The organism is Flavobacterium sp. RHBU_3, from assembly GCF_046613565.1.
Lineage (GTDB): Bacteria > Bacteroidota > Bacteroidia > Flavobacteriales > Flavobacteriaceae > Flavobacterium.
Map to the genome: position 1 here is coordinate 1 of NZ_JBKJHC010000018.1, position 57,671 is coordinate 57,671.

The 57,671-nt window shown below is 39.7% G+C and carries 49 protein-coding genes and 1 pseudogene; 44 read left to right on the plus strand and 6 right to left on the minus strand.

The window, feature by feature from the left end; genetic code table 11:
* Positions 1-443 precede the first annotated feature (443 nt).
* From ACLI1A_RS18505 to ACLI1A_RS18560, 12 genes and pseudogenes are all read left to right on the plus strand, one after another.
* On the plus strand, positions 444-4,574 hold the full coding sequence (locus tag ACLI1A_RS18505; protein WP_411410182.1) for a hypothetical protein: 4,131 nt from the start codon (positions 444-446) through the stop codon (positions 4,572-4,574).
* Positions 4,575-4,628: 54 nt separating this feature from the next.
* A complete protein-coding gene (locus ACLI1A_RS18510) occupies positions 4,629-5,501 on the plus strand; it encodes an immunity 49 family protein (RefSeq protein WP_411410183.1) in 873 nt (290 codons plus the stop codon).
* 171 nt (positions 5,502-5,672) lie between these two features.
* Positions 5,673-5,963, plus strand: coding sequence for a transposase (locus ACLI1A_RS18515; RefSeq protein WP_411410184.1), 291 nt, complete (start codon positions 5,673-5,675; stop codon positions 5,961-5,963).
* 121 nt (positions 5,964-6,084) lie between these two features.
* Positions 6,085-6,180 (plus strand): annotated as a pseudogene (locus ACLI1A_RS18520) (IS3 family transposase); the annotation flags it as partial.
* A 21-nt stretch (positions 6,181-6,201) separates the two neighbouring features.
* Entirely contained in the window at positions 6,202-6,510 is a 309-nt protein-coding gene (locus ACLI1A_RS18525; protein WP_411410233.1) for a DDE-type integrase/transposase/recombinase, read from the plus strand.
* A gap of 213 nt (positions 6,511-6,723) precedes the next feature.
* On the plus strand, positions 6,724-6,819 hold the full coding sequence (locus ACLI1A_RS18530; protein ID WP_411410234.1) for an IS3 family transposase: 96 nt from the start codon (positions 6,724-6,726) through the stop codon (positions 6,817-6,819).
* A gap of 191 nt (positions 6,820-7,010) precedes the next feature.
* Positions 7,011-7,562 carry an RNA polymerase sigma factor gene (locus tag ACLI1A_RS18535; RefSeq protein WP_411410185.1) on the plus strand — a complete coding sequence of 184 codons (552 nt, stop codon included), beginning with the start codon at positions 7,011-7,013 and terminating at the stop codon, positions 7,560-7,562.
* Between the two features lie 122 nt (positions 7,563-7,684).
* Complete coding sequence (locus tag ACLI1A_RS18540) at positions 7,685-8,626, plus strand: FecR family protein (protein WP_411410186.1); 942 nt, start codon at positions 7,685-7,687, stop codon at positions 8,624-8,626.
* A 124-nt stretch (positions 8,627-8,750) separates the two neighbouring features.
* Entirely contained in the window at positions 8,751-12,155 is a 3,405-nt protein-coding gene (locus tag ACLI1A_RS18545; protein WP_411410187.1) for a SusC/RagA family TonB-linked outer membrane protein, read from the plus strand.
* Positions 12,156-12,182: 27 nt separating this feature from the next.
* Positions 12,183-13,700 carry a SusD/RagB family nutrient-binding outer membrane lipoprotein gene (locus tag ACLI1A_RS18550; protein WP_411410188.1) on the plus strand — a complete coding sequence of 506 codons (1,518 nt, stop codon included), beginning with the start codon at positions 12,183-12,185 and terminating at the stop codon, positions 13,698-13,700.
* 342 nt (positions 13,701-14,042) lie between these two features.
* A complete protein-coding gene (locus ACLI1A_RS18555) occupies positions 14,043-15,710 on the plus strand; it encodes a hypothetical protein (protein WP_411410189.1) in 1,668 nt (555 codons plus the stop codon).
* Between the two features lie 161 nt (positions 15,711-15,871).
* Positions 15,872-17,524 carry a hypothetical protein gene (locus ACLI1A_RS18560; RefSeq protein ID WP_411410190.1) on the plus strand — a complete coding sequence of 551 codons (1,653 nt, stop codon included), beginning with the start codon at positions 15,872-15,874 and terminating at the stop codon, positions 17,522-17,524.
* A gap of 33 nt (positions 17,525-17,557) precedes the next feature.
* Here ACLI1A_RS18560 and ACLI1A_RS18565 read toward each other — a convergent pair whose 3' ends face one another.
* Complete coding sequence (locus ACLI1A_RS18565; RefSeq protein ID WP_411410191.1) at positions 17,558-18,805, minus strand: NAD(P)/FAD-dependent oxidoreductase; 1,248 nt, start codon at positions 18,803-18,805, stop codon at positions 17,558-17,560.
* 123 nt (positions 18,806-18,928) lie between these two features.
* Between ACLI1A_RS18565 and hutH the strand changes: the two genes are divergently transcribed.
* From hutH to ACLI1A_RS18725, 32 genes are all read left to right on the plus strand, one after another.
* A complete protein-coding gene (gene hutH, locus ACLI1A_RS18570; RefSeq protein WP_411410192.1) occupies positions 18,929-20,446 on the plus strand; it encodes an HAL/PAL/TAL family ammonia-lyase in 1,518 nt (505 codons plus the stop codon).
* Between the two features lie 21 nt (positions 20,447-20,467).
* Positions 20,468-21,577, plus strand: coding sequence for a WG repeat-containing protein (locus tag ACLI1A_RS18575; protein ID WP_411410193.1), 1,110 nt, complete (start codon positions 20,468-20,470; stop codon positions 21,575-21,577).
* Positions 21,578-21,587: 10 nt separating this feature from the next.
* Complete coding sequence (gene fabG / locus ACLI1A_RS18580; protein WP_411410194.1) at positions 21,588-22,319, plus strand: 3-oxoacyl-ACP reductase FabG; 732 nt, start codon at positions 21,588-21,590, stop codon at positions 22,317-22,319.
* A 33-nt stretch (positions 22,320-22,352) separates the two neighbouring features.
* Entirely contained in the window at positions 22,353-23,570 is a 1,218-nt protein-coding gene (locus ACLI1A_RS18585; RefSeq protein ID WP_411410195.1) for a beta-ketoacyl-[acyl-carrier-protein] synthase family protein, read from the plus strand.
* 9 nt (positions 23,571-23,579) lie between these two features.
* The gene (locus ACLI1A_RS18590; protein WP_411410196.1) at positions 23,580-23,831 is read left to right on the plus strand and encodes an acyl carrier protein; all 252 of its coding nucleotides are present in this window, start codon (positions 23,580-23,582) and stop codon (positions 23,829-23,831) included.
* The gene (locus ACLI1A_RS18595) at positions 23,831-24,712 is read left to right on the plus strand and encodes a lipid A biosynthesis acyltransferase (RefSeq protein WP_411410197.1); all 882 of its coding nucleotides are present in this window, start codon (positions 23,831-23,833) and stop codon (positions 24,710-24,712) included. The genes ACLI1A_RS18590 and ACLI1A_RS18595 overlap by 1 nt, the downstream gene beginning before the upstream one ends.
* 47 nt (positions 24,713-24,759) lie before the next feature.
* A complete protein-coding gene (locus ACLI1A_RS18600; protein ID WP_411410198.1) occupies positions 24,760-26,436 on the plus strand; it encodes a phytoene desaturase family protein in 1,677 nt (558 codons plus the stop codon).
* A 9-nt stretch (positions 26,437-26,445) separates the two neighbouring features.
* Positions 26,446-27,348 carry a dialkylrecorsinol condensing enzyme DarA gene (locus ACLI1A_RS18605; protein WP_411410199.1) on the plus strand — a complete coding sequence of 301 codons (903 nt, stop codon included), beginning with the start codon at positions 26,446-26,448 and terminating at the stop codon, positions 27,346-27,348.
* A 28-nt stretch (positions 27,349-27,376) separates the two neighbouring features.
* Entirely contained in the window at positions 27,377-28,510 is a 1,134-nt protein-coding gene (locus tag ACLI1A_RS18610; protein ID WP_411410200.1) for a beta-ketoacyl-ACP synthase III, read from the plus strand.
* The gene (locus ACLI1A_RS18615) at positions 28,510-28,935 is read left to right on the plus strand and encodes a hypothetical protein (RefSeq protein WP_411410201.1); all 426 of its coding nucleotides are present in this window, start codon (positions 28,510-28,512) and stop codon (positions 28,933-28,935) included. The genes ACLI1A_RS18610 and ACLI1A_RS18615 overlap by 1 nt, the downstream gene beginning before the upstream one ends.
* Positions 28,936-28,940: 5 nt before the next feature.
* Positions 28,941-29,390 carry an ABC transporter permease gene (locus ACLI1A_RS18620; protein ID WP_411410202.1) on the plus strand — a complete coding sequence of 150 codons (450 nt, stop codon included), beginning with the start codon at positions 28,941-28,943 and terminating at the stop codon, positions 29,388-29,390.
* The gene (locus tag ACLI1A_RS18625; protein ID WP_411410203.1) at positions 29,387-29,788 is read left to right on the plus strand and encodes a hypothetical protein; all 402 of its coding nucleotides are present in this window, start codon (positions 29,387-29,389) and stop codon (positions 29,786-29,788) included. Before ACLI1A_RS18620 ends, ACLI1A_RS18625 begins: the two co-directional genes overlap by 4 nt.
* 4 nt (positions 29,789-29,792) lie before the next feature.
* Complete coding sequence (locus tag ACLI1A_RS18630) at positions 29,793-30,788, plus strand: BtrH N-terminal domain-containing protein (RefSeq protein ID WP_411410204.1); 996 nt, start codon at positions 29,793-29,795, stop codon at positions 30,786-30,788.
* A 9-nt stretch (positions 30,789-30,797) separates the two neighbouring features.
* Complete coding sequence (locus tag ACLI1A_RS18635; protein WP_411410205.1) at positions 30,798-31,550, plus strand: ABC transporter ATP-binding protein; 753 nt, start codon at positions 30,798-30,800, stop codon at positions 31,548-31,550.
* On the plus strand, positions 31,543-32,829 hold the full coding sequence (locus tag ACLI1A_RS18640) for an ABC transporter permease (protein ID WP_411410206.1): 1,287 nt from the start codon (positions 31,543-31,545) through the stop codon (positions 32,827-32,829). Before ACLI1A_RS18635 ends, ACLI1A_RS18640 begins: the two co-directional genes overlap by 8 nt.
* On the plus strand, positions 32,804-33,250 hold the full coding sequence (locus ACLI1A_RS18645) for an acyl-CoA thioesterase (RefSeq protein ID WP_411410207.1): 447 nt from the start codon (positions 32,804-32,806) through the stop codon (positions 33,248-33,250). Before ACLI1A_RS18640 ends, ACLI1A_RS18645 begins: the two co-directional genes overlap by 26 nt.
* Positions 33,250-34,386 (plus strand): beta-ketoacyl-[acyl-carrier-protein] synthase family protein, encoded by a 1,137-nt coding sequence (locus ACLI1A_RS18650; protein ID WP_411410208.1) that lies wholly within the window; start codon positions 33,250-33,252, stop codon positions 34,384-34,386. Before ACLI1A_RS18645 ends, ACLI1A_RS18650 begins: the two co-directional genes overlap by 1 nt.
* Entirely contained in the window at positions 34,386-34,991 is a 606-nt protein-coding gene (locus ACLI1A_RS18655) for a 3-oxoacyl-ACP synthase (RefSeq protein WP_411410209.1), read from the plus strand. The genes ACLI1A_RS18650 and ACLI1A_RS18655 overlap by 1 nt, the downstream gene beginning before the upstream one ends.
* 1 nt (position 34,992) lies before the next feature.
* Positions 34,993-35,250 carry a phosphopantetheine-binding protein gene (locus ACLI1A_RS18660; protein ID WP_411410210.1) on the plus strand — a complete coding sequence of 86 codons (258 nt, stop codon included), beginning with the start codon at positions 34,993-34,995 and terminating at the stop codon, positions 35,248-35,250.
* The gene (locus ACLI1A_RS18665; protein ID WP_411410211.1) at positions 35,250-36,446 is read left to right on the plus strand and encodes a beta-ketoacyl-[acyl-carrier-protein] synthase family protein; all 1,197 of its coding nucleotides are present in this window, start codon (positions 35,250-35,252) and stop codon (positions 36,444-36,446) included. The genes ACLI1A_RS18660 and ACLI1A_RS18665 overlap by 1 nt, the downstream gene beginning before the upstream one ends.
* Positions 36,446-37,510, plus strand: coding sequence for a beta-ketoacyl synthase N-terminal-like domain-containing protein (locus tag ACLI1A_RS18670; protein ID WP_411410212.1), 1,065 nt, complete (start codon positions 36,446-36,448; stop codon positions 37,508-37,510). The genes ACLI1A_RS18665 and ACLI1A_RS18670 overlap by 1 nt, the downstream gene beginning before the upstream one ends.
* 41 nt (positions 37,511-37,551) lie before the next feature.
* On the plus strand, positions 37,552-38,280 hold the full coding sequence (locus ACLI1A_RS18675) for a polysaccharide deacetylase family protein (RefSeq protein ID WP_411410213.1): 729 nt from the start codon (positions 37,552-37,554) through the stop codon (positions 38,278-38,280).
* The gene (locus ACLI1A_RS18680) at positions 38,270-38,893 is read left to right on the plus strand and encodes a LolA family protein (RefSeq protein ID WP_411410214.1); all 624 of its coding nucleotides are present in this window, start codon (positions 38,270-38,272) and stop codon (positions 38,891-38,893) included. Before ACLI1A_RS18675 ends, ACLI1A_RS18680 begins: the two co-directional genes overlap by 11 nt.
* The gene (locus ACLI1A_RS18685) at positions 38,859-39,485 is read left to right on the plus strand and encodes a hypothetical protein (protein ID WP_411410215.1); all 627 of its coding nucleotides are present in this window, start codon (positions 38,859-38,861) and stop codon (positions 39,483-39,485) included. Before ACLI1A_RS18680 ends, ACLI1A_RS18685 begins: the two co-directional genes overlap by 35 nt.
* 24 nt (positions 39,486-39,509) lie before the next feature.
* Positions 39,510-40,124, plus strand: coding sequence for an outer membrane beta-barrel protein (locus tag ACLI1A_RS18690; RefSeq protein ID WP_411410216.1), 615 nt, complete (start codon positions 39,510-39,512; stop codon positions 40,122-40,124).
* A 72-nt stretch (positions 40,125-40,196) separates the two neighbouring features.
* Positions 40,197-40,568 carry a 3-hydroxyacyl-ACP dehydratase gene (locus tag ACLI1A_RS18695; RefSeq protein ID WP_411410217.1) on the plus strand — a complete coding sequence of 124 codons (372 nt, stop codon included), beginning with the start codon at positions 40,197-40,199 and terminating at the stop codon, positions 40,566-40,568.
* 52 nt (positions 40,569-40,620) lie between these two features.
* The gene (locus ACLI1A_RS18700) at positions 40,621-41,106 is read left to right on the plus strand and encodes a hypothetical protein (RefSeq protein WP_411410218.1); all 486 of its coding nucleotides are present in this window, start codon (positions 40,621-40,623) and stop codon (positions 41,104-41,106) included.
* Between the two features lie 97 nt (positions 41,107-41,203).
* Positions 41,204-42,385, plus strand: coding sequence for a DUF2062 domain-containing protein (locus tag ACLI1A_RS18705; RefSeq protein ID WP_411410219.1), 1,182 nt, complete (start codon positions 41,204-41,206; stop codon positions 42,383-42,385).
* Positions 42,378-46,076, plus strand: coding sequence for an MMPL family transporter (locus ACLI1A_RS18710; protein ID WP_411410220.1), 3,699 nt, complete (start codon positions 42,378-42,380; stop codon positions 46,074-46,076). Before ACLI1A_RS18705 ends, ACLI1A_RS18710 begins: the two co-directional genes overlap by 8 nt.
* Entirely contained in the window at positions 46,069-47,595 is a 1,527-nt protein-coding gene (locus ACLI1A_RS18715; protein WP_411410221.1) for a phytoene desaturase family protein, read from the plus strand. Before ACLI1A_RS18710 ends, ACLI1A_RS18715 begins: the two co-directional genes overlap by 8 nt.
* Complete coding sequence (locus tag ACLI1A_RS18720) at positions 47,592-49,250, plus strand: C45 family autoproteolytic acyltransferase/hydolase (protein ID WP_411410222.1); 1,659 nt, start codon at positions 47,592-47,594, stop codon at positions 49,248-49,250. Before ACLI1A_RS18715 ends, ACLI1A_RS18720 begins: the two co-directional genes overlap by 4 nt.
* Positions 49,251-49,255: 5 nt before the next feature.
* Positions 49,256-50,545 carry a phenylacetate--CoA ligase family protein gene (locus tag ACLI1A_RS18725; protein ID WP_411410223.1) on the plus strand — a complete coding sequence of 430 codons (1,290 nt, stop codon included), beginning with the start codon at positions 49,256-49,258 and terminating at the stop codon, positions 50,543-50,545.
* Between the two features lie 55 nt (positions 50,546-50,600).
* Here ACLI1A_RS18725 and ACLI1A_RS18730 read toward each other — a convergent pair whose 3' ends face one another.
* The 5 genes from ACLI1A_RS18730 to ACLI1A_RS18750 form a co-directional block, all read right to left on the minus strand.
* Entirely contained in the window at positions 50,601-51,875 is a 1,275-nt protein-coding gene (locus ACLI1A_RS18730; protein ID WP_411410224.1) for a HupE/UreJ family protein, read from the minus strand.
* 9 nt (positions 51,876-51,884) lie between these two features.
* Positions 51,885-54,101 (minus strand): TonB-dependent receptor, encoded by a 2,217-nt coding sequence (locus ACLI1A_RS18735; RefSeq protein ID WP_411410225.1) that lies wholly within the window; start codon positions 54,099-54,101, stop codon positions 51,885-51,887.
* Positions 54,102-54,187: 86 nt separating this feature from the next.
* On the minus strand, positions 54,188-55,660 hold the full coding sequence (locus ACLI1A_RS18740) for a DUF3500 domain-containing protein (RefSeq protein WP_411410226.1): 1,473 nt from the start codon (positions 55,658-55,660) through the stop codon (positions 54,188-54,190).
* 125 nt (positions 55,661-55,785) lie between these two features.
* Entirely contained in the window at positions 55,786-56,478 is a 693-nt protein-coding gene (locus tag ACLI1A_RS18745) for a LytR/AlgR family response regulator transcription factor (protein ID WP_411410227.1), read from the minus strand.
* Positions 56,475-57,563: a sensor histidine kinase gene (locus ACLI1A_RS18750; RefSeq protein ID WP_411410228.1), complete on the minus strand. Its 1,089-nt coding sequence runs from the start codon at positions 57,561-57,563 to the stop codon at positions 56,475-56,477. The genes ACLI1A_RS18745 and ACLI1A_RS18750 overlap by 4 nt, the downstream gene beginning before the upstream one ends.
* Between the last annotated feature and the right edge of the window lie 108 nt (positions 57,564-57,671).

Genomic DNA, 57,671 nt, shown 5'->3' on the forward strand with positions numbered 1-57,671 from the left:
CGAGTGCAGACTTTTAGTCTGCTTCTTAAAACCTATGGACTTTCAGTCCATAGTGGTTTAGTTTTGGGGATAGGTAGCAAACTATATCGAAGTTAATTTATTCAAATCTACCTTGAAATGGTTCGAAAATTGTCCCGTAAGGACCACAAAAAGACAAAAAGCGACATTGGAAGACAATGTCGCTTTTTTATTGCACCATACCCATCTTCATTTATTGTTAAATCTAATAATTACTTGTCAAGGATCTTAGAAGCTGCATTAACCTTTTACTGCAAAGACGGTTTTTGAACAACCTAAAAGTGCTTTTCCTGAAAAACATGATTGTATGTTTGTGCCATAATTATTGATGTAAACGGTTTACTCATAAACAATTCTTATTAGTGTTTTATCAATAATCGAAGTGTATCAACCAATCTGTTTTTAGATAAAATAATCAAAGGAGTATGAGTGCAGAGATTGAAAGTAGTAAAAAAACACCCCAGAAGAGAGAACAGAAGCAAAAGTCTTTAATGCCCTTTACTCTAAGGGAAATAGAGAATATTAATTCTAAAACGAAAGAGTCGGATTTCCAAAACCATCAGGCCGTAACAGAAGGCAACATCGCTTCTTCAGGAAGCTTGGGTATTCAGCCTGTTCACGAGGCTAATTCCCTTTATGGTATGGGGTCTCAATTGAAATATAATGAACTTGCCGCAAGCCTTAAAGAAACCGGTGACTCTTCGCATCCTGAAACTTTACAAAAAGAAAAAAACTATAAACGCACACTGAGCATTGCTGAGTTAAGAGAATATAATGATAGGAAACAGCTTACTGCTGTTACTAATATAAAGGTTGAAAAACCGGTTGCAGAAAATAAAACCTCTTTTCATAATGGACAGAAGGAAACTAATGGTGAAATGTTATCGGATGCAGGTATCAATGCGGTAAATGATAGTCCTGTACAGGTGTTAAATGCTGTGGGGGGTATAGATGCAGTTGGTCCAACTATAGATAATAATGCTATAACTACAGAAGAAATTGTTGACACTTCTGTAGACGATATTATCCAACTGCCTGATATGGGAATTACAGCAGCAGCTCCTTTGGCGGCAGCGCCATTAGATAAGACTGTCGATACAACAACACCCCTGTTTATATTGCCGCAAGACAATGAGAAAAGAATGTCGTTCAGTAAATCTATTATAAAGCCATTAAAAACTAAAGTGGCGGCAAGTGCTCCTGCTCCTGCTCCAAAAACGGCAGGCGGTATAGATGCGACTAAGATGAGCGGATTAGAAGTGTCCCGAAGCTTTATGAGCACAAATCCGGTTATTGACCAGGCTTCGGATAAAGGCAGTATAAAAGGCTTTAAGCCACAACCTGCACCAGATGCAGGCAGTTTAAAAAACTCTGGTAAAAATATCATGGAAAAGGCAAGTCTTGCTAATGAGGCTTCTGTTTCAAATGCGGGCGGACAAACCGATAGTGCTATACAGCAAAATAAAGCGGTAAATACAATAAAACCGACTATAAATGCTACTCCAATAAAAACCGATGGTATTTATAACAGCAAGAACCTTAGTTCTATAACACCGCAATTAGAGGCTTTACCCGGCTATAAGGAATCTATAAACGAAACCAATAAAATTTATGTAGATGAAAAGATAGCGCCTAAACTGGAAGAGCAAAAACAGGCACAGGAAGGTTTTGCTAAGCAACAGGCAGACGCAAAGAATGATAATGACAGGCAAATAAACCAACAAACTGCTGCGGTAAAGGCAGAGCAAATTCAGCAGCAGGCGGCAGCCCAAAGTGAGGTTGCGCGCCATAAAAAAGACTGGAAAAAAGAATCCGAACAAGTTAAGGCAAACTATAATAAAGAGGCTAAAAGCAAAAAGCAATCTTTGGGTGCCGATGTAGACAATGAGGTTAATGCTGCTAATACTCAAATTAACGAAAGTTATAACAGGGCCAATAAAGCTGCAGCAGATGAAACAGCTAAAGCTAAAAAGGCCGAGGCAGACCAACGTGCTGAAGCAGCTAAAAAGTCTAAAGATAAAAGCCTGTGGGATAAAGCAATTGATTTTGTTTCAGATATATTTGATGCCCTTAAAAAAGCCCTTAATAAGCTGTTTGACGGATTAAAAGCTTTTGTAAAACGTGCCATAGATACTGCCAAGGCTTTTGCTAATGCCCTTATAGATAAGCTAAAGGAAAAAGTGAAGAGGTTTATTAGTGCCTTTGGCGAGGCACTGAAATCTATAGCTAATGTAGCTCTGGCTATGTTTCCTAAGCTGCGCGACAAGTTTAACAAATTTATAGATGCTGCAGTTAACAAGGCACTGAAAGCCATTGATGTACTGGCTGAAGGCCTTAAAAAGACCATTAATGCACTGCTCAATGTACTGGGCAAAGTGCTTACTGCTATACTTGATGCGGCACAAGCCTATTACAACGCTATACTTGATGTGTGTAAGTTCCTTGTAATTGGGCTTATAAAAATAGAGCAATTTATTTTTAACCTGAATATCGCAGCCTTTCAATCCGGAGCCGAGTTCTTTGGCGCACTTGCTGAAGAATCGCTTGGAGGTAACCCTGCAGAACCCTTAAAGGATGTAGAAGTGCCTATTGGCCAGGAAGCACAATGGGCTGCCGCAATGGCTGAAGGAGGCGGTATTGCCCAAAAGCCGGCTGCCGATGAAATGGCTATGAATGGCGACCTGCTTACCAAACCTAAATTAGACAATAACGATGTTGTTCTTGAACCTTATCCGGCTGTGGAAACAGATCGTAGCCTGTTAAATTCGATCCCTCCGCTAAAAGATGGCGAACAGTTTGAGATAGGTGGTGCGGGTAGCCGTAGCGTAACTACTGAGCAGTTTCAACAGGCTGCCTATGGCGTTACTGAAGCCGGTACAGAGGAAATGGCACAGGCACAGCCAGCCGGTAATGCCGGTGCTAAACCAGATCCTGACTGGCAGCACATGAGCGATGAGCAAAAGCTGGATGAATACAACGACAAAATGCTGGAATCATCTAAAGATGCAGGTACAACGCAACCAACACCACAACAGGCACCACCACAACCTGATATGGATAATTCGCCTGAAGCACTGGTAACTAAAACAGGCAGGCTTAACCCTGCACGCAGGCTTCTGTTTATGGGCGAGCAGATGATAACAGGCATACATGCCATGTGGAACAAATATAAAGCATGGATTATAGGAGGGCTTGCGCTTGCACTGGTGGCTATTGCTGCAATATTGTTTTTTAGTGGTGGTACAGCGTTAGGGCTGGTAGTAGAGGCAATAGGCGAAGCACTTATGCTTATATTTGGTGCTGTGGCAGTATACCGCGCCATGGGATCGTTGTGGGAATATGTTAAAAAAGCCTGGGCGGGAGATACTAAGGGTGCTGCCAAAGCGCTGGCTACAGCTTTTGCCATTATTGTAGTAGAGTTTTTACTGGATAAGATACTTGCCGGTATGGGTAAAGTATTTAAGAAAATGCTTAAATCGTTTAAAGCCACTAAAGTGGGACGTGCTGTGCGCAATATGCTTGCTGTAGTACGCAAAGGGCAGCGCGCTACCACAAACGTAATACGCAAAGGTATGGTAGCCATAAAGAACAGTAAGTTTGTACTTTACCTTGAAAAAATAGCGGCAAAAGGCGCCCGAAAATTTGATGACCTTCGTAACAAGATTTTGGCTAAATTTGGCTTCAAGCGGATTTGGTTTGAAAGGCATGGCAGGCACATGCAGCTTTGGGGAGAATTTAACAGTAAGGTGCTCCTCATGGATGAAGAGGCTGAGGGAGGTGCCGATTTTAGAGAACTTACTGAAGCTGAGAGGAAACTGCTTGGTCGAGGAGAGCAAATAGGACAAAGAGTTGATGGAGGGGTTGTAGTATCTGACGCTTTTGAGGAGAGGTTTAGGGATTTATCTCCAGAAAAGCAAAAAGAGGCATTAGAAACGTTAAGAAGCGATGTTTATGCACAAAGGCGTGTAGAAGGGCTTAAAGGTTCAGGTTCTACGCAGGAAGTAACAATCCCTTCTAAATATAAAACCGAAGGCCTGGATGAAGTATCAAAGCGTAAGCCATTCCAAAAAAAGGATATAGAAAATCTTGAGAAGAAGGCCCTAGACAGAAAAGCCGATAATGGTAACCCTCAAAAATTACGTAATCACTCGGAAGAGATTGGGGAAGCCGCGGCAGATGCCCATGCAAACGCCCACGGCCTTACCAAACTGAAGGGATTAAATGGTGGAGCTTACAGCCTGGACAGAGTTTATCAAAAAGGCAATACATTCTATGTGTTTGAAGCCAAAGGCGGAAGCAGCACATTAGGTGGGAAAAGAGTTGAATCTATGAATCTATTAACAGGTGATGCACACTTTGCACAGCAAGGCTCAAAGGAATATTTAGAAAAGACTATTCAGGATATGAGAAAATCCGGCAATCCAGAAAAAGTGTTAATCGCTGATAAATTGTCCCGTGCCCAAAAAGCAGGTGAGGTTAAGTATATGATGGTTCAGCAAAAAATTACCAAAGCAGGAGACTTAGGAGAGTTTATAATTAGAGAGTTTGATTTATAGTTGTTCAGTTAATGTTTAAAAATAGCTTTTAATTAATACAATAAATAATTAGTAATGAAAAACGTATTACGGCACAAAGTTGATAAACCTGAGGCAGTGACTCTTTTTTATAATTCATTAGAAAATTATTATCAAGAAAATATTACTGGTTATAGAAAAAAGTTTAGGTATCTTTTCTATACATTTAAAGAATCGGCAGAATTACTAGAAACGTCAGTTTTAGAAAAGCCTCAATTGTCTTTACAAAAGAAATGGTTTAATTATGGGCTTAATTGTATAAGTGAATTTTGTCGTTTGGCTCATTTTGTAGGAGAAGAAAGAGAGGTTAAAATTGATGATGAAGATGATTTTATAATTAAAGTCGAGGAGGTTAATGAACATGTAAATTTGTTCAAAGCACTCTGTTTATCAAGTATAGCAAGAGATAAGGTAAAGCAAAGAATTATAGCTGAAAGTCCTAAGTTTTTTTGGGGAATTAAAGAAGAAGATTTTGAGAAAGAAACTTTTGGCATATGTTTTTTAAAATTAATAAAAGAATTTTATCTAACTGGAAACATTAATATTTCCCTGTTCGAAGCCACCCAAAAAGATTTAATTAAAAATAAAAATTTAATTGGTCCCGATGTGAAGCAAAAGTTTTGGATATTTATGATGAGTAAATACCTGGATGCACTTAAAAGTTTAGCTGAAAACGATGAAGCGGCATTTAATGCTAACCTGATTGCGGCACTTGAAGCGCACAAAGCAGTATGGAGCCAAAAGAAGGCTCTAAACAGGGGTGGTACTCCACTATGCCGGGAAAATGAGGGGTTTTTATCCTGGGGCTGTACAGCCCTTGCAGCAATGGCTTATGATAAAGGTTGGAAACAGGAAATAGAGTCAGACTATATGCCACAATTTATGGTTGATGGCAGTATTAACAAATAGTCCTTCTAAAATATATGGATATTAATCCCGCATAGCATTAACAAGCTATGCGGGATTTTTTTTTTACATTTACTTCAAGCGGATTTGGTTTGAAAGGCATGGTGGAGTTGCTACATTTGACTGGAGTAATTTATTTGTCCTATTAATATGTAAACAATTAACTTTGATAGTATGAATAAACGTGTACATGATGATTCATTCAGGAAGATGGCCGTTGAACTGGCCAATAGCAGAGGTTCTATAAAAGAAGTTGCTGAAGAGCTCGGTATTAACCAGAGCCTGTTAAGTAAGTGGAAACAGCGGGAGTCGGGATCTAAACAAAATACAGTTGGATTAACCGAAGAGCAGAAGCTAATAAAAAAGCTCCAAAAAGAGTTGAAAGACGTACAGATGGAGCGCGATATTTTAAAAAAGGCGGTCGGCATCTTTTCCAGTGGAGACGGGAGATATTCAGATTTATAAAAGAACATCGAAGGATATTTCCGGTCGAAAAGATGTGTAACGTTTTTAAGGTTAGCAACAGCGGATTCTATTACTGGCTCAAACACCCAAAATGTAAACGTGTTATTGAAAAGATATTCTTGTGCATCAGATTACTAAAATCTATGGGGATAGTAAAGGACGTTACGGAAGTCCACGCATCACCGCTGAACTTAGGAAACACGGCGTGTTTATCTCAAGACCAAGAGTAGCAAGGCTAATGCGTGAGTTAAACCTAAAAAGTATTATACGTAAAAAGTGGATACAAACCACCGATTCAGAGCATCGATACCCTATAGCAGAAAATATCCTTAACCGGAATTTTTATGCAGCAAACCCTGCGGAGAAATGGGTGTCGGACCTGACCTATATACGAACATTAGAAGGTTGGGTGTACCTTACTACTGTAATCGACTTAGCTGACCGAAAAGTAATTGGCTGGTCGTTAAGCGAGACAATGAATGCTAAGAGCACTACGGTAAAGGCTTTTTTAATGGCTAAGAACAACGGCCTGTTAACAGTCAATTGATTTTTCACTCGGACAGAGGAGTACAATATGCGTGTAGTGAGTTCAGGTCGGAATTAGAAAAATTACCCATTACACAAAGCATGAGTCGAAAAGGAAATTGTTGGGATAATGCCGTGGCTGAGAGCTTCTTTAAGACCATGAAAACATAAATGGTGTACACAAGGTATTCAAAACCAAAAATCTGCTGAATTAGCTGTTTTTGAGTACATAGAAATTTGGTATAACAGAAAAAGACGTCACTCAACACTTGGTTTTTTGACTCCTGTAGAGTTTGAAAATATTTCAATAAATAACAAAAAAGCAGCCTAAACAGTTTTTAAAAAAAGGACATTAAAAATCCTCTAGTAGACTATTGCAATTCCACTTTTGTTGAAAATTAAAACACTGAAATTAAATAGTCTATTGAGGTGAGTGAAATTTAATCTAAACATTACATTCCTTTTCGGAAAAAAATAACAACTGCTTTTTAGTTTTGCCCTGTACTAACAGATACAGCCTATATGACCCAAAATACTTTTTTAAATAAAAAGTCGGTTTTTAATAGTATTTACACCGAAAACTGGAGGGCGTTATATATATATGCTTATAATATGATTCGCGACAGGGAGTCGGCTGAAGATATACTTCAGGAAATATTTACCGATTTCTGGGTGCGTATGGAAGATACTGATATAAGTAGCTTTAAAGCGTACTTATACCAGGCGGTACGAAATCAGTGTGCCAAAAAGCTAAAGAATAAAAAGCTTACCACGGTAGAACTCGAGCTTTTAGAACAATCATTGCTACTTGTTGAGGAAGAAGAACCTGCCGAATTACCCAAAGAACAACTTGTAGCTGAAGTGTTTGAAAAAGCCCAAAATATACTTCCGGGAAAATGCCTTGAAATTTTTAAACTTCGCTTCTACGACCACATGAGTATAAACGACATTGCCTCTTTAAAGGATATTTCTGCAAGTACTGTTGAAAACCAGATTAATAAAGCCCTTAAGCTACTCCGAAAAGAAAATATAGGCTACTTAACATTTGCAGTACTCATTGCATGTACAAACTAAGTAGTAAGGTTAGTTAAATGTTAAGTGTTTTAATAAATTGTAAGCTTTTGTTTTTTGCGTAGGTGTAGTTCATGTTTAGGGTACTTATATATAAAAAGACCTCATTTTTATAATAAGTACGCATGAGTAATACATACAAAAATATTTTTAATCGTTACAGTAAAGGCAGAGCTACTGTAAAAGAGCAGAAAGCTGTCGACCTTTTTTTAGACAGCCTGCAGGACACTTCCGAATTAGATAATGCTGTCCTTACCGAAGAAAAAGGTAAGCTACTGCTTGAAAAAATTGAGGCACGTATAGTTTATAAAACTAGGAAGCCTTATCGTGCTATTGCAGCATCTGTAGCGGCTATATTTTTACTTGCCGGAATTTTTTACACTTATTTTTTAGTTACGGGTAATGAGGCCATGAAAACCGTGGCAGCTACACTGGGCGAAAAGCAAAAGGTAATACTGCCCGATGCCTCTGTGGTTTACCTTAATTCGGGGAGCAGTATTTCGTACCCTGTAGCTTTTGGAGAAAAATCACGGGAGGTTACCTTAACAGGAGAGGCTTATTTTGAGGTGGAGCACAAGGAGAAACATCCGTTTATTATTACCTCAGACCAGTTTAAAACGCAGGTACTGGGCACTAAATTTATAGTATCTAACTACAAAGGTGATACCCCAGCCGTAACAGTGGTTTCCGGAAAAGTAAAGGTTACAGATAAACATTCATCAGTATCGGAAATTATTACCAGAGGACAGCGCGTGGTTTACAGCGAGGAAAACCATCTTCTTTTAAAATCGGATAATGTTAATGCAGAAAATTACTTGGCCTGGAAAGAAGGGCGTATATTTTTTGACCATGCCGATATGAAACAGGTTTTACAAACCCTTCACCGACGCTACAATGTGGTATTACAGCTAAACTCACCTTTGTACGAATGCAGTACCATAAGCGGAACTTTTTCGGGTAACGACGTAGAAAAGGTACTCAGCAGTATTCGCTTTATAAATGAAATGGACTATACAAAAACTAAAAACGATACCATAAAAATTACCTTGAAACCCTGTAAAAACTAATTGCCTATGTAAAGATGAAGACTACTTAATTCCCTAAAAAAGAAAAACCCGAACATGGCGGCCACCAATTATCGGGTCTTAGATTAATCGTTACAATTAACTAATAAACAAAGATATTACAATTATGTATCTTGAAACAAAAAAAAGTACCGCAAGAAAAATCCTGCTCTTATTTTTTTTAGCATTGTGCAGCCTTCAGCCTGCTTTTGCAACAATAAATAATCCTTCACAGCGCATTGAAGATGTAAGTATAAAGCTTCCGGGCAGTGTATCCGATCTTAAAATGCTGTTTAAAACTATTGAAAACCAAACCAGTTACTCGCTTATTTACACAGACGATGTAACAAGGCAAACTGCACAGACTCCTATAACGGCAGGTAACAAAACGCTAAAGGACTTATTAAACGAAGCAGCTGCAAAATTTAACATCGCCTATCAGGTAAATGATGATGTAATTACCTTTAAGGTAAAAAAAATACAGCAACCAAAGAACCAGCAGAAGGTAAAGGTTTCGGGTAAAGTAACCGATAGCAAAAACGAACCGCTACCAGGTGTTAATGTACTTGTTCAGGGTACTGCTAATGCTACCCAAACCGATATGGACGGTAACTATACTATTACTGCCGAAACCGGACAAACACTGGTGTTTTCTTACATTGGGTTTAAAGCTACAGAACAAATAGTTAGCACAGAAACTGTTGTAAACATTGTACTTACCGAAGAAGCTTCGGAACTTACTGAAATGGTAATTACGGCGCTGGGTATAAAACGTGAAGAAAAAGCGTTAGGATACGCAGTACAAAAAGTAAAGGGTAGTACCGTACAAACGGTAAAAGGTATAGATGTAGCCACATCATTAACCGGTAAAGTATCGGGTATGCTGGTAAAAAACAGTACTGAGTTTAGCGAGGCTCCTACAGTAGAGCTTCGTGGCGAAAACCCGCTACTGGTTATAGACGGCGTACCGTATGGTAACATGACACTGCGCGATATACCTGCCGATGATATAGAAACTGTAAGCGTACTTAAAGGTGCTACGGCTTCGGCACTATATGGCTACAGAGGAGCTAGCGGAGCCATAGTAGTTACCACTAAAAAAGGAGCTACAGACAAGGACGGGCTAAGCGTAAGCCTTAACAGCAGTACGATGCTTACGGCAGGTTACCTGGCCATACCGGAACAGCAAACCACCTTTGGCCGACAGATAAACGCTGCCACTAATACTTATACAGGTACTGGTGCCTGGGGTGTACCCATGGAAGGGCAAGAGGTTATACAGTGGGATCCGGTTACAAAATCGTACCAGTCTATGCCATACCTGGCACGCGGTAAAGACAATTTTAAAAACTTCCTGCAACAAGGGTACATATTAAACAACAACCTTAGCATTGCCCAACACGGCGAGCACGGTAACATCCGTTCGTCTGCTACGTGGGTAAACAACAGGGGGCAATACCCAAACTCTCAGTTTGATAAATATACGTACACACTTGCAGGCGATATTAACCTGGATAAGTTTAAGTTTACTTCATCCATATCGCTTAACAAACAAACTTCGCCAAATATAGGTTTTAGCGGTTATACGGCTTATGACCCTATGTACAACATACTGGTATGGTCTGCACCGGATTATGATATCCGCCAGTATAAAGACTACTGGTTGGTTAAAAACGAATCGCAAAACAATAGTTATACCGGTACAAACAACAACCCGTACTTTGATCGTAATGAGCGTATACACAGTCTGGATCGCCAGGTATTCAACGGATTCATGTCAGGTACGTACGAGCTTACTCCATGGTTAAACGCTACCTTCCGCACCGGTTTTGATACGTACAATAACCAGCAGGTTATTCGTGTATCAAAAGGTTCACTAGTTTCAGCAGGTGCCGCCACTGTAATACTAAACGGCAGCCAGGTTTGGGGTGAATCTCTTAAAGGTTCATACAGTGAAGGTTTAGGAACCGGCTACAGCGTTAACCAGGATTTCCTGTTAACAGGAAACAAGAAGTTTGGCGATTTTGATATCGATGGGCTATTTGGTGAAACAATCTATTACATTCAAGACAAAGGTATAGAATCACAAACCCAGGGAGGCCTTTCTATACCGGGCTTCTATTCTATAAAAGCGTCGGTTAATGCGCCGCTGGTAAACTCATCGGTTTCTAAAAGGCAGGTAAACAGTTTGTACGGGCGTATAGGTGCTTCGTGGAAAAGTATGCTATTCCTGGAAGGTACACTTCGTAACGACTGGAGTTCTACATTGCCGGAGTCTACCAGGTCTTACCTGTATCCGTCGGTAGCGGCAAGTTTCCTTCCATCTGAGGTGTTGCCAAAATACGATTGGCTTTCATTCTGGAAACTGCGCGGTTCATGGACATCGTCTAAAACTCCTGCCGGAGTGTACGACATTAATTCGGTATATACCATTAACAACAACGCATGGGGCAGTAATACATCGGCCACATACCCAGATACTATAAGGAACAGTACTGTAAACCCACAGGCATCTGATACGTGGGAAGTAGGTACTGCTGCAAGCCTGTTTAAGAGCCGTTTTTCACTTGATTTTACATACTACTCTAAGAGAATGTACAATTTCCTTACAGCTACAGGGGTAAGCAGCGCATCGGGCTTCAGCTCCAACTACATTAATACCGATGAGGAAATTACCCGCCGCGGTATAGAAATTACCGCTACAGGTACGCCTGTAAAAACTCCGGACTGGCAATGGGATATTATGGCTAACTGGTCTAAGTACGCCCGTTATTACACTAAGCTGGACGACCAGTTCTCTGCAGATAATCCTTGGGTAAAAGTAGGTAACAGGGTAGACGCCTTTGTACTGAACGATTTCCAGAAAGATGCTAACGGTAATATGATATATGAAAACGGATTACCTGTATACTCAGCTTATCAGTCGGTTTATGGTTATGCAGATCCGGACTGGATATGGGGGCTGTCATCGTCATTGCGTTACAAAAACTTCACCATGAACATTTCAATGGACGGCCGCGTGGGCGGACTGGCACAAAGTACTACGGAGATGTATATGTGGCAGTCGGGTAATCACCCTGACTCAGTTAACGAAACCCGTTATCTTGATGTTACAACCGGTACTGCAAACTATGTAGGCAATGGTGTTAAGGTAATATCGGGTAGTGCTACGTATGATGCGTATGGAAATATAACTTCAGATACGCGCCAGTATGCACCAAACGACGTTCCGGTTACCTACCAGAGTTATGTGCAGCGTGTACATAAGGGTACCGCATGGGGTGGAGCACCATCGCCATACGATACCTATAGCACTACATTTATTAAACTGAGGGAAGTTTCTATAAGCTATAATGTGCCACAGGCTGCTTGCAAATTTATAGGTGCCAAAAGCGCTTCGGTATCAGCCATAGGTCAAAACCTGTTTATGTGGGCTAAGGACTTTAAATATTCTGACCCTGACAGCGGAGTAGACAACTTTAGCGACCCGTCTCAATGCTTTATAGGTGGTAACTTAAAACTTGAATTTTAATAATCAACATAATTTAAGATGATGAATATGAAAAAAATTGTAGGGGCAATAGCCGGTATGTTGATGTTTACAGGCTGCAGCAACTTTGAGGATATAAATACAAACCCCAATACACCTACCCAGGTAAGTGCCTCGCTGCTATGTACAAACATTATACTTAGCGTAAACAAGTATCAGGGAGCCGATGCAAAAGCGTATATATCTGATAACGCATTACCAAAATATGTAGCGTATGCTAATGAAGGGCAGCTGGGTACACAGTACAACTTTATATCTAATGCAAGTTTTGGAAGCATGACCATACTGCCCGATATTGATAAAATGCTGGAAGCAGCACAGGGTTCTCCTTCCGAAGATTCGTATAAGGGTGTAGCACATTTTATAAGAGCTTATACATTTTACCTGCTTACCATGAAAATGGGAGATATACCTTACAGTGAGGCAAATCAGGGGAGTATAGGTAACTTTAAACCAAAATACGATGGTCAGAAAGAAGTTTTTATAGGGATTCTAAACGAGCTTGAAGCAGCAAGTGCCAGCTTTGCATCTGGGGCTACCTTTGCAGGCGACCCCACACCATTTGCGGGCGACCCTGTAAAATGGCAACGTGCCGTTAACGCTTTTGAGTTAAAAGTACTTATGACGCTGAGCAGTAAAACAGGCGATGCCGATTTACAGATACAACAGAGGTTTGCAGCTGTGGTAAATACTAATATGCTATTAGAAAATGCTGGGCAATACTTAGGTTTAGAATATAATAGCGTAAGCAAGCATCCGCTGTATAGTACTAACGATATGTTTACCGGAAGAACCGTATTAAGTACTACTATAGTAAATAACCTGAAGATGCTAAACGACAAACGTTTGTTCTATTTTGGCGAACCTGCCGAGGCACAAACCATAGCCGGTGTGGCAGCTACAAACCCGGATGCTTACGTAGGGGTAAACACTGCCATAGACTACGCAGGGCTTAACGCTACCTTTGCTACAGGAACCTATTCTAAAATAAATCTAAGATATCAGTTAGACCAGGCAAGCGAGCCGCGCAGAATGTTAACCTATGCTGAACAACAGCTTATTTTGGCCGAAGCACGTATTCGAGGATGGATAAGCACTGGAACTGCACAGCAGTATTATGAAAGTGGTGTAAAAGCAGCGCTTACTAATTTGATGAATACCAATGCTACTTATGCACACGGTAATGCCATAACCCAGGCTGATATAGACGGATATTTTACGGGCCAGGCGGCTTTTGCAGCAAACCAGGACGACCAGTTAAAGCAGATATGGTTGCAGCGATATTTGCTTAACTTTTTAATGGATGCCGACACTTCTTATTTTGAATACAGGAGAACCGGCTACCCTGTACTGGAAATAGACCCGGCAACAAGCCTTAACGTAAATAGTCCGGGTAGTGTACCGGTAAGGTATTTGTATCCTTCATCTGAGCTTACCTATAATAGTGATAATCTTATGGAGGCACTAAATAGCCAGTATGGTGGCTATGATGAGATTAACAAGCTAATGTGGTTACTCTCTAATTAAAATAAATACATTGTGTTTCATTTCGTTGTTTAATTAATGTAGTTTAGAGGGGTTGTAATTTACAACCTCTCTTTTTTTGTATTTTCACGAAGAAAGGTGTTGGTTATAAAATTAGCAATTGATAAAAAATAGGTAAGCGTATAGTATACTAACGTCTGCTGTTTTATTAAATCCCCAAATAATAAGGCTGTCTATTTTTATAGTCAGCCTTTTATTTTTATTGTTTGTCCCTTCCGGAAGTAACCGTACAGGTTATTAATATTCTTTTTATTACTAAGGCATTATACTTTTTGAATAATAATGTACATTTGATAAAAACTTTAACAAATCAATCAGTACTCAATGAAAAATCTATTTTTAATGCTTGCTATTACTATAGCATCGATAAGTTATGGGCAAAAAGGACTTTCAAAAGATTATTCCTATACAGTTAGTGCTCCCTATAAGGTTTATGATGGAGAAAAATTTTATTTCAGCCGAGATAACCAGGTTCTTGCTATAAAAGTAAGGGGTAAAGAAGCAGTTATACAAAAGTTTAATACTTCTGGTGAGAAGATTTCTTTTGTTGCAGAAAAAAAATACGAAGACCTTCCTGGTAATGTGCAGGTAGAAGATGTATTGGAATTTAATAACAGGTACTATTTCTTTTACTCATCTTGGGATGGGGGCAATGTTGATAAAGAACAGCTTTTTGTAAGGGAAATTGATTTTGCAAAAGGAGAGTTTCTGGGGGCAGGGAAGTTGATGTTTAAAGTTGACGGCCATATTACAGGTTCTCCGCAGGCTATAGCTATGGCAGGAGGGGTATCTTTTAGTTATGGAGTAAGAGACAAATTTGATTTCCTGATGTCTTCTAATAAAAAGAGGATGCTAATACAGTATCGCAAAAAGCCAACAGTGAAAAATGATACTAAGAGCTGGGATATTATAGGTATGGTAGCCTATGACGAAAATATGAACCAAACATCTCTTAACGAGATTAAGATGCCTTATACAGAGCGCAGGATGGATGTTTATGATTATGCTATAGACTCTGAAGGTACAAACTATATACTTTCTAAAGTTTTTCATGATGATAGTAATGATGACAAAAAGAGGAAAAAAGATGAAGAACCAAATTATCATGTGGAACTTTTCAGGCTTAAAAACGGAGCTAAAAATCTTGATATTTCTAAGATAGATGTTAAAGATAAATTTATAAACGGCTTGTGGCTTTTTGAACATCCGGCAAGTAATGAAATGGTTATAGCGGGGTATTATAACATTGGGAAAAAATTAAAAAATACCGATGGTATGATTGTTATGAAGGCTAAAAAGGAAGGAGAATTATACGGCCTTAAAACTTATGAAATACCTATTGAGGTTTTAAATGATTATACTTCTAATAGAACAAAGAAGAGAAATAATAAGAAAGAAGAAAAAGGAGAAGCAGAATATCCAAACCTTAAATTAAAAGAATTGGTATTTGATCAGGACGGTAGCCTGTTGTTTATTGGTGAGCAAACTTATTTAGAAGTTCGTCAGAGTAATGGTGGTATGGGCTTTGGTACCGCAGGGATGACTATGGGCGGTAATGTGACGTATATTTATCATTATAATGATCTTGTTGTTACAAAAATTGACGCTGGAGGTAGCATGTCGTGGAAAAAAAAAATACCTAAATTACAACAAGGGTATCAGGGCAAAGGGGGAATGTCTTATAAATATATCTATAACAAAGGCTCTCATTACTTACTGTTCCTAGATAATGTGAAAAACTTTGAACTTCCATTAGATAAAACACCAGCAATGCACAGTGATGGTAAAGGCGGATATTTTACGTCATATAAAATTGATGATGCTACCGGCACAATGGTAAACAGTTCAATATTTAATGTTAGGGATCTTGATGAAATGACTGTATACCAGTTTGCCACTAACAGGATTGTTAAAGTGGATGACAATACATTTGCGGTTGAGTTTTATAAGAAACAAAAAGAAGATGTGATGATTAAGGTTTCCATCAAGTAAAAGTTAATTTTAATTGTAAGAAAGCGCCTAACAGGGCGCTTTTTTTATACTCAATAATCAGTTATAACATTAATTTAATTCATAATGCTTTCTTAAAGATTTTTCACATTAAAGTTGAAAAATTTACTTAAAATTGCGCCCAATTAAATATACCAACATTTATGAAGAAACAACTACTGTTATTGCTTGCTCTTGTTGCAACCGGTCTGGGGTATGCTCAGAAGGAATTGTCTAAAGATTATTCTTACACGATTAGTAAGCCTTTTAAGGGTTTAAAAGAGAATAATCCATTTAGTTTTTCTGCTTATAAGATTCTTTATAATCGTAAAGATTACTTCTATAAGAATGGAGAGGTTATGGTTTTCAAGCTGAATAAGGATGATATTCTTATCGAAAAGATAAATGTTTCAGGCGATAAAGCATCTTTTATTAAGGATAAACAATATAAAATCAATGACTTGTTTGAAAAGAATTTTCAGATAGAAGGTGTTATTGAATTTGCCGGTAAATATTACTTTTTTTATTCTTCTTGGAATGGAGATGACGAACAGGAACAGTTGTATTACAGGGAAATAGATTTTAATAAGGGTGAGTTTGTAGGAGAAAATAAACTATTGTTTAAAATTGATGGAAAAGTTACCCAATCTACGGATATGGGACAAGAGACATTTTTTGGAAAGTTTAATATTCATTTGAATCCTGATAAAACAAAAATGTTGATTAATTACAGAAAAAAACCTCTAAAAAGATCGGATAAAAAAAGTTATGATACTTATGGTATTAACGCGTACGGGATGGATATGATTGAGCTTTGGAGGAAGGAGTTAACCATGCCTTATACTGAAAGAAGGATGGATTTACTAGATTTTACCATAGACAAAGACGCGAATGCTTATCTGTTAGCAAAGGTATTTCATGATGATAGCAATGATGATAAAAAGCATAAAAAAGATGAAAAACCTAATTATCATTTAGAAATATTCAGGGTAAATGCAGGATCCTCTAATATAGATATTACAAAAGTAGATTTTCAGGATAAATTTTTGAAGAAACTGACGCTTTACAGCCACGAAGATCACCTAATTTGTGCTGGTTTTTACAATAAAGGAAAATCAACAGGCAGTGTAGATGGTATTATGTTGTTTAAGGTTAAGCCGGATGGTGTTATTTATGATAGTTCATCTCATGAAATACCATTTGAGATTTTAAATGAATTTGCCAGCAAAAAAGCAAAAAAGAAAAATAAGAAAGATGAGGAAGATGATGAGGCGGAGTTTGCAAATCTTGATTTAGATAAGCTTGTAATTGAAAAAGATGGGAGTGTTGTGTTTGTAGGGGAACAATACTATGAAGTTACTGTCAATACTGGTAAATCAGTAAGAATTATAGACCATTATGCAGATATGCTTATTAGCAAGGTTGATGCTTCAGGGAAGCTCGCCTGGATGAAGCGATTGCCTAAGCATCAAGTAGGGTCAAGTGGAATAGGGGGAATGTCTTACAAACATTTCTATGCAAACGACAATCACTACATTGTGTATTTAGACAATGTAAAAAATTTAAATCTTCCTCCAGATGAATATCCGGCTATACATACTGATGGTGCTGGCGGATATTTAACGTCTTATAAAATAAACGATGCCACAGGTGAAAGTGTTAAGAGTTCTATCTTAAACGTTAGGGATTTAACAAATATAAGCTTTCATAATTTTGGAGTTGGTAAGATAGTTAAAGCCGGTGAAGATGCTTTTATTGTTGAGGTAGCTAACAAAGAAAAGCAAAGTGTAATGCTTAAGGTAGTAATGAAGAAATAACTAAAAGCTGTACGCTATAAATAAGAAAGCGCCCTATTGGGCGCTTTCTGTATTTTGTCCTGTTTGTATCATGTAAGCCATTGATTTTATAACACGGTCATGTTTTTTTACAAATGGGTTTTCTTCGTTCCATACGTAGCCCGCCAGTACAGAGCATATTTTTTCTTTTACATCCTGGTTTTCCGGTTTATGGAAAAACAGGGTTTGCAGGTTGCCTGTATACCATTCTTTTACGTAGGTAGCAAACACGTCTACACCACGCCTCATATAGGCAGTGTACTCAGTGTCCCAGTCTACCTTTTCTCCTTTTAACTCCTTTAAGAATAACTTTGCCGACAGTATACCTGATTCTGTTGCAAAACACACTCCCGATGAGAAAACAGGATCAAGGAACTCAGAACTATTACCGGTAAGGGTATAGCCCGGGCCGCAAAGCCTGGTTACAGAGCATGAATAGTTTTCTATTTTATGAGGTTCAAACAAAAAGTCAATACCCTCAAAACGGTCGCGGTAAAAATCAGATTCCTGAATTACTTTCTTTAAGGCTTCTGTAGTATTGTCGCCTAATGATTTAATATACGATGTAGGCCCTACAACACCAATACTTGTATTGCCATTGCTGAATGGAATAACCCATAGCCATACTTTAGTTTCTAATATGTCAAATGTAATTTGTGTACCCTCTACACCCTCCGGACGTTTTGTGTCTTTTACGTGGGCAAACATTGACGAATTTTCCGGGATAGATGATGGTGCATCCAGCTTTAATATACGTGGCAGCACACGCCCGTAACCACTTGAGTCGATTATAAAACGCGCGCTTATTGTACGGGTTTCTCCATCTTTACCTCTTACGGTAGTTACCGAATCAGAGCCGTTAAAAACAACATCAAGAACTTCGGTTTCAAATTCAAGGTCTATACCTTTTCGTATTACTTCCTGTGCCAACGTATTGTCAAAATCTGCCCTTGGCACCTGCCATGTCCAGTCCCATCCTTCACCAAATTTTTCACTGAAATCAAAGATGCACAACTCATTGCCTCTTATAAACCTGGCCCCAAATTTTTTCTCAAAATCCATAGCATTAAGGGCGTCCAGCAGTCCGGCTTCGTCAAAATGATCCATAACCCTGGGTATAAGGCTTTCGCCTATAACAAACCTCGGGAATTTTGATCTTTCAACAACTTTAACCTTAATACCATTGTTATGAAGGTAAGAAGCAGCTACACACCCAGATGGGCCTGCCCCGATAATCAGGACATCTATATTCTCATTTAACATTTATAAGTGCTATAAGTCTTAAAATTCTCTTAAAAATATTCTACATTTGCATTCAACAAATTTATATACAAATTACGTATTAAAAAAACTTATTGTTAATACAATAAAGATAATTAAGCATAAATGACCAAAATAAACCAATTTTTAAGCTTGGAGCAATTTACCGCCGTTGTTTTTGGAAATAATGATGTAGAGGTAAGTAATGAGGTGTTAGATAGAGTAACACAGAGTTTTGATTTTCTTAAGGAATTTTCATCTAACAAGATTATCTATGGAGTAAATACCGGATTTGGGCCAATGGCTCAGTACCGTATAAAAGACGAAGACAGGATTCAACTACAGTATAACCTTATACGCAGCCATGCATCGGGTACCGGTAAGCCGCTGGCACCGCGTATGGTAAAGTCGGCTATACTTGCGCGACTGAATACATTATCGTTAGGTAACTCGGGTGTACACCCATCGGTTATACTGCTTATGCAGCAATTAATTAATAAAGATATATGTCCGCTTATTTTTGAACACGGCGGAGTAGGAGCCAGTGGCGACCTTGTGCAGCTTGCCCACCTTGCATTAGTACTTATAGGTGAGGGTGAGGTGTTTTATAAAGGCGAACGCCGTGCTACTAAAGAGGTTTTTGAACTGGAAGGTTTAACACCTATAAATGTAGAAATAAGGGAAGGTCTTGCCCTTATGAACGGTACCAGTGTAATGACCGGCATAGGTATAGTAAACGTAGAGAATGCTAAAAATCTATTAGATATTTCTCTTAAGTTTTCGTCTGCAATTAATGAAATTGTAAGGGCATATGACGATTCTTTCTCATACGAACTTAACGATACCAAAAGGCATGCAGGCCAAAAGGAAGTTGCTGAGCGTATGAGGACACAACTGGCAGACAGCAAGCTTGTGCGTAAAAGGGAAGACCATCTGTATACCGGCGAAAATAACGAAACCGTGTTTAAGGAAAAGGTACAGGAGTATTACTCGCTGCGTTGTGTGCCGCAAATTTTGGGTCCGGTCCTGGATACCATTAACGAAACAGCCAAAGTGCTGGAAAATGAAATTAACTCGGCTAACGATAACCCTATTGTAGATGTTAAGAACCAGCATGTATATCACGGAGGTAATTTCCACGGTGATTATATATCGCTGGAAATGGACAAGCTAAAGCTGGTTATAACAAAACTGTCTATGCTTGCCGAGCGTCAGCTTAACTACCTGATGAACGCTAAAATTAACGAGCTGCTGCCTCCTTTTACTAACCTGGGTACCCTTGGGTTCAATTTCGGGTTGCAGGGTGTACAGTTTACGGCAGTTTCTACAACAGCTGAAAACCAAACGCTGTCTAATCCAATGTATGTGCATAGTATTCCTAATAATAATGATAATCAGGATATTGTGAGTATGGGGACTAATGCAGCCGTTATTACAGCTAAGGTTATAGAAAATGCTTTTGAAGTACTGGCTATACAGGGTATGGCAATTGTGCAGGCAATAGATGCATTAAATTATAAAAATGAAGTATCTTCGGGTACAAGAAAGATATATGACGACATAAGGGCTATACTGCCTGTGTTTAAAGAAGACCAGGTTATGTATCCTTATGTACAGTCTATAAAGGAATATCTTATGAACTAACCAATATTTAATTTTACAGTCATGAAAAAACTTACTTTATTCTTACTGTTGTGTGTAAACATTTGTTTGTCGCAGGAATTAGCCTTAGTTAAGCAAAACGGAAAATTTGGCTATATAGACAAAAAAGGCGGTTTTGCAATACAACCTCAATACATCAAAGCAAAAGACTTTAGTGACGGTCTTGCTGCTGTAAACGAAAACGAAAAATGGGGCTTTGTAAACGCTAAAGGAGAATGGGTTATTAAACCTCAGTTTGATGGTGTAAAGGATTTTAATAGTGGCTTTTGTATAGTAGATAAAGATAAGCAACAGTTTTATATTAACAAAAAAGGAGAAACTGTAAAAATGCCCCAGTCAGATAAGTTGTATGACTTTGAGGCGGGAATTGCATTTATAAAGCAAGGCAAAAAAGTAGGTTTTATAAATACCAAAGGCGAAGTTGTTGTAGAGCCTAAATACGATATTATAAAATCGTTTGAAGGTAACTACGCCCGTTTTAAGAATGCCGAAAAATGGGGTATTATAGACAAAACCGGTAAAGTAATTGTTGAGGCAGAATACCAGGAAATAGGGAACTATTTTAAAGGTGTAACCTGGGCAAAGAGCGGCGAATCGTTCGGGCTTGTTATTGCAGGTAAGTTTAAGGTAGTAGATGGAGCCGATAAAATATGGGATTTTTATTCACAGGATGTTACCTATGCCCGCAAGGGGAAAAAAGTAGGTTTTATAGACCTGAAAGGAAACTGGGTAATAGAACCGAAGTTTGATAAAGCCCGTGCCTTTGCAAACGGTCTGGCTCCGGTGGCTATAGAAAAGAAATGGGGTTACATTAATACCTCTGGGGCTTATGTAGTAGAGCCTACCTATGCAGATGCTGAAATTTTTAGTGAAGAAGGCCTTGCCCCGGTTAAGGTTGATGATTTTTGGGGCTTTATAGATGTCAAAGGAAGCATGGTTATTCCTGCTAAATATGGTATTACTGCGGGTGGTTTTTCTATATTTACCGATTCGCCAAAAGGTTATATAAAAGGCCTGGCAAGGGTAAAGTATGAAAAGAAATGGGGTTTTATAGATAAAACCGGAAAAGTAATTGGCGATCAATGGTTTGAAAACGCCGAACTATTTAATTAATTAGTAAAGAATGAAGTGTGCATTAGTAACAGGAGGTTCCAGGGGTATAGGCAGTGCCATATGCCAAAAACTGGCTTCCGAGGGTAATTACCATATATTAATAAATTATCAGTCTAACGAGGAAGCTGCGCAGCAAACACTGCAGCAGGTTATAGAAAATGGCGCCACCGGCGAAATACTGAAGTTTGACGTAGCCAACGCCGATGAGGTAAAAGCGGTATTAGGGGAATGGCAGGAAAACAATCCCGATGCTATTGTAGAGGTTATTGTAAACAATGCCGGTATAACGCGCGACGGCCTGTTTATGTGGATGAGCCAGGACGACTGGTCTCAGGTTATAAACACCAGCCTTAACGGTTTTTATAACGTTACCAGTTTCTTTATACAAAGATTACTGCGTAACAAATATGGCAGGATTATAAACATGGTTTCGGTTTCGGGAGTAAAAGGTACTGCCGGACAAACCAATTACAGTGCTGCAAAAGGTGCTGTTGTTGCTGCTACCAAGGCTTTGGCTCAGGAAGTAGCAAAACGTAATATTACGGTTAACGCCGTGGCACCGGGTTTTATTAAAACAGATATGACCGGAGCGCTCGATGAAAAAGAGCTTATAAAGCTGGTGCCTGCTAACCGTTTTGGTGAAGCCGAAGAGGTGGCAGAGCTTGTAGGTTTCCTTGCTTCTAAAAAAGCGGGCTACATTACAGGCGAAGTGATTAATATAAACGGAGGTATTTACTCCTAAAAATAATAAAGTAAACAAACCAATACGCATAAGATGGAAAGAAGAGTGGTTATAACTGGTATGGGGATTTATTCCTGTATAGGGACATCGCTTGATGAAGTAAAACAATCGCTATACAACGGAACCTCGGGTATTACATTTGATGAAGACAGGAGAGAGTTTGGTTTCAGGTCGTGTTTAACGGGTATGGTTCCTAAACCGGAACTAAAAGACCTGCTAAGCCGTAGGCAGCGTATAAGCATAGGTGAAGAAACCGAATATGCTTACATGGCTACCATACAGGCTTTAAAGCAGGCAGGTATAGATGATGATTTCCTTGATAATAACGAGGTGGGTATTATGTATGGCAATGACAGCGTAAGCAAGGCTATTATTGATGCTACAGACGTTATCAGGGAAAAGAAAGATACGGCGCTTATAGGTTCGGGGGCTATATTTAAGTCCATGAACTCTACAGTAACCATGAATCTTAGCACCATATTCAGGCTAAGGGGGGTAAACCTTACCATAAGTGCAGCCTGTGCCAGCGGATCGCATTCGCTGGGTATGGGGTATTATTTAATAAAAAGCGGCCTACAGGATACAATAGTTTGCGGAGGTGCCCAGGAAATTAATAAATACGCTATGGGTAGTTTTGACGGCCTTGGAGTTTTTTCTCCTGATAATGGAGATCCTACTAAGGCGTCGCGTCCATTTGACGCTCAACGAAACGGACTTGTACCAAGCGGAGGAGGGGCTACGCTTATCCTGGAAAGTTATGAGTCGGCCGTAAAACGTGGTGCGCCTATTTTGGCAGAAGTTATAGGGTATGGTTTCTCATCTAACGGCGGACATATATCTACACCAAACGTAGAGGGGCCTGCAAGCGCTATGCAAAAAGCATTAGACCAGGCCGGTATAAAACCCGAAGATGTAGATTATATAAATGCACATGCAACGTCTACCCCGGTAGGAGATGCTAATGAGGCTAAGGCTATTTACGAAATTTTTGGCAGCAAGCCATTAGTAAGTTCTACCAAGTCTATGACAGGGCATGAATGCTGGATGGCCGGTGCAAGCGAAGTAATATATTCGGTGCTTATGATGCAAAACTCATTTGTAGCGCCAAATATTAATTTTGAAAACCCTGATGAAGATTCGGCTAAATTAAATTTGGCAGGAACTACTGTAGATAAAGAAATTAATATATTTTTGTCGAATTCTTTCGGATTCGGAGGAACCAATTCGGCCTTAATAATAAAAAAAGTTTAAAATTGACACATGGATAAAGCAGTAATTATTGAAAAAATAAACAATTTTTTAATTGATGAGTTTGAGGTTGATGCAGATGCTATTGCGCCGGATGCCAATTTAAAAGATACCCTTGGGTTAGACAGTCTAGACTATGTAGACCTTGTAGTAAGTGTAGAGTCTAACTTTAAGGTAAAACTTGGCGAAGCAGATTTTGTAGGCATTGCCACCTTTAATGATTTTTATAACCTTATAGATGGTAAGGTTAATGCCATAGTATAATGAGTGAATGGGATGGTAAATCCAAGGGTACCCTTTTAGGATACAGGATATTTGTATTTTGTATAAAGTACCTGGGTATAAGGGTTTCCTATTTTGTGCTGTATTTTGTAGCATCGTACTATTTTTTGTTTTTAAAGAAAACCAACCGGGTTACCTTTTACTATCTGCATAACCGCATGGGGTATTCGCGCTCAAAAGCCAGAAGAATGGTTTTTATGAGCTACTTTACCTTTGGTCAAACGTTAATAGATAAAACAGCCATCTCCGCAGGTATGCGGGATAGGTTTACGTATGAGTTTGACGGTGTAGAGAAACTTAATGAGATGCTTGCCAATAAAAAGGGAGGTGTTTTAATAAGTGCGCATATGGGTAACTTTGAAATAGCCGAATACTTTTTGGGAGAGCTGGAAGGTAGGTTTCAAATTAACCTTGTAACTTCAGATATGGAGCACAGGGCTATTAAAGAATATCTGGAAAGTATTTCTTCTAAGTCTGCTATAAAGTTTATAATTATAAAAGAGGACCTTTCTCATATTTACGAAATTAACAAAGCCCTGGCGGATAATGAGCTTATCTGCCTTACGGGCGACCGTTACTTTGAAGGGGTTAAATGCCTTTCTGAGCCTTTCTTGGGTAAAGAGGCAAATTTCCCTGCGGGGCCTTTCCTTATTGCCTCAAGGCTTAAGGTTCCGGTAGTGTTTGTGTATGTAATGAAGGAAGCTAAGCTGCATTATCATTTGTATGCCCGTGAAGCGGAAGTAAAACACCGCGATGAAAAGGCGTTGCTAAAGGCGTATGTAGAAAGCCTAGAGTCTATGTTGAAGAGATACCCGTTGCAGTGGTTTAATTATTTTGATTTTTGGCAGGCATTTAAAAAATAGAAAAAAACTACAGAATTAGTTTTCTGTGTAATATACCCCAAAAAAATATGCAAGGTACACCACCGGATTTAGACGCTATTATTATAGGTTCAGGCCCGGGAGGTCTTGCTACGGCTATTTGCCTGGCGCGTGCCGGACAAAAAGTACTGGTGCTGGAACAGCATTATGTGCCTGGAGGCTGGTGCCATAGCTTTACATTAAACGGGCAGCGCTTTAGCCCTGGTGTACATTATATAGGTCAGCTTACCGAAGGCCATTCTACAAATGAGTTGTACAAAGGCCTGGGTATGGCAAATGATCTTGTCTTTTTCAGGATGAATCCAAATGCTTTTGAACACTGTTTAATAGGAGACGAGAAATTTGACGTACCTGCCGGATTAAACAATTTTGCAGTAAGCCTTGGTAAACGTTTTCCTGACAATGCAAAACAGATTAAAGAATACCTTACGCTTATAGAAAGGGTTAATGCCCAGATGCTGATGATGCCTAAAATTAAGGGGTTTAAGCAGATAATAACTGCGCCTTTTAAAACTAAGGATTTTGTTCACAACGCTTTTTTCAGCCTTAAAAGGATTATTAATAAACGTGTAAAAGACCCTGTGGCACGTGCCGTGCTTAACGTGCAGTGTGGAGACCACGGACTTCCACCTGCACGAGCCAGCTTTATAGTGCATTCGTCGGTTATGGGGCATTATGCCGATGGAGGCTTTTACCCTATGGGTGGGGGCGGAGGTATTGTAAAAGCCATGACAAATGCTGTAAAGCGTTTTGGCGGTACCATAAAAATCAGTTCCCGCGTTAATAAAATAATAGTTGAAAATAATACAGCCACAGGTGTAGTGCTTGAAAGTGGCGAAAAAATATTTGCAAAAAAGATTATTTCTAATGCCGATCCTGGTATTACATATCTGAATCTTATAGGTAGGGAATATTTAGGTAAAAAACTTCTAAAAAGGCTGGATAATACAAAGTATTCGGTAACGTCACTCATACTTTTCTTAACATTGGATATGGATGTTACAGCTGCCGGTATAGACAGTGGTAACACATGGGTTTTCAGGGATGCTGATGTTGATGCCCAGTTTGCAGATATTGTTAATCATGATTTAACAGAAGGAGAAGAGTTTCCTGCGCTGTTTATGAGTTGCACTACGCTCAAAGATCCGGTTAGCTTTAATGGCAGGTACCATAGTTTTGAAGTAGTTACTTATATAGATTACAATTGCCTTAAGCAGTTTACAAGTGAGGGTGATGACCGAACCCCGGAGTATATCGCTTTTAAAGAGAAAGTAATCGGTAAATTTTTAAATACTGTAGAGCGCCTTATACCTGGGGCAAAACAACATATTGTTCAGGTAGAGTTGGGTACTCCTAAAACCAACCAGTTTTATATAAACAGTACTAATGGTAATGTTTATGGTACTGAGAAAACCCTTAAATATGTTGGGCCATTTGCCTATAAAAGCAATGCTGAAATAAACAACCTGTATCTTACCGGAGCCAGTACTTTGTCTCATGGAGTGGCGGGAGCTACATATTCCGGTGTAGAAACGGCCGCCAAAATATTACAATGCAAGAGAGATGACCTTTTGGTAACAGATGATAGCCAGAATATAAGGATATTTGATGCCGAAGATGCCGCTACGTGGCCGGAATGGGTGCATAAAAAAAGGGAAGACAAAGTAAGGAATTTTAAAGAAGTTGCGCTAAAGAGCGCACTATAAGATAGCAACATGAAAAATGTTCTTGTTATATATTTTACACAATCCGGGCAATTGCACGATATAGCGCAGCAAATAACTGCTCCGTTTGTTGCCGACGAAAACTGTAACGTGGTTTTTCATCAGATAGAGATGGAAACTCCGTTCCCGTTTCCGTGGAATAAAGAAGCCTTTTTTGATGCTTTCCCTGAATCGTTCCTGCAAATTCCGGCAAAGCTAAAACCTGTACCACAGCATATACTTGATTTGAAATATGACTTGGTATTGTTTCATTACCAGGTGTGGTTTTTATCGCCGTCTATTCCTGTAAATTCATTTCTTAAAAGCCCTGAGGCTAAGCATTTGTTGCACAATACTCCAGTAGTAACCATAAGCGGTAGCAGGAATATGTGGTTCCTGGCTCAGGAGAAAATAAAGAAGCTGCTGAAAGAAAACGGTGCACTACTAAAGGGGAACATAGCCCTTACCGACAGGGCGGGTAACCTGATAAGCGTAATAACCATTGTAGAGTGGATGTTTAGCGGTAAAAAAGAAAAGCATTTAGGAATATTTCCATTGCCGGGAGTGTCTGATAAGGATATAAATGAGTCTGTAAAGTTTGGCGACACCATTCATGGGGCGCTTTTGCATGGAGATTTTACCGGTTTGCAGGATATACTTTTACAGCAGGGAGCCGTTAGGGTAAGCCCTTATTTAGTGGGGGTAGATACTAAAGGAAACCATATTTTTAGCAAATGGTCGGCTATAATCATAAAAAGACCAAATAATCGTAAAAAATTGTTAAAAATTTTTGTGGTTTATTTGGTGCTTGCGATTTGGATTATTTCACCAATAGTATATATATTGCACATTCTTATGTATCCTTTTACTTTTGCTAAAAATAAAAGGATAATAAACTATTATAAAGGCGTTTAAAACGCATAAAAAAAGGAATAGACCAACTATGTTTGATGTTTACATAACCAAAGCCGGGAAATATTTACCAAATGAAGCGGTAACTAATGACGAGATGGAAGATATCCTCGGTAAAATCAATAACTCCACTTCTAAGGCCCGAAGGATTGTTCTTCGTAATAACGGTATTACTACCAGGTATTACGCAATAGACAAAACAGGGACTATAACCCATAATAATGCCCAGCTAACCCACTTAGCTATAGAACAGCTATACGATAAAGATTTTACTAAGAGTGATGTAGAGCTGCTTTCGTGCGGTACATCGTCTCCTGATAATCTTTTTCCGTCGCATGCGTCTATGGTGCACGGGCTTATGGATAACCAGTCTGTAGAGTTAAATTCCTCTTCAGGAGTGTGCTGTGCGGGCATGAATGCCCTTAAGTACGGGTTTTTAAGCATCAAATCAGGTAATAGTAATAATGCGGTTTGTACCGGTTCTGAAAGGTCTTCTACCTGGATGATAGCCGATAAGTTTAATAACGAAGTTGTTAATCTGCAAAACCTTGAAGAGCAACCTATATTAGCATTTAAAAAAGACTTTTTACGCTGGATGCTGTCAGACGGTGCCGGTGCCTTTTTGCTGGAAAACCAGCCAAGGGGCGAAATGTCTTTGAAAATTGAGTGGATGGAGTCTTACTCTTATGCGCACGAACTTGAGGCATGTATGTATGCCGGTGGCGATAAGCTTGAAGACGGAAGCATAAGGCCATGGCAGGATTATCCTGTAGAGGAGTGGCTAAAGCAGTCTGTGTTTTCTGTAAAACAGGATGTAAAACTGCTTGATAAATTTGTAATGGAAAAAGGTTCGCTAAGCACCAAGCATGCGCTTGACAAGCACGGCGTATCTTCTGATGATATAGATTACCTGCTGCCGCATGTATCTTCGCACTTTTTTGCAAAGAAATTATATGAAGAGCTTGCAGGCCGTGGTATAATAGTACCCGAAGAGAAATGGTTCATCAACCTTAGCAGGGTAGGTAACGTAGGTTCGGCCTCTATTTACCTTATGGTAGAAGAAATCCTTAATTCGGGCAAACTGAAAAAAGGTGAAAAGCTTCTGCTTGTAGTGCCCGAAAGTGGCAGGTTTACCTATTCTGTGGCTTATTTAACCGTGTGCTAATGGAACCGCTTACCGATAAAAGTTTTGTAGAAGGGCTTATACCGCAAAAAGCGCCATTTGTAATGGTGGATAAGCTTATTCATTTTTCTGAAGAAAAGCTGGTTGCGGGCTTTAACGTACCCGAAGGAAATATATTTGTAGAAAATGGTAAATTTACCGAACCGGGACTTATAGAGCACATGGCACAGTCTGTGGCTTTGTATACCGGTTATCAGTTTTATTTAAAGAAAGAACCGGCACCTACAGGCTACATAGGTTCTATTAAATATGTAAATGTTAATGCGCTTCCGGTTTTAGGGAGCGAGCTGGTTACCGAAGTTTCGGTTTTACAGGAATTTATGGGGATAACCCTTGTAGATATTGTTACTAAATGCAATGATGTAGAAATTGCAGCAAGCCAGATGAAAACAGTTTTGGCCAAATAACGCCTATGATTGAAGATATAGATATACGACTTTACCTGCCGCACAAAGAGCCAATGCTCATGGTAGACAGAATAGTGAACATGGACGACGAAAGCGTGGAAACTGTTTTTGCGGTTAAAGAAGACAATATATTTATAGATAACGGCAGCCTTTGCGAAGCCGGCCTTATAGAAAACGCTGCGCAAACATGTTCGGCAATAGTAGCCAGAACCTGCTTTATAGATGAAGATAACAAACATAAACCCGAAGCTAATGTTATAGGGTTTATAAGTTCTATAAAAACCATAAAAATACATGGCGTTCCCCAAATAGGGAACACTCTTGTAACAAGGGCCCAGCTGGTGTCTCAGTTTGATACCGGCGCCTTTATAACCTGTATGATGAGCTGTAAAAGCTATTGTAACGGAGAACTGCTTTTAGAGGGAGAGATAAATTTATTTATTCAGGAGCAATGAAAGAAAGCGAAGTGCCACAGGACAGAAGTAATATAGAAACCACTAACATGCGCGAACTGTGCTATGCCACAGATGATAAAGGAAACTATACCACTGCACTAAGCAGTGGCTGGGAACCAAAAACCATAGCGCTGAGCAATTCTATAGAAGATATAAAAGAACGTACCGAGGCTGCAAGGCTGCAGGTAATAAATAATGAAGTAAGTCCCATAGCGTATTTTATGGAGCTTAATAAAATGGACGTGGGCATACTGGCAGGTTATGTGGGTATGTGGAAATGGCGTATAAAAAGGCATTTTAAACCTGCGGTTTTTGCAGGGCTAAACGATAAAGTGTTACAAAAATATGCCGATGCTTTTTTAATAACCACCGAACAACTTAAAAATTTTAAGGGCTGATATAATGACGACTGATTTTAAGCATCACCAGGCAGCACATTGCGAAAATGGTGTTGCGTCTAACCTGTTAAGGCATAATGGGCTCAACCTAAGTGAGCCAATGGTTTTTGGCATAGGCTCCGGGCTTTTCTTTGTATACTTACCATTTTTAAAAGTAAACCATGCTCCCGCTATTAGTTACCGCCCGTTACCGGGTTCTATTTTTGGTAAGGCGGCAAAAAGGCTGGGAATAAAAATAAAAAGACAAAAATTTTCGGGTCCTGCTGCTGCCGAAAAGGCACTTCAGGAAAACCTTAAAAACAACATACCATCGGGCCTGCAGGTAGGGGTGTATAACCTTACATATTTTCCGGATGATTACCGTTTTCATTTTAACGCCCATAACCTTGTGGTTTACGGGCAAGAAGGCGATAATTACCTTGTAAGCGACCCTGTGATGGAAACCGTTACCTCGCTTACCACACAAGAACTTGAAAGGGTACGTTTTGCCAAAGGTGCTTTTGCGCCACGCGGACAAATATATTACCCGATTCATATACCTGAAAACCCCGATTTAAAAAAAGCAATTGTTACCGCCATAAAGGCTACATGCCGTGATATGACTGCTCCTGTACCTATTGTGGGGGTAAACGGTATTCGATTTGTAGCCAAACAGATAAGGAAATGGCACATAAAGCACGGGGTGAAAAAAGCCAACCATTACCTGGCTCAGGTGGTGCGTATGCAGGAAGAGATAGGTACCGGTGGCGGAGGTTTCCGTTTTATATATGCTGCCTTTTTACAGGAAGCGTCGGTAGTACTGGATAATGTAGTACTTAAAGAACTGTCGTATGAAATGACGGCAATAGGCGACAAATGGCGTGACTTTGCAGTAGAAGCAGCAAGGGTATACAAAAACAGGAGCTCTAAGCCCGATGTGTATAACATGCTGGCTGATATGCTTACTGAGATTGCCGATAAAGAAGAAGTCTTTTTTAAGAAATTGCGCAAAGCAATATAATATTGTAAAATGAACAACCCTATAATAGAAATACACTCACTTTCTAAAAAGTATAAGGGCGCCGATTTTTTTTCGGTGAACAACCTGTCTTTAGAAGTTGCCAGGGGAGAGGTGTTTGGTTTGCTTGGGCCTAATGGTGCCGGTAAAACCACGCTTATTTCTATGTTGTGCGGCCTTATAAAGCCTACTGCGGGGAGTTTTAGCATAGAAGGGTACAACTATAAAGAAAATAGCACCGCTATAAAGAAAATTATAGGCGTAGTGCCCCAGGAATATGCACTGTATCCTACATTAACTGCCCGTGAAAACCTTGTTTACTTTGGCAGTATGTACGGTATAAAAGGTGCTGAACTGAAACAAAAGATAAACGATTCGTTAGATTATCTGGGGCTTTTAAAGTTTGCTGATAAACCTATCGAAACCTTTTCGGGGGGGATGAAGCGCAGGGTAAACCTTATTGCCGGCTTGCTGCATAACCCTAAAGTTTTATTTTTGGATGAACCTACCGTGGGTGTAGATGTACATTCTAAGAACGTAATAATAGAATACCTTAAGGAAGTAAACGCTAAGGGTACTACTATAATATACACTTCGCACCATCTTGCAGAGGCTCAGGATCTTTGTAGCCATATCGCCATTATAGATGAAGGTGTGGTAATTACCCAGGGTACGCCTTCGGGTATTATAGGTGCTACACAAGGTGCAGATACGTTAGAAGACGTATTTTTAACATTAACCGGTAAAGAGTTGCGCGATGTATAAACTGCTGATGTCTGTAAATAAAGAGATATTGCTGCTTAGGCGCGACCTTGGTGGGCTTATAATACTATTTATAATGCCACTTGTACTGGTTATTACCATAACATTGATACAGGACAGCACTTTTAAGACGGCAACTGAAACCAAGATACCCATATTGCTGGTAGATAATGACAAGGGCGAAATATCGGGTACGGTATTAAAAAGCTTGGGCGAAAGCGGTTCGTTTAAGGTGATTACCCAGTTTGGCGGAAAGCCGCTGAATGAAGAGGTAGCCAGGGACAAGGTTTTTGATGGCGAATACCAAATGGCTATCATAATCCCGGCCGATTTAAGTGCGGGGCTTAAGGCAAAGGTAGATGAAAACGTAAACAGTATCCTCGAAGGTTTTAGCGCTACAGACAGCGTTGCAGCCAAACCTGAGGTAATCATAGATACAGCGCCTAAGGAGGTTCGCCTGTATTTTGACCCTGCATCGCAAACTGCTTTTAAAAACGCTGTAAAGAGCACCATAGATAAGATGATATCTCAGATTGAGACAAAATCTATTTATACGGCCTTTACAGAGCAGATGGGAGAAGAAACAACGGCAGCCTTTAAACAGGAAAGTTACATCAGCTTTAAGGAGATAGTACCCATGTTTGAAAACAAAGCCATGGTACCAAACTCCACACAGCACAATGTGCCTGCATGGACACTTTTTGCCATGTTCTTTATTGTTGTGCCGTTGTCTATAAACATTGTAAAGGAAAAGAACCAGGGTACACAGGTAAGGCTGCGTACAAACCCGGTATCGTATTTTACGGTAATCGCCGGTAAAACCGTTACCTATCTTATAATATGTATGCTCCAGTTTTTCCTTATGGTGGCTGTAGGCATTTATTTATTCCCGCATATAGGGCTACCTCCTTTAGATCTTAATGGGGCATTCCTGTTAATGAGCGTAGTGGCACTGTTTAGCGGCTTTGCTGCTGTGGGCTTTGGTATACTGCTGGGTACGTTTGCAAAAACCCAGGAGCAGTCGGCGCCTTTCGGGGCTACATCAGTAGTAATACTTGCTGCAATGGGTGGCGTATGGGTACCGGTTTTTGCCATGCCTAAAATAATGCAGTACATTGCAAAAGCATCGCCTATGAACTGGGGCTTAGAAGCTTTTTACGATGTGCTTTTAAGAAATAATACACTGGCAGGTATACTGCCGCAAATAGCATTGTTGTTCCTGTTTTTTGTGGCAATGGTGGCTATATCAATAGTTTATGATGAAAAGAAAAGAGCAGTATAAGGAAGCAGAGCAACTTAAGGTTACACAAAAAATAAGGGTGCGTTTTAATGAAACCGATCCTTTAGGTATTGTATGGCATGGCTACTACATCACTTATTTTGAAGACGGTAGGGAGGCTTTCGGGCGCGAGCACGGTATTAGTTACCTTGATGTGCACAGCCACAACTATACCACCCCGATTGTAAAATCGAGTTGCGAACACAAACTGCCTTTGCGCTACGGCGATGTGGCTACCATAGAAACTACTATTGTAGATACTCCCGCAGCCAAAATAATATTCAGGTACAAAATATTTGATGCCGATAATAACCTGGCCTGTACCGGCGAAACTGTACAGGTATTTGTAAACCAGGAAGGAGTAATGGTACTTAACTATCCTGAGTTTTTTGATGCATGGCGAACCAAAGTAGGCCTTAAGTAATGAACAGGCGAAATGTATATATAGCACATACAAGCTGCATAACTCCCCTTGGATTTACTGTAGAGAGTAATGTGCAGGCAATAGAAAACGGTACTACCGGTATTAGCCATTGGGAAGACGATGCGCTTTTGCCCGAGCCTTTTTTTGCCGCCCGAATAAATGATAATACCCTTGATGGGGCATTTGCACAAATAAGCACTGCTACATACTCAAGGCTTGAAAAGATGATGATTTTGGCACTACAGTCTGTTGTTAGCGCAGCAGGTGTGGCTTTAGGCCAAAAAACGGGATTGATACTTTCTACCACAAAAGGTAATATTACAGCCCTTAATGGTAGTGACAGACTGGCTGGCGGGGTATACCTGCAGGGATTGGCTAAAAACGTAGCCGGATTTTTCGGGTTTACGGCACAGCCGGTTGTAATATCTAATGCCTGTGTATCGGGTATTATGGCGGTGTCTGTAGCCAAAAGGCTTATACAGGCAGGAATGTATGATAATGTTTTTGTGGTAAGTGGCGATGAGGTTTCTAAGTTTGTGCTTTCGGGTTTTAACTCGTTTAAAGCAATGAGTCCGCAGCCCTGCAAACCTTATTCAGCTAACCGCGAAGGAGTGTCTTTAGGAGAAGCTGCCGCAGCGGTACTCGTTACAATAAATAGTGAAAACGCAAAAGCAATAGTAGCCGGAGACGGATCTATAAACGATGCTAACCATATATCAGGGCCATCGCGTACCGGCGAAGGACTTGTAAGAAGTATAGAAAGTGCGCTTAATGAAGCCGGTGTAGAAGCCAATGCTATAGACTATGTTTCGGCGCATGGCACTGCTACGCCCTTTAACGATGAAATGGAAGCGATAGCTTTAAACAGGCTTGAGCTAAACAATGTTCCAGTAAATAGCTTTAAAGGATATTACGGGCATACACTTGGTGCATCGGGGTTGCTGGAAACGGTAATAGGGCTGGAAACTATGGAACAGGGGAGGCTTTTTGCATCACTGGGGTATGATGAGCCGGGAGTGTCGCAACCCATAAATGTGATAGCTGAAAATAAGGACAGCGAAATAAATTACTGGCTTAAAACGGCTTCCGGTTTTGGAGGGTGTAATACGGCAGTGGTATTTAAAAACGTAAATTAATGGCAGATAAATTTTACATATCGGGGTACTGTACTATAAGCAATAACCGTATTGTACTAAATGGGGAAGAGTATTTTTCTGCTCCCGATGCCGCGTTTACTGATTTTGCCAAACAGGCATATAAGCATGCTGAGACTGATTATGCTAAGTTTTTTAAAATGGATAACCTTAGCAAGTTGTCTTTCCTGGCTTCGGATTTATTGCTGAATAATGGAGCCGATAACAGTAATACGGCACTGTTGTTTGCTAATGCATCATCAAGCCTTGATACTGACGTAAAATACAATGAATCGATTATAGATGCCGAAAATTATTTCCCCAGCCCTGCGGTGTTTGTGTACACGTTGCCAAATATCTGCATGGGGGAGATAAGCATAAGGCATAAACTGTTTACAGAGAATAGTTTTTTTGTTTTTGAAGGGTTCAATTCTGATTTTTTTGTTAATTATGCAACTTCATTATTAGAAACCGCCAAAGCAGATAAAGTCCTTTGTGGATGGGTAGAGTACTTTAAAGACGATTATAAAGCCTTTATGTACCTGGTATCTAAGGAAGGAACCACCGAACATACAGAAAACAATATACAAACATTATATCTTAGTTAATATGGAAGCATTAAAGCAAGAACTTAAAGAGAAGATTATCAATATTCTTAATTTAGAAGATGTTGCAGTAGAGGATGTTAATGATAGCGATCCGCTTTTTGGCGATGGCCTTGGGCTTGATTCTATTGATGCTCTGGAGCTTATAGTAATGCTTGATAAAGATTACGGTATTAAATTATCTGACCCTAAAGAAGGAAAAGCCATATTTGAATCTATAAATACTATGGCTCAGTATATTTCTGAAAAAAGGACAAAATAATGAGTAAAGGAATTGCCATAACCGGTATGGGTATAGTGTCTTCGATAGGATTAACTGTCGAAGAAAATTTTGATGCCCTTATTAATGGCAAAACGGGTATATCGGCTATAGACAATATAGACACAGCCCACAAAAATGATTTAAAAGTAGGCGAAATTAAAAAGACGAACCAGGAACTGGCACAGCTGCTGGGTTTGCCTGCCGATAATAATTTTTCGCGTACTGCCATGCTTGGGGCTATTGCAGCAAAACAGGCGGTGGCAAATGCCGGCATAATCGATATTAACGAATATAACACCGGCCTTATATCGTCTACCAGCGTAGGGGGTATGGACATGACCGAACGTTTTTTTTATGACTATTTTGAGTCGGAAGAAAACAGGCGTTATATAGAATCGCACGATGCCGGTGATGTAACCCATAAAATAGCCAACGAACTTGGGTTGAAGGGTTTTGTTACCACAATAAGTACGGCCTGCTCGTCTGCGGCTAATGCTATTATGCTTGGAGCAAGGCTTATAAAGTCGGGTAAACTGGATAGGGTAATTGTAGGCGGAACCGATGCGCTTTCTAAATTTACCATCAACGGTTTTAAAACCCTGATGATATATTCTGATACGTACAATACCCCGTTTGATAACGACCGAAAAGGCCTGAACCTTGGTGAGGCTGCGGCATTTTTGGTTTTAGAATCAGAAGAAGCGGTAAAAAAGAGCAATAAAAAAGTGCTTGCTTACCTTTCGGGTTACGGCAATGCAAATGATGCTTACCATCAAACGGCTTCATCTGAAAACGGAGACGGAGCATTCCTGTCTATGGAAAAAGCGTTTAAAGTATCGGGGCTTGTGCCTGCCGATATTGATTATATTAATGCCCATGGTACCGCTACACCGAATAACGACCTTTCGGAAGGGCGTGCCATCATCAGGGCATTTGGTACAGAAGTGCCTGATTTTAGTTCTACAAAACCTTTTACGGGACACACGCTTGCTGCTGCCGCCGCTATAGAGGCAGTGTACAGTGTATTGGCACTACAAAACAACCTTGTGTATCCCAACCTGAATTTTAAAACCAAAATGGAAGAGTTTAACCTTGTTCCGCAAACGGTTTTAAAAGAAAAAGAAATAAACCATGTGCTGTCTAACTCTTTTGGGTTTGGCGGTAACTGTTCAACCCTGCTGTTTTCTAAAAGCTAATGAAAAAGTGTTATATAAACGGTGCAGGATGTGTTTCTGCACAAAAAACATTAGATGTGGCTTTTCTGGAAGAAGTAGCCATTAATGAAGCTGATAATATACTTCCGCTTGCTGCCCCCGACTATAAAGAATATATAGCCCCGGCTGCCGGAAGGCGTATGGCAAAGGGGGTGAAGAATGGCATAGCAGCTTCGGCCAGTGCTATAAAGGAAGCCGGCACGCAGAATTTTGATGCTATTGTTACCGGTACCGGTATGGGGTGTAATGTAGACTCTGAAAAGTTTTTAACAGCACTTTTAGACAACCAGGAACAGTTTTTAACACCTACCTCGTTTATACAGTCTACCCATAACACTGTGGGTGCACAAATAGCTTTGGGTTTACAATGCAAAGCCTATAATTTTACCTACGTAAACGGTGCTGTATCTTTTGAATCGGCGCTGATTGATGCGCAGATGCAGCTACAGGAAGATGATGCCCACAGCATCCTTGTTGGGGGTATAGAAGAAGCGGCTGAGTCTACCATGAAGTTCATGCAGCTTTCAGGAGCTATTAAAAGTAAAGATAACGGGCCTTACAGTGTACTGGAACCCAAAACAGGAGGTGCGGTATTTTCGGAAGGTGCGGCATTTTTTGTAATCGAAGATGAAAAAAAGCCGTCGGCTTATGCTGAGCTTAAGGATGTGTATACGTATAACATACTTTCTCAGGATGAGATTACTGCAAAAGTTGAAGCTTTTTTAGGCCGTAACAATATTGCATTGTCTGATGTAGATGCTATAGTGCTTGGTTATAACGGAGACGTGCAGTATGATGCCTATTATAATGTGCTTGTTCAAGGCATTTTTAAAGATACACCACAGGTATACTACAAACACCTTAGTGGCGAATATTATACGGCTTCGGCATTCGGAATGTGGGTTGCAGCAAATATTTTAAAGCTTCAGCAAATAAATCCGGTGCTTATGGTAAATGCTGTTTCACGTAGCCAGTATAAAAATATTTTGCTGTACAACCAGTACAGGGGAGGCGACCATAGTTTTATATTGTTATCTGCATGCTAACCCACCGGTTAAATATCCTTTTTTTTGTACTAAGTTTTAGTATGCTGGCTGTTTTGGCAGCGTCGAGTGTTGTATCGTGGTTTTGGTTATTGCTCCCTTGTTTTATTTGGCTTGTTATTGCGGTTGCCGGTTCAGGGCTTGTGCAAAGCGGTTACCACATAAAAACGCTCTACAAAAAAAAAGGTGCTACCGTAAAGGAAATCGCCATAACCTTTGACGATGGCCCTACACCTGAAACCGAAAAAGTACTCGAATTGCTTTCCCGTTACAATGCAAAAGCCACTTTTTTTTGTATTGGTTCACAAATAGAAAAGTACCCCGAGGTTTTACAAAAAACATTAAATGAAGGGCATACAGTAGGTAATCATACCTATAGCCATTCTACAAAGCTGAGTCTTTTTCCTGTTAATAAAACGGTTGAAGATATAACGCTTACTGATAGCTTTATTATTAAGTACAGCAATAAAAAACCGTTATTATTCCGACCTCCTTTTGGGGTTACAAGTCCGCGTATTGCCAAGGCGTTACGACTAACAGGGCACTACGTAATAGGGTGGAATGTTAGGTCGCTGGATGCAGTTACCGAAGATGAAACTAAAATATTTAACCGTATAAAGCGTGGTATTGCACCCGGCAGTATTATTTTACTGCACGATACTTCGCAGAAAACCGTAAATGTTTTGGAACAATTATTGTTACTTTTGCAGCAACAAGGCTACAAAGCAGTTACTGTTGATGCCTTATTAGATATACCGGCCTATGAAAAATAATATTTTTTACCTTTTGTTTTTTGTTACTATCCTGGCATTTGGGCAGGAGCAAAAGCTTAGTGCCGCTGAGGCTACAGCTTTTAAAAATGGTGTAAATGCTACTGCAAAAAGTACTAAAACGCTTAGTGCTGATTTTGTTCAGTATAAGCACATGGACTTTTTGTCTAAAGACATAGAAACCGAAGGGAAAATAAGCTTTAAGGCGCCATCTATGCTGCTGTGGCAGTATGTAAAGCCGTACCAATATAGCGTTGTTTTTAAAAACAATAAGATTTCTATAAACGATGCCGGCAAGAAAAACGCTATGGATACCAGCAACAGCAAAATGTTTGCAAAGCTTAATAAATTGATTGTGGGTAGTGTAAACGGCGATATGTTTGATGAAAACGAGTTTACAATCAGCTATTTTAAAAGTGGTGAGTTTGTCCTTACCAGGCTGGTGCCAAAGGATGCTGCCCTGAAAAAATATATTAAGGAGATGGATTTGTATTTTGATAAAAAGAACATGGTGTCTAAAGTGAAAATGACAGAACCGTCTGATGATTATACTACGATTGTATTTAAAAACAAAGTTGTTAATGCGCCAATATCCGATTCTGTTTTTAATAATTAGCAGCTGCTTACTGTTTTCTTCCTGTGCCGTTAAAACGGTAGACGGGCTTGCTAAAACCGAAAAAGCTTCGGAGCATTTTCATGCACCTTACTTTTCTGATTCTAATAAGGATTATATCTATAAAGCCAGCATAGCGGTTTATGGCCGTGATTTTGGTGGGATATTTATTGCTAAAAAAGTAAATGATACCTTATACAGGGCGGCATTTACTACGGAATTTGGGAATAAGCTTTTTGATTTTGAAATTACCGATGACAGCTTTAAGGTTAAATACATTCTGGATGAGCTGAACAAGAAAATAGTGGTAAATACCTTAAAGCGTGATTTTATGTTGTTGTTAAAGCAACAGCATGAGGTAGTTGCCGGATACGAAGATGATAAAAATTCCGTTTTAAAATGTAAAGACGGAAAACGTTATAATTATTTGTTCACAGATAAAGCGACTGGGCAGCTTCAGAAGCTGGTTAATGCAACAAAGAGTAAAGAAAAAACAATAATAACGTATACAGCAAAAAATGATATATTAGCGCAGAATATTGTTATCGATCATAAAAACTTACAGCTTAGGATTGAATTAAACTATATAGAGTAAAACAACTAATCAAATCATTTTGCTATGAAAAAAAGCGTATTACTTGCATTGCTAATGCTTACTGCATTTTGTGCCAAGGCTCAGGTAACGGTTAAGCCCGGTATAAGGGCAGGGGCAAACTTCGCATCATTTACCGGAGGTAATTTTGACACAAAAACCGATTTTTATCTGGGTACATTTGCTGCTGTAAAACTTACAAGGTTTTATACCCTGCAGCCTGAGGTTACGTATTCTCGTCAGGGTGCAGAAGCTACAATTTATTATCAGGATTACAATACTGGTAACTACATGTATGAAAAGGCTGATATAGACATGCAGTATCTATCTTTAGCTCTTATTAATAAATTTACGCTTACTAACAGCGTAAATCTGCATGTGGGGCCTACATTAGATTTTATTGTAAATCGTTCGCCTTTTGCTGATACCGATGCCGATGTAGGTATTACAGCCGGTGCAGGATATACACTACCGTTTGGCCTTACTATAGAAGCCCGCGTAAAAAAAGGATTTGTTAGTGTGCTAAACGACTATGATTATAGTTATGACGGCAATGATAGCTATGAATATGGCAGTATGACTAATATTGTATATACCTTGGGTGTTTCTTACAGCTTTAAGGTAACCGGAGCTACTAAATAATTAGATATAGTAAACAAACCCGCCGGATTAACTATTTGGCGGGAATTTGTTTTTTAATAAATACAAACGACCATGCTTTTAAAAGATTTCTATAAAATTAACGCGCTAACCAACACCGATGGAGACAAATATGTTGCTAACATAAACATAAATAAAGACCACGATGTTTTTAAGGGGCACTTTCCCGGAAATCCGGTAACTCCCGGGGTATGTATGCTGCAAATAATAAAAGAAATCACTACGCAGGTTGTGGGTAAAGAACTTACTATGATAAGTGCTTCAAACATTAAGTTTATGGCGCTTATTAATCCGGAGGTTAACCCTGATTTGAGACTTGAGCTTGAAATAGCCCAAACTGAAGACAATAAGGTGAAGGTTAAGAACACAACACTGTTTGATGAAACGGTAGCGTTAAAATTATCTTGTATTTACAGTAAAAATTAGATTTTAGTTTTTGTAAGCTGTAACTTTAGTTAATAAATTAAATAATGTTGCTATGAAAACACTTGCTGCTATTTTTTCGTTAATTGTTTTAACAGTTGCTAATGACTTAGCCACGTTAAGACAAAAATTTATCAGTGCGCCTGAATCTGCTAAAGTTACCGAAGAATTGTATAGCCTTGTAGAAAAGGTGTCTGACGACAGTTCGGATAATACTGTTGTGGCCTATAAAGCTGCTGCACTGACCCTAAGAGCCAAACACGAAAAAGGCCTGATGAATAAAAAGAACCTTTTTAAGCAAGGAGCTACGCTGCTTGAAGAAGTTTTAAAGCGTGATGCTGATAATTATGAGGCTCATGTATTACGACTTAGTATACAGGAAAATGCACCTGCCATAACAGGCTATCATGGCCAGATAGAAAATGATAAAAAGTTTATTATCAAATACTATAGTAGTCAGAAAGCCGACCTGAAAGCGTTTACACAGGGTTTTGTAAAAATTTCTAAATCTTTTACTAAAGAAGAGAAAGCTTCTTTTTAGTAGTGTTAAAAACACTTACAATTTTCTGTTTGTGTACAGTTTTGGTACAAAGATTAAAAAAAGTATCTTTGGCAAAATTTCAACCACGATTTTGTAAATGAGCAACCCTCCGCAGCATAATACTACTATTAGCCGGTTAAATTACTGTGTTATAATACCTACGTATAATAACAGCAAAACCCTGAAAAGGGTTATTGATGGTGTGCTTTTTTATACCTCTGATTTAATCATAGTTAATGATGGTGCTACAGATAGTACTCCGCAAATACTGGAGCAATACAGCGGGGTAGAGGTTGTTGGTTTTGAGAAAAACAGGGGTAAAGGAGCTGCTTTGCGTGCGGGCTTTATCGCGGCACGGAATAAAGGGTATGACTATGCCATTACCATAGATTCAGATGGTCAGCATTTTCCGGATGATATGTTTGTTTTTTTACAGGAAATTGAAGCTAATGGCGATGCTTTGCTTATAGGGAGCCGTAATATGGGGCAGGAAGGTGTGCCAAAAAAAAGCAGCTTTGGGAACAAGTTTTCTAACTTCTGGTTTTGGTTTGAAACCAGTATAAAGCTGGAAGATACACAGTCTGGTTACAGGTTGTATCCCATAAAAAGTATCCCGAAAAAATATTTTACTACAAAATTCGAATTTGAAATAGAGGTTATCGTCCGTTCTGCCTGGAAGGGTATACCTGTAAAAAACGTTCCGGTAAAGGTATTGTACGACCCTACAGAGCGCGTTTCGCATTTCAGGCCGTTCACTGATTTTTCGCGTATAAGTGTTTTAAACACGGTTTTGGTTACCATAAGCCTGTTATACATTAAGCCGCGAAACTTTATCTACAGCTTTAAAAAAAAAAGCGTTAAGCGATTTTTAATTGAAAATGTACTGCATAACGACGACAGTCCGCAAAAAAAAGCATTGTCTATAGCGCTTGGAGTGTTTATAGGCATAGCTCCGTTGTGGGGTTTTCAAACGGTTACCGTGCTTTTTCTGGCGTATCTTTTAAGGCTTAATAAGTTGATAGCCTTTGCTTTCAGTAATGTAAGCATACCGCCGTTTATCCCTTTTATAATACTGGCATCTCTTAAGGTAGGTAATTTACTAGTACCCGGAAACGACATTTTACCCACCGAAATGTCTTTTAAAGCCATTAATCAAAATTTAGTGCAGTATCTTGCAGGCAGTATAGTGCTTGCGCTGTTAATGGCGGTAGTTGCCGGTACCGGCGCTTACTTTATATTATTAGCTGCCGGCAAAAATAAAGTCCACAAAAATGCATAAGTTTTTTATAGCCATACACTTTTTTGTAAACAGAAACCGTGCTTTGTCTGTAGCTATGGCTTTGGCCATATTGGTTTTCTTTGGTTTTTTTGCTTCGAAAATATCTTTTGAGGAAGACATTACCAGGCTTATACCAAAAAGCGAACGATCAGACGAGGCAACAAAAGTATTGCGCCAGCTGAACTTTGCCGATAAAATAACGGTAATAATAAGTGCCAAAAAAGGTGTAGACCCGCAGGAGCTTACTGCTGTAGCCAATGCTTTTAACGATAGCCTGCAAAACAGTTGTAGCAAATACATTAACGGTTTACAAGGCAAGGTAGATGATGAAGCCATACAGGAAACCTTTGACTTTGTGTATAACAATGCACCACTTTTTTTAGATGAAGCTGATTATAAACAAATTGAAAATAAATTAAGTAACGATAGTATAGCCGGGGTTGTAAACAGCAATTACAGGTCTATTATTTCGCCATCGGGGCTGGTTACAAAGAACTTTATTTTAAAAGACCCGTTGGGCATTTCGTTTATTGGCCTAAAAAAGCTGCAACAGCTGGGTATGGGCGACGATTTTGGCCTTCAGGATGGCTATGTAATTACAAAAGACAAACAGAAGTTGTTGTTATTCATTAGTCCGAAACTTCCGGGTAACGAAACCGAGAAGAATACCCTTTTTGTAGATAAGCTCGATTCTATAAAGGCTAGTCTTAATGCTGAGTTTAAAAACAAGGCAACCGTAGAGTATTTCGGTGCTACAAACATAGCAGTAGCCAATGCCAAGCAAATAAAGCAGGATGTGCGACTAACCACAATTGTGGCACTTACACTGCTTATGCTTATACTTATCGTGTATTACAGGAAGTTCTTAATACCGTTTATTATCTTAATCCCTACGGTATTTGGGGTGTTGTTTGCGGTAGGGTTGCTTTATGTTTTACGAGGGACTATATCGGCCATATCATTAAGTATCGGTTCTATTCTGCTGGGTGTTACTATAGACTACGCCCTACACATACTTACGCACTACAAGCACAATAGCGACATAAAGGTACTGTACCGTGATATAGCCAAGCCGGTTATTATGAGTAGCTCTACTACAGCACTTGCGTTTTTATGCCTGTTGTTTGTAAACTCAGGAGCGCTACAGGATCTTGGTATTTTTGCCGCGACCAGTGTAATGATCAGTGCTGTATTTTCATTGCTAATTATCCCGCATTTATATAAACCGAATCTTGAGGCTATAGGCGGCATAGCACCTACAACGCACAAAACCACCATACTGGATCGTATGGCGGGTTTTTCATTCCATAATAGTAAGTTGCTCATAGTAGGCAGCGTAATAATTATTATAGCCAGCTTCTTTACGGTTAATAAAGTAGTTTACGATAAGGATATATCGCAGCTTAACTTTGTGCCCGATGATATAAAAGCGGCAGAAAAGAAACTTGAAAGTGCCACAAGCCTTACCTCAAAATCCTTGTACGTAGCGGCCTATGGAAATTCGGCGGAAGAGGTACTGAAAAACAATACGCTGTTGAGCCAAAAGCTTGGTGCTTATAAAGACGGTAACAACCTTTTGAGTTATAATTCTATTGGTAGTATAGTGTTGCCTGTCGAGGTGCAACAGCAAAAAATAGACCGCTGGAACAAATTCTGGACGCCGCAACGAAAAGCAAATCTAAAAGCCGCACTGATAGCAGAGGGTGCTAAGCTGGGCTTTAAGCCTACAACCTATGGGCAGTTTTTTGAAATGCTGGATAAAGAATATAAAACTATCAGCCTTAAACAATATCTTAGCCTGAAGGCGTTGCCGTTAAATGAATTTGTGGCGGAAAAGGAAGGATTTTTTACCATAGCCACAGTTGTAAAAGTGAGTAAAGAACAGCGCGATGCCATGGCGGCTAATCTTGAGAAGGAACCCAAGATAATGGTAATAGACCGCCAGCAAATGAACGAAACATTTTTAGGTGGCCTTAAAGACGATTTTTCGTCGCTTATAAACTATTCGGTGGTAGCTATGGTTATTATCCTCTTCTTCTTTTTCAGGAGGATAGAATTAGTAATTATAAGCTGTATTCCTATATTCATTACCGGGTTTGTAACTACGGGTATTATGGGAATGTTTGATATAAGGCTGAATATATTCAGTACCATAGTATGTACACTGGTGTTTGGGCATGGAGTAGATTTTAGTATTTTCATGACCAGTGCGCTACAAAAAGAATATACCACAGGCCGTAACGAAATGGCTACTTATCGTACCTCTATATTACTTGCGGTGCTTACAACGGTGTTAGGTATCGGGGCATTGGTCTTTGCCGGGCACCCTGCTTTAAAATCGATATCATCAGTATCGCTTATCGGGGTGTTTGCTGCACTTATAATTACATTTATATTTTATCCAATATTATTCAGGTTCTTCTTTACACAAAGGGTAAAAAGTGGCCGTGCACCGTTTGAGATGCGCACGCTGGTTCATTCGTCACTATGTTTTATTTATTATGGACTGGGCGGTTTCCTGCTTTCGATTACAAGTTTTGTACTCGTGGCGATATTCCCGGCTAAGAAACAGGCCAAGGTAAAAGTGTTCAGGTACATACTTTCTAAGTTTATGAAATCAGTGCTTTACCTAAATCCGTTTGTAAAGAAAACAGTACTTAACCCGCACCACGAAGATTTTAATAAACCGGCGGTTATTATAGCTAACCACACCTCGTTTTTAGATATACTGGCAGTAGGTATGCTAAGCCCTAAGATAATTTATCTGGTAAGCGACTGGGTGTACAACTCGCCTGTATTTGGTATCGGTGTGCGCCTTGCTGGCTTCTATCCGGTTTCAAAAGGACTTGAAGGTGGGGTAGAGCATCTTCGTAAGAAAGTAGAGGAAGGATACTCCCTGGCTATCTTCCCTGAGGGTACGCGTAGTAAGACGAATCATATAAACCGTTTCCATAAAGGTACCTTTTATCTGGCAGAGCATTTTAACCTGGATATTGTTCCGGTACTTATACATGGTAACAGCGAGGTGCTGCCAAAGGGCGATTTTATTATAAACGACGGTAGCATAACGCTTAAAATACTAGACAGGATTACGCCAACAGATGCCGCTTACGGTACGGGTTACAGTGAACGTACAAAAAAGGTGGCAGCTTACTTCAGGAGTGAGTTTGCGCACCTGCGTACCGAAATAGAAGGTGCTGATTATTTTAAGAATAAAATAATGCACAGCCTGGCCTATAAGGAGTACGATATAGTTCTGGAAGTAAAAAAACATCTTAACAGCTGTTTAAGTGTTTATCATGATATTAATAACTATATTGGCACTACCGCCAGTGTACTTTTGTTAACCGAAGATCATGGCGAAACGGCGGTATTGCTTGCGTTGCAGCAATCGCAGCGAAAAATTGTGAACTACATTGCCGACGAAGAAAAAAGAGATATAGCCGGAACCAATTATATAAACAAAAACAGGGCTATAAAGTATCCTGATACTATAGATGAAGCTGTGGCTGCAGAGTATAGTGTAGTTATCGCAGATACATCTGAGGATATAATTAATGAGGGCATGCTGCAAAAAGCACAGCATGTAATTTTAGTGAAACAATTAGGTAACGCCGGTATTGCCGGTTTTGAAACCCTGGCACAAGGCGGTACTTTTGTAGTGTTAAAGAAGAAAGAGCAAAGTGAATAAAAAGTATGATGTTGTAATAGTGGGCAGCGGCCTGGGCGGTTTGGTATCGTCTATTATCCTTGCAAAAGAAGGCTACAGTGTTTGCGTGCTTGAAAAAAACAACCAGTTTGGCGGCAACCTGCAAACCTTTTCCCGCGAAAAAACTATTTTTGATACCGGTATCCACTATATTGGCGGGCTTGCCGAGGGGCAAAACCTGTACAATTATTTTAAATACATAGGCATCATGGACGACCTTAAACTCATGAAAATGGATGAGGACGCCTATGATGTAATTTCGTTTGGAGACGACGAAATAGAATATCCACATGCGCAGGGATACGAAAACTTTGTAAAACAGCTGGTAAAATATTTTCCGGAGGAGGAAGAAAACCTTAAGGAATATTGCCGTAAGCTTATAGATACCTGCAATGCCTTTCCGTTGTACAACCTAAAAAGGGAAAGCGACGGTTATGATTCGGCACTACTTTCAGAAAATGCCAAAGAATATTTTGACGGGCTTACCCAAAACCCGAAACTAAGGGCGGTACTTGCCGGCTCAAACTTTTTATATGCAGGTATAGAGGATAAATCGCCTTTTTACGTACATGCATTGTCTGTTAACTCTTATATGCAAAGTGCATGGCGTTGTATAAACGGTGGCAGTAATATTACCAAACAGCTTATAAAGCAACTAAAGAAATACGGTGGTGAAACCTATAAATACAAAGAGGTTGTAAGCTTTACCACAGAAGAAAACCGGATTGTATCCGCTAAAATAAAAACAGGCGAGGAGGTTTTTGGTGATATGTTCATTTCGAATATTGAACCTAAAACCACATTGAAAATGGTAGGCGAACACATGTTCAGGAAGTCGTTTTTTAATAGGGTACAAAACCTGGAGAATGTAGGTTCGGCATTTAGCCTTTACATACTTTTTAAACCGCAGTCTTTTAAATACATGAACTACAACTACTACCATTTTGATGATAGTTCACGCGTTTGGAAAACCATGGAGTGTACCCCTGAATCATGGCCCGAAGGTTACATGGCTTCTATGAACGTTACGTCTAAACAAGATGAATGGGCAGAGAGCATGACAGCCATAACCTTTATGGATTTTAACGATGTTAAGCGCTGGGAGCATACCCATAATACCACTGCTGAGAAATCGGATAGGGGAGAGGATTATGAAAAGTTTAAGCAGGAGAAAACCGAAAAATTCCTGCAAAAACTGGAGATGAAGTTTCCGGGTATACGCGATTGTATTAAATCGGTATATACGTCTACACCGCTTTCTTACAGGGATTATATAGGCGGGCAAAACGGTAATCTTTACGGCTACGTGAAGGATTCTAACAGCCCTATGAAAACCTACCTGGCTCCTAAAACCAAGCTGGATAACCTATACCTTACCGGGCAAAGCATTAACATGCACGGTGTACTTGGTGTAACTATTGGTGCGGTAGTAACCTGCTCTGAAATACTGGGCAAAGAATATCTTGTAAATAAAATAAACAACGAGCTTAACCTAAAATGATTAAACGGATTTTGTATATACTGATAGTGCCATTGCTGCTGATGCAGCTGGTTTCTTGCGGTACATACAATTCTGTGCACAACAGGCCCAATATAGCCGAGTATAACCATGCGGTACCTGTACTTGTGAAGAAAGATGGCGTAACTACCTACGGCAATAATTTCTTGTTACAAAACAAATATGGCCTTTGGGAAATGTACGTGGAAGGCGATCCCCTGCAACAGGGGCTTATTACCGGTGCTTTATCTCAGGAGCTTATTGCACACCAGGAGGAGTATTTTTTGAACAAGATTAAAGAAATTATTCCATCTAAATTTAAGCAACAGCTTTTAAGGCAGTTTTTAAAGTGGTACAATCGTAAGGTATACCTAAATGTTAGCGAGGAATACAAGACTGAGATTTACGGCATGTCTCAGTACCTCTCTGACGATTATAATTATGTGGCGCCGCCTTATTTAAGAAGTTTGTACCTTCATGCTGCGCATGATATAGGCCACGCCCTTAACGACCTTGCGTTGGTAGGGTGTACTTCGTTTGCTGCGTGGGACGAGAATACATCCGATGGATCGTTGCTTATTGCCCGAAACCTGGATTTCTACGCCGGCGACGAGTTTGCCAAAAATAAGATAGTATCTTTTGTTAAGCCGGAAAAAGGACATCCTTTTATGTCGGTTACCTGGGGTGGGATGATAGGTGCCCTGTCGGGTATGAATGCAGAAGGGCTTACGGTAACACTAAACTCCGGTAAGTCAGACATTCCGTTAATAGCAAAAACGCCTATATCACTGCTGGCACGAGAAATATTACAGTATGCATCTACAATTGATGAGGCTGTAGCCATAGCAAAACAACGTGAAGTGTTTGTAAGCGAAAGCATAATGGTGGGCAGTGCCAAAGACCATAAAGCGGTACTGATTGAGGTTTCGCCAAAAAAGCTGGGTGTGTATGAAGTGCCAAACAGTTCGGAGTTAATTTGCTCTAACCATTTTCAGAGTGATACCTATAAGGATGATGACAATAACAATTACGCCATTGTAAACAGCCACTCGCAATACCGATACGAGCGTATGCAGCAGCTTTTACTGCAAAACGGGAAAATAGATCCGGTGAAGGCAGCGGCTATAATGAGAAATACCGGTGGCTTAAATAACCTGTCTCTGGGCTACGGAAATGAAAAAGCCATAAACCAGTTGCTGGCGCACCACTCGGTTATTTTTAAGCCGGAACAAAAGCAGGTGTGGGTGTCGGCTAATCCGTACCAGCTTGGTGCTTATGTGGCTTACGACCTTGATGATGTGTTTAAGGGAGGCCATGTTACCGCTTCGGTAGCGGTAGATTCGCTTTTAATACCCGAAGATCCGTTTGTGCATTCGCAGGCATTTAAAGACTATGAAAAATACAGGGTACAGGACAGGCTTATGGATAAAGCCATTAGTAACCACGAGGTTTTAGGCCCCGGGTTTATTGAAGATTATCAACGGCTGAACCCTGACCTATGGTTTGTTTACTATAAAGCGGGTGTGTATTATTACAACCGCGGATGCTACGCAGCTGCAAAAGTGGAGTTTGAAAAAGCCCTAACCAAGGAAATTACTACACTTCCGGACAAAGAACAAACCGAGACCTACCTTAAAAAGACTAATAAGAAACTATAATCAATATGATTCCTTTAATAGAAACAGCACCCCAGGAGGAGATACAAGCTTTCCAGGAACAAAAACTGGCTGAAGCCCTTAGTTATGTTGCTGAAAACTCCCCTTTTTATAAAAGACTGTTTGAAAAAGAGGGGATAGATATTGCTACCATTAAAACAATAAACGACCTGCAAAAAATACCGGTTACTACTAAGGAACACTTACAAGAGTTTAATGATGATTTTTTATGTGTATCAAAATCGGCTATTGTAGACTATGCTACCACATCGGGTACATCGGGTAAGCCGGTTACCTTTGGTATTACCGATAAAGACCTTGACAGGCTGGCGTATAACGAAGCCATTTCATTTGCCTGTTCCGGGATAAAAGAAGGCGATGTAGTACAACTGATGACTACCATAGACAGGCGCTTTATGGCCGGACTGGCTTATTTCTTAGGTATCCGAAAGCTAAAGGCCGGTATTATAAGGGTAGGGGCAGGTGTGCCGGAGTTGCAATGGGATTCAATCTTAAAATACAAGCCTGCTTACCTTATTACCGTGCCTTCTTTTTTACTGAAGTTGATAGAGTATGCCGAAAGTCACGGAATAGATTATAATGCAAGCGGTATTAAGGGGGCTATATGTATAGGCGAACCATTGCGTACACAGGATTTTGAACCGAATATATTGGCAAAAAAAATTAACTCAAAGTGGGACATTAAGCTATACAGCACCTATGCGTCGACCGAGATGAGTACTGCCTTTGCAGAATGCGGGCATTTTAAAGGTGGGCACCATCACCCTGAACTGATAATAGCCGAGGTACTTGATGCCAATGATAAGCCCGTTGCTGACGGTGACAGCGGAGAACTCACAGTAACCACTCTGGGTATAGAAGGTATGCCGCTGGTGCGTTTTAAAACAGGAGACATAGTACAGCTACACCATGAGCCTTGTGGCTGCGGACGTACCACAATGCGTATAGGTCCGGTTATAGGGCGTAAGCAACAAATGATAAAATATAAGGGTACTACACTGTATCCGCCGGCAATGATAGATTTGCTACAATCATTTAGCGATATACAAAGCCACATTATAGAGATTTCTACAAACAGCCTTGGTACAGATGAAATATTGATTAAAGTTGCCGCTAATAACGCCACAGAAGAGCTTCTTACAGAGATTAAAGACCACTTTAGGGCAAAGCTAAGGGTAACGCCCAAAATTGTTTTTGTAAGCATACAGGAACTTCATGCGGTTATGTTTAACCCCATGAGCCGCAAACCGGTAAACTTTATAGATAACCGAATTTAGTTTTATAAATGTGTGTTTGTATCTCTTAGAAAATATAGACTCAGCCCTTTAAGTATTAAACTTTAAAGGGCTGAGTTTTTCTGAAACGTACTATTACTGTTATTATTACAAGAATCAGTACCCCATATTTTCCGTAATGTGGTAGAAGGTTTAGATAGTGCGTTATAAGATTTGAATTTCCGCTAATACGCTCAGTCATCCATGCTGAGGCTGCCATTAAAGCAAATACTGCACCCGTAATACGGATATATTTATAAACATTATACCTGCTCAATATAATTAGCCACGGAACAGTTATAACAATTACAATAAGCTGCATCAGCTCGATACCCAGGTTAAACCCTACGAGGCTTAGTAAAAGCGGTTTCCCTGTTAAATTGAATCCGGTTAAAATGGTTGCAAAAGCCAGGCCGTGAATTAATCCGAAGCTACCTGTTACAAGGCTTTCGCGGTGTGGAAACAAAGGCTTTATAGCATGCACTGCCGTAACCAGTATAGAAAAAGCAATAATAATTTCTATAGGACCCGAAGGCAGCTTTACCCACCCAAGTGTGGCCAGGGCAAGCGTTATGGAATGCCCTATGGTAAATGCAAACGTTATTGTAAGTATTTTTTTCAGGCTTTGTTTAAAGCCTTTGTTTTGTCCCCATTTTTTACCGACTATGGTAAGCGGTGCTGTAAGCAATAACACTAACAGGAATAAAAGATGGTCTGTACCTTCAGATATATGGTGCATGCCCAGTTTTATCATGGTCTTAAAGCCCTCTGTGTTACTACCTTCTTTAAGGCTAACTTCAAGAGGTCGCACTTTTCCTGTAGGTATATCGGTTTGTATAGAGCCTATCAGGTTTTCATCGGTTTGTGTTTTTTCGGCATCTTCATTATACACGCCGTTTTGCCAGTCCTGTTTAAGGAATACCAGTACTTTGTGGGTTACCACCTGGTGTACTATTGCGTTATATTTTAATGTAAAATTTCGAGTGTTAGTACCCTTTGGTGGTGTAAGTACAAACTGTACCGCTACTTCCTTATATTTCCCTACAAAAGCATCCGTACTTTCTCTGAAGGTAATATCGTTTATATGAACCCTCCACATCTTTTGCCAGGTTTGGGCAACAATGTGTTGGGCAAAGTATTCCTTTAAAAATGCTTTGTCATTAATTTTGCCGTGTTGAGGCATTATAGCGCTTTCAAGCTCTGAAACTGGCATTTTGGCTACGCCCATTATTTCGTTTCCAGCCACAGAAAGTTCTATAATGCTGTTTGGCATAGGGTGAGCCATAACTATGGTAGAGGCAAATATGAAAACTATAGTAAGAAATCTTTTCATGGTCTTAGCTTAAAAACGGTATTTAAATATAAAACGAGCGTTAAAGGGAGTCCCCGCAGTAAAATGTATTTCATCTACCGGTGCAGACTCGTTTGCTAATCTGCTTTCGGTAAGAAATTGGGTTTCTTTCCAGCGCACATTAAAAATGTTGTCGATGTTTACTCCTAATGAGCATTTCTTTATTTGGTAACTTAAAGACAAGTCGGTAACAGTATATCCTGTAGCCTTTACTGTATTTGTTTCATTTGCAGGACGATCGCCCAGATGCCTCGCCCTAAGGCTGCCGGAAAAGCCTTTGAGGTTTTTAATACTTAATCCTCCGGTTAATGTAAACACCGGTGCCAGCGGAATATAATCTGCGCCGTTCTCCTCATCTATAGATCGGGCATGCGTGTAAGTAGCATCGGTATTAAAAAATAACCAGTCGGTTATCTGGTATCTGGCTCCAATGTCAATGCCTTTCCGTGCTGTTTTACCACCGTGCTCCACTATAGCGGCATCGCCTACATATACAAACTCCTGCTCAAGATACAAATACCAGAGTGCGGCGTTTACAAACATCCTTGCAATAGGTTTCCATGTCATTCCTAAGTCGGTTCCGTAGGCAGCAGGGAGTATTTCTTTGCCCTGTTGTGCTACTACTGCGCGGGTATCATTGCTATGAAAACCTTTACCCATTTTTAAGAACAGGTTAAGGTTATGGTTTACTGTGTATAAAAAGTTGACCTTAGGGCTAACAATACCTTTAGATTGTGTATTGTTAACATATGTTGGTAACAGTTTATCTACATAATCAAATTTAAAATAATCTACCCTTAATCCCAAATTAATAAGTAATTGGTCTATCTTGTAATCAGCGCTGGTATAGGCAAAAAGGTTGTTTTGTGTAATATCTCCCAAGCTAAGGTGTTCAAGCACGGTATTTCTGTTTACAGTATGCGAGAGTTCAGTGCCATGAGTATTGTCATTACGAAAGCCCGCTCCGGTCTTATAACTAAAACTGTTGTTTACATTTTCGTTATATTCAGACTGTATACCATAAATAAGCCTTTTCTCTTTTTGCCGTATCTGGTCACCATTTATGGGATCTTCTAAGAAAAAGGTAAAATTAGAAAACAACTCGAAATCATAATGGCTTACGTACAATGAGTTTTTAATGTACGAATTTTCTGAAGTCTGGTTGCTGTGCTGAACATTAAAGTTAGAACGAGAGGTGTTTCCTCCTTCTGTGGGGTCTATAGCCCCATAAAATGAAATAAGCCCTTCGTTTACAGCTCTTTCCGGTATTTGGCCGCTGGCATCCCAAAGGCTTTTAAAATGCGATGCCGAAATACTGATTTTATCTTGAGTAGATAATGTAGCACTGTATTTACCAAAAAGGTTTATTCTCGAAAAATTTTGCGGTGCATCAAAATAGTTATCTGTCATAAGATATTCTCCTGTAAAATAAGCATTCTGATTTTTGGTATTCAGGAGATTAAACATACTTAATACCCTGAAGGTATTGTACTGCCCCATTTCAGCTGATGCGGAGCTATTGTTTAGTTTATCTTTTGTTTTAAATGCTACATACCCTGCGGTGGTAAGGTCTCCTTTTTCGGCAAAATAAGGGCCTTTATCAAAATCTATTTCTTCAATTGTCTCGGGTATCAGAAAGTGGAGGTCGGCATAGCCCTGCCCATGTGCGTGGGATACCATGTTTACAGGCATGCCGTCAACCGATATATTAATATCGGTACCATGATCAATATCAAAACCGCGCAGGAAAATTTGCTCGGCCTTACCACCTCCTGCATGCTGGCCTATAAACAACCCAGGAACTTTTCGCAATAGTTCCTGAGAGGAGGAAACGGGCTGTATTTCAAGGTCTATTTTAGAAAGCGTGTTTAATTGTTTTAGGCCTCCTGAAATAGAAACCTCTTCTAATTTAAATGTCTTACAAAATAGTATTATAATGGCAGGTGTATTGTTTTCAACCTTATGGTACAAAACCTCATATTCCGGGTAGGTTATTTTCAACGTGTCATTAACTATTGTATTTTCAAGGGTAAAGTTGCCTTCTTTGTCGCTGTGAGCGTGTGCACGATTTCGCAGGTTTTGTATCAGGACGTTTTCCAAGGGAGTACCGTTTTCATTAGTAAGGTTCCCTTTAAATACTTCCTGGGTGTAAGCGGGTGTTAAATAAGTAACAACTAATAATGTAAATAGATTTACAATTATTTTCATAGGGTAGAGTACTTAAAAAAAGGCCGGGCACCTGAAGCTTAGTTCCGATGCCCGGCAGTAGCAATAATAATAGCAATAAAAACTATTTACTTTATGAATTTGGCATTGTATATTTTGCCATTTTCAGATATTCTTAATACATAGGTGCCTTTTGCAAGTTGGCGTACATCAATTTCAATTTTAGATCCTGATGCTGTTTTGTTTAATATTTTCTTGCCTGAAATATCTATAACCGATACGCTGGCGTTTGTAACAGCACTTGGCATATCTACATAAAGCATATCAGTAGCCGGGTTAGGGTATAGCTTTAGTTGATTTTTACCAAGGGTATTTACACTTGCTGTAGACTCATCTATAGGGTCTCCGGTAAGGTCTACGCCATAATCGCTGTCATGGTCTCTCCATACCGAGTGGTAGTGTATCTGGTTTTGAACTACAACACCGTTTTGGCACGCAAATTCTATCCATACAGAAGGACCGTCTATACGTACATAATTAGAATTTGAAGCTAAAAATGTGCTGGCGCTCCCGGCAGTAGCACTTCCTGTAAATGCTATGTAAGTATCGTCAATTTCGTTAGTGTATTTTTCCATTATAACAGCAGCAGTGGCAGCATCCATATCGTTTACATACGTTTCTATGGCTGTAATTACAAGGTCTTTTTGAGTGTCTGTAAGGTTACTACACTTTACACCCTGCTTAGTAGTAGGGAAGGTATTAGTATTACCGTTGCTTTCGCCCGGGCTCATTAAACAGTCGCTAAAGGTTGTAGACAGTTTTGCCGTTGTAAACTCTGCTGAAGTAAGCGAAGCCAGCATATTTCGTAAGGCTGTCTTTTCATCTTCCATAGGTGCATAACTGGTGCCATTTAGGGTGAAAGTTGTAGGTTCAAGAGCCACAAAAAATGGTGTGGCACCTATTACATGCCCGTTATTAAAGGCAATATTGGCAGCATAGTGGTGTCCGCCAAACTGCAACATCCAGGCTCCTGTTTCAGACGGGGTATTTAAAAAAGCTATCCATCTCAGGTCAGAGCTATAGCCGCTGCCACCGCCATTGTCGCCCAGCCAGTCTTCGGCAAGCCTTATGCTTAAAAATTCATCATATCCATTATTGGTGCCCGACCCAAGTGCCAGTTGTATTACGCTTAATGCTGCTTCCAGCTGGGTATCGGTAAGGTTGCCAAACTGTATACCGTTACGGCAAGTAGAGCCACAAGGAAGGTTACTCCACTTACGGGCAAGGGTTGTAGTATAGGTTTGCTGTAGTGTACTTTGTTGTGTGGTAGTAAGTGTCGCTTTAAATGCCAGGGCGGCAGTAACTAATGAAGATACATCAAAAGCTTCGTTAGTGTTTTTTTTGGCAGCTACCGCAGCAAAATTACTTTTTTTTCCCGGGCTGTTAAGAAGAGACGACCATGTGTTACTGCTAAGCACGGTTTTTATTTCATGCGAAAACATAAAAAGCAATAATCCCGATGCCAGTCCGGCAAGTGCTAACTCCAGTCTGTACTGGGAGCCCGATATGCCTAATGATAAATTTTGTAACCTTTCCTTCATAGAACTTTTAGTTTTGTAGTTAATAGTATGTATTACAGTATACTAATTTACAAACATTATCATTCGTTCTATAAATGCAAGATGAATAGCTGCTTTTATGCGATGAAAATAACAGTTATGTTGCCTTATTGCGAAAACCGGTTAAAAAAATCCTCTTCATAGCTTGCTGTAATGGGTATTTCGCGTCCGGCTACAAATATTGTTTTTTTGCGTACTTTTTCAATATGTTGCAGCGGTACAATGTAAGAACGATGTACGCGTACAAATTTATCTGCAGGCAGTTTTTCCATAATGTTTTTTAAAGGCATGCGTATCCTTACTTTTTTGTCTTTCTGTAAATGGATGTCCAGGTAATCAGCAAATGATTCTAACAGTAGTATTTCATTTATATCAATCTGAACAATGCTATAGTCTGACTTAACATAAATATATTGCCTGTCCAGCGCGGTTTTGTATTTAAGGAAATCATGAAAAGAACGAGCTTTAGTTACTGCTTCCATAAATCGCTTAAACGAAAAAGGTTTTAGTAAATAGTCTACCGCATTAAGGTTAAACCCGTCTATGGCGTATTCGCTAAAGGCGGTCGTAAATATAACCATGGTGTTTTGGCGCAGTGATTTGTAAAACTCTATTCCGGTAACGGCCGGCATTTGTATATCAAGAAATAAAAGGTCTACCTCATTCTCTGCAAGATATTCCCGCGCAGCACTAACCTTGGTAAACGATTTATCCAGGGATATAAAATCAATCCTTGCGCAATACTGCTTAATAAGCTCCAGTGGGAGGGGTTCGTCGTCAATGGCTATTGCGTGTATCATCTGAAATAAATTGTAAGAGTTATGCTAAAAAACTCCGGGGTATCTTCTATAAGAAGAAGGTGTTTTTGCGGATACATAAGGTTAAGGCGGTTGCGGGTGTTACTTATACCGATGCCCGAGTTTATAAGCCCGTTGTTTATAACAGACATTTTTCTGTTTTTTACCTGTAATTGTACAGCATCTGCATCAGTAACTATATCAATCAAAATTTCTGAATCTTCATCAGGGTTTACCCCATATTTAAAAGCATTCTCTATAAATGGTATAAGCAGCAGTGGGGCTATGCGTTTGCCGCTCAAGCTCCCGGTTACATTAAACTCCAAGTTTACACCGGGATCCAGCCTGAGTTTTTGTAGTTCTATATAATCAGAAATATATGCAACTTCTTTTTCTAACGGTACACTTTCATTACCAGATTCTACTACCATATACCGCATAATATCTGAAAGTTTAAGCATACTTTCAGACGACCTGTCTGCTTTTTCTGTTACAGTAAGGGTGTAAATACTATTAAGGGCATTAAAAAGAAAGTGTGGGTTCATTTGCGAGATCAGATAGGCAATCTCGGCTTCGTGGCGCGCTTTTTCTGTATGGAACCATCTGCTACGTACCCATAAGAAGAGTGAGACACTTACAATAACCACAAACATGAAAAAAACCTGGTCGTAATCAGAGAAAAATTCCTGAAAACGGTAAAATGAATTTGCATATCCCGGCTTATCATGAAAGTGCATAGCACCTGGTCCCGGAGGCGGAGGGGGTGGGCGGAAGTCTACATTTTTGGGTAGTAGCTGTTTCAGAATAAAATGTGGAGCTGCTATAATTATAATTAGGCTCGTTGCTATGGCTGCTGCATAAACAAAGTACTTTTTTGAGTAATACAGCTTAGGGATGAGGTAGTAATAATTGAAATAAAAAAAACAAAAAAGAAGTATGTTAGAAAATATGTTAACCAGTGTCATTGGCGAATGAAAAATACCATTGCCACCGGGCATTTGAGAGGGGAGTATTATGGGTTGCATGGCAAATGCAAGGAATGCAAGCCCCTGCAATACGATGCTCCTGTTTTTTTTGTTTAATCCCATATATCAAATATCACTATACTAAATGAATCAGGGAAATTGTTGCGATGTTTTTTATGTTTTTAGCGATGAAAAATACCCCGCTAATTAATAAGGTTGGGTAATTGCTTA

What these genes read in the sequence shown, in the direction of transcription:
- ACLI1A_RS18505 (WP_411410182.1), top strand. Translation starts at nt 444, where the DNA reads ATGAGTGCAGAGATTGAAAGTAGTAAAAAAACACCCCAGAAGAGAGAA.
- ACLI1A_RS18510 (WP_411410183.1), top strand. Translation starts at nt 4,629, where the DNA reads ATGAAAAACGTATTACGGCACAAAGTTGATAAACCTGAGGCAGTGACT.
- ACLI1A_RS18515 (WP_411410184.1), top strand. Translation starts at nt 5,673, where the DNA reads ATGAATAAACGTGTACATGATGATTCATTCAGGAAGATGGCCGTTGAA.
- ACLI1A_RS18525 (WP_411410233.1), top strand. Translation starts at nt 6,202, where the DNA reads ATGCGTGAGTTAAACCTAAAAAGTATTATACGTAAAAAGTGGATACAA.
- ACLI1A_RS18535 (WP_411410185.1), top strand. Translation starts at nt 7,011, where the DNA reads ATGACCCAAAATACTTTTTTAAATAAAAAGTCGGTTTTTAATAGTATT.
- ACLI1A_RS18540 (WP_411410186.1), top strand. Translation starts at nt 7,685, where the DNA reads ATGAGTAATACATACAAAAATATTTTTAATCGTTACAGTAAAGGCAGA.
- ACLI1A_RS18545 (WP_411410187.1), top strand. Translation starts at nt 8,751, where the DNA reads ATGTATCTTGAAACAAAAAAAAGTACCGCAAGAAAAATCCTGCTCTTA.
- ACLI1A_RS18550 (WP_411410188.1), top strand. Translation starts at nt 12,183, where the DNA reads ATGAAAAAAATTGTAGGGGCAATAGCCGGTATGTTGATGTTTACAGGC.
- ACLI1A_RS18555 (WP_411410189.1), top strand. Translation starts at nt 14,043, where the DNA reads ATGAAAAATCTATTTTTAATGCTTGCTATTACTATAGCATCGATAAGT.
- ACLI1A_RS18560 (WP_411410190.1), top strand. Translation starts at nt 15,872, where the DNA reads ATGAAGAAACAACTACTGTTATTGCTTGCTCTTGTTGCAACCGGTCTG.
- ACLI1A_RS18565 (WP_411410191.1), bottom strand. Translation starts at nt 18,805, where the DNA reads ATGTTAAATGAGAATATAGATGTCCTGATTATCGGGGCAGGCCCATCT.
- hutH (WP_411410192.1), top strand. Translation starts at nt 18,929, where the DNA reads ATGACCAAAATAAACCAATTTTTAAGCTTGGAGCAATTTACCGCCGTT.
- ACLI1A_RS18575 (WP_411410193.1), top strand. Translation starts at nt 20,468, where the DNA reads ATGAAAAAACTTACTTTATTCTTACTGTTGTGTGTAAACATTTGTTTG.
- fabG (WP_411410194.1), top strand. Translation starts at nt 21,588, where the DNA reads ATGAAGTGTGCATTAGTAACAGGAGGTTCCAGGGGTATAGGCAGTGCC.
- ACLI1A_RS18585 (WP_411410195.1), top strand. Translation starts at nt 22,353, where the DNA reads ATGGAAAGAAGAGTGGTTATAACTGGTATGGGGATTTATTCCTGTATA.
- ACLI1A_RS18590 (WP_411410196.1), top strand. Translation starts at nt 23,580, where the DNA reads ATGGATAAAGCAGTAATTATTGAAAAAATAAACAATTTTTTAATTGAT.
- ACLI1A_RS18595 (WP_411410197.1), top strand. Translation starts at nt 23,831, where the DNA reads ATGAGTGAATGGGATGGTAAATCCAAGGGTACCCTTTTAGGATACAGG.
- ACLI1A_RS18600 (WP_411410198.1), top strand. Translation starts at nt 24,760, where the DNA reads ATGCAAGGTACACCACCGGATTTAGACGCTATTATTATAGGTTCAGGC.
- ACLI1A_RS18605 (WP_411410199.1), top strand. Translation starts at nt 26,446, where the DNA reads ATGAAAAATGTTCTTGTTATATATTTTACACAATCCGGGCAATTGCAC.
- ACLI1A_RS18610 (WP_411410200.1), top strand. Translation starts at nt 27,377, where the DNA reads ATGTTTGATGTTTACATAACCAAAGCCGGGAAATATTTACCAAATGAA.
- ACLI1A_RS18615 (WP_411410201.1), top strand. Translation starts at nt 28,510, where the DNA reads ATGGAACCGCTTACCGATAAAAGTTTTGTAGAAGGGCTTATACCGCAA.
- ACLI1A_RS18620 (WP_411410202.1), top strand. Translation starts at nt 28,941, where the DNA reads ATGATTGAAGATATAGATATACGACTTTACCTGCCGCACAAAGAGCCA.
- ACLI1A_RS18625 (WP_411410203.1), top strand. Translation starts at nt 29,387, where the DNA reads ATGAAAGAAAGCGAAGTGCCACAGGACAGAAGTAATATAGAAACCACT.
- ACLI1A_RS18630 (WP_411410204.1), top strand. Translation starts at nt 29,793, where the DNA reads ATGACGACTGATTTTAAGCATCACCAGGCAGCACATTGCGAAAATGGT.
- ACLI1A_RS18635 (WP_411410205.1), top strand. Translation starts at nt 30,798, where the DNA reads ATGAACAACCCTATAATAGAAATACACTCACTTTCTAAAAAGTATAAG.
- ACLI1A_RS18640 (WP_411410206.1), top strand. Translation starts at nt 31,543, where the DNA reads ATGTATAAACTGCTGATGTCTGTAAATAAAGAGATATTGCTGCTTAGG.
- ACLI1A_RS18645 (WP_411410207.1), top strand. Translation starts at nt 32,804, where the DNA reads ATGATGAAAAGAAAAGAGCAGTATAAGGAAGCAGAGCAACTTAAGGTT.
- ACLI1A_RS18650 (WP_411410208.1), top strand. Translation starts at nt 33,250, where the DNA reads ATGAACAGGCGAAATGTATATATAGCACATACAAGCTGCATAACTCCC.
- ACLI1A_RS18655 (WP_411410209.1), top strand. Translation starts at nt 34,386, where the DNA reads ATGGCAGATAAATTTTACATATCGGGGTACTGTACTATAAGCAATAAC.
- ACLI1A_RS18660 (WP_411410210.1), top strand. Translation starts at nt 34,993, where the DNA reads ATGGAAGCATTAAAGCAAGAACTTAAAGAGAAGATTATCAATATTCTT.
- ACLI1A_RS18665 (WP_411410211.1), top strand. Translation starts at nt 35,250, where the DNA reads ATGAGTAAAGGAATTGCCATAACCGGTATGGGTATAGTGTCTTCGATA.
- ACLI1A_RS18670 (WP_411410212.1), top strand. Translation starts at nt 36,446, where the DNA reads ATGAAAAAGTGTTATATAAACGGTGCAGGATGTGTTTCTGCACAAAAA.
- ACLI1A_RS18675 (WP_411410213.1), top strand. Translation starts at nt 37,552, where the DNA reads ATGCTGGCTGTTTTGGCAGCGTCGAGTGTTGTATCGTGGTTTTGGTTA.
- ACLI1A_RS18680 (WP_411410214.1), top strand. Translation starts at nt 38,270, where the DNA reads ATGAAAAATAATATTTTTTACCTTTTGTTTTTTGTTACTATCCTGGCA.
- ACLI1A_RS18685 (WP_411410215.1), top strand. Translation starts at nt 38,859, where the DNA reads ATGCGCCAATATCCGATTCTGTTTTTAATAATTAGCAGCTGCTTACTG.
- ACLI1A_RS18690 (WP_411410216.1), top strand. Translation starts at nt 39,510, where the DNA reads ATGAAAAAAAGCGTATTACTTGCATTGCTAATGCTTACTGCATTTTGT.
- ACLI1A_RS18695 (WP_411410217.1), top strand. Translation starts at nt 40,197, where the DNA reads ATGCTTTTAAAAGATTTCTATAAAATTAACGCGCTAACCAACACCGAT.
- ACLI1A_RS18700 (WP_411410218.1), top strand. Translation starts at nt 40,621, where the DNA reads ATGAAAACACTTGCTGCTATTTTTTCGTTAATTGTTTTAACAGTTGCT.
- ACLI1A_RS18705 (WP_411410219.1), top strand. Translation starts at nt 41,204, where the DNA reads ATGAGCAACCCTCCGCAGCATAATACTACTATTAGCCGGTTAAATTAC.
- ACLI1A_RS18710 (WP_411410220.1), top strand. Translation starts at nt 42,378, where the DNA reads ATGCATAAGTTTTTTATAGCCATACACTTTTTTGTAAACAGAAACCGT.
- ACLI1A_RS18720 (WP_411410222.1), top strand. Translation starts at nt 47,592, where the DNA reads ATGATTAAACGGATTTTGTATATACTGATAGTGCCATTGCTGCTGATG.
- ACLI1A_RS18725 (WP_411410223.1), top strand. Translation starts at nt 49,256, where the DNA reads ATGATTCCTTTAATAGAAACAGCACCCCAGGAGGAGATACAAGCTTTC.
- ACLI1A_RS18730 (WP_411410224.1), bottom strand. Translation starts at nt 51,875, where the DNA reads ATGAAAAGATTTCTTACTATAGTTTTCATATTTGCCTCTACCATAGTT.
- ACLI1A_RS18735 (WP_411410225.1), bottom strand. Translation starts at nt 54,101, where the DNA reads ATGAAAATAATTGTAAATCTATTTACATTATTAGTTGTTACTTATTTA.
- ACLI1A_RS18740 (WP_411410226.1), bottom strand. Translation starts at nt 55,660, where the DNA reads ATGAAGGAAAGGTTACAAAATTTATCATTAGGCATATCGGGCTCCCAG.
- ACLI1A_RS18745 (WP_411410227.1), bottom strand. Translation starts at nt 56,478, where the DNA reads ATGATACACGCAATAGCCATTGACGACGAACCCCTCCCACTGGAGCTT.
- ACLI1A_RS18750 (WP_411410228.1), bottom strand. Translation starts at nt 57,563, where the DNA reads ATGGGATTAAACAAAAAAAACAGGAGCATCGTATTGCAGGGGCTTGCA.